The organism is Embleya scabrispora, assembly GCF_002024165.1.
Classification (GTDB): Bacteria; Actinomycetota; Actinomycetes; order Streptomycetales; family Streptomycetaceae; genus Embleya; species Embleya scabrispora_A.
In genome coordinates this window covers 114,451-172,121 of record NZ_MWQN01000006.1, presented here as the reverse complement: position 1 = coordinate 172,121, position 57,671 = coordinate 114,451, and the positions used below count along the sequence as shown (strand labels likewise).

The window sequence follows — 57,671 nt, the reverse complement described above, 5'->3', positions numbered from 1 at the left end:
TCTGGCCCGCGCTGGGGTGGATGGCGGCGACGCTGTTCGCCCTGGCCGCGTTCCGCAACACCGCGCCCGGCAACCCGCCGATCGGGTCGTTGCTGGACTACCTGGCCTTCCTGTGGGCGGAGGCCATCGTGGCGATCTGCCTGACCGCGGCGGTGTTCGCGGGCGCGGTGGTGGAATCCCGCACGGACGCGGGCCCGGCCTGACGGCGGGGCCCTTCGGCGGTCAGGCGCCGGGTGCGGGCCGCGGCGTCCGATGGAGCCTCCGCGCGGGTCTGGCCGATTTCCGTTGCCGATGCCGACACCGGTGAGTGCGACGGTGTCGGCGGCGCGGGCGATGCCGAAGTCGATGACGCGCGGCCCGTCGGCGGTGACCAGGACGTCGGCGGGCTTGAGATCGCCGTGCACGACGTGGACGCGGTGGATCTCCTGGAGGGCTTCGGCGATGCCACCGATCAGCAGCAGTACCGTACGGGTGGGCAGCGGGCCGCGGGCGTCGACGACCTGCCGCAGCGAGGGGCCGGCACGTACGTGCCGGCGAGCCAGGGCAGCTCCGCGTCGGCGCGGCGTCCACCACGGGCGCGGTGAGGAAGCCGTGGATGCGCCGCGCGTTGGCCACCTCGTGGGCGAACCGCACGCGGAACTCGGGGTCGGCGGCATACTCCGGCCGGACGACCTTGAGTGCCACCGGCCGTCCGCCGGGCGTGTACGCCAGGTACACCCACCCCATGCCGCCGATCCCGAGCAGGGCCGCGACCCGGTATCCGTGTCCGCCGACGCGCTGCGGATATGTCCGGCGCGAGGGGGCTGGAAGGCGGGCCGGGACAGGGGCGGGACACCGGAGGGGTGCACGGGGACTCCCGAATGGGCACGCGGAGGAGGGGATGCCGCCGGGGACGGCGCCGCGTCACCGGCGACGGTCCGGCCGGTCGTCCGGTCGTCCGGTCGGACCGGCTGGGACGCGGGCTGCTGCATCGTCGAGCAGTGGATGCCTCCGCCGCCGCCCATCAGGCGGTCGACGTCGAGTTGGACCACGACGCGTCCGGGGAAGGCGCTCGCGAGCTTGGCCTCGGCCGCCGCGTCCGCGCGCGGGTCGCCGAACCGGGCGGTGATGACGGCGCCGTTGACGAGGTGGAAGTTCAGGTACGAGTCGACCAGATCGCGGTTCCTCGACCGGGTGTGCTGCGGTCCCTGCAGGGTGATGACCTGGAGCGGGCGGCCCTTGGCGTCGGTCTCCTCGGACGGCGGAGACACGGCCGGTGCCATCCGTGCGGAACACCGCGCAGCTGTCGCGCATCCACAGGTCGTCGGTGGGGACCTCGTCAGTGGTCACCGTGATGCCGGGGCCGCACATCGTGCGGGCCTGATCCGCGGCATCCTCGTCTACCGCGCACATGATCACCGGTTCGAAGCCGGTCACCGCCTTGGCGATCCCGGCGATGTCGTGCTGCACACCGGACAACTGCCGGCCCCTGATGGAGCGGCTCGCAGGCCAGGACATCCAGGTGCGCGCGTGCCGGACGTCGTCGGCGGGGACCCGCAGGCGGCGGCTCCCGCCATACGCCCGCCCGGACGATCCGGCGGGGGCCGCCGCCGCGGCGGCGGCGGGATCGGCGAGGGCGGATCCGGCGACGGCCGCGCCTGCGGTCCCGATACCGAAGGCACGCAGGACGCCGCGGTGCGCGGGTCGGAATCCGGACACGGGGATACCTCTATGTGGTCGTGCGCCCGCGCTGTTCGCGGCTTGCGCTGAGGGTGCGCGGGAGACCGCGCGCGGCGGTGGCCGGTCGCACTCCCAGGGTGGGGCATGGGCACGGACAGGCGTTGCCGAGTGCGTGCCCGCGCCAACGCAGCCCCACCGTGACCTGAACTGAAATTTCAGTCAGACACTGTGGCGGGCTGACGTTCCCGGCGTCCGAGCTCCAGGTCCAGGGCGCCGCGCAGCAGGTCGCGCGCCCGCTCCACGGGCAGTGCGCCGGTCAGCCAGCGCTCGCTGAGGCCCTCGATGAGGGCGGTCAGCCGCTCGGCTGCGTCGAGTGCCGAGGTGTCGGCGGATGCGTCGCCGAGGGACTGGGCGCCGCGGATCAGCTCGGCCGCGTCGGCCACCCAGCGGTCCAGGGCCTCGCGCACGGACGGCCCGAGCTCCGCCGCGAACATCGCGCCGGCGCGGAACTCTCCCCAGGCGGTGCTGTTCTCCACGACCTCGGGGACGTCCTGCAGTTCTGCCAGCAGCATGTCCTCCAGGTGGCCGCGCGGATCCACGGCGGGGTCGACGTCCGAGGCGGTGTAGCGTTCGGCGCGCTCGTTGATGAACTCCCAGGTGTGCCGGATCAGTCCGGACCGGTCGCCGAAGTGGTAGTAGACGAGGCCGACCGAGACGCCGGCCTCGGCCGCGAGTTCCTCGACCCGTAGACCGCGTATGCCGTTGCGGGCTATGAGCCGAGCGGTCGTTTCCAGGATCGACAATCGGCGGCGAGAAGACACCGTGGCACCCCATCGGGGTCGACGCCGACCCCTTGCACTAGACGAGATTGAACTGAATGTTCAGTCAGTCTAGCGTTGGGCAGGCATCGCGAGGACAACGGCGGGCAGGGCGGACGTCTGCGGCCCCTCGGGGCTGCGAGCCCGTTGGGGCTAGAGTGTCGGGTCGTGGCCGACCGTCGAACTGTGATCATGAAAGCCGCCGCCCGTGAGATCGCCCGCAAGGGCGTGCGCGGACTGCGCGTGGAGGAGCTGGCAGCGGAGGCCGGTGTTTCGACCGGGCTCATCTACTACCACTTCAAGGATCGCGACGGGATCCTGCGTGCGACGCTGGGCTTCATCAGCGACCGGGCCGGCGCGTACACGAGCGAGCGAGTGGCCGAGTCCGGTGCCGACACGCCCCGGAAGGTCCTCGAGCAGACCTTGCTGCTGGAGTTTCAGGACATCCCCGAGGTGCGCGAGAACAGCACCGCGTGGGGCGAGCTGCGCGCCAGCGCGATGTTCGACGACACTCTGCGCGGCAGCCTGGCCGACGCCGTCGAGTTGTGGAGCGAGGAGATCGCCGCGCTCATCGGGCAGGCTGTGCCCGACGCCACGGTCGCCGCCGCGCATGCCGCCGCCCAGCGGATGACCTCCCTGGTCGAGGGCCTCAGCGGGCGCTGGCTGAGCGGCTGCTTGGCCCTGGAGTCCGCCCGCGAGCTCCTGTTGGCCGGTATCGACGTGGAGCTGACCTACGTCGGGGGCTGAGGGCTCTCGGCTCTCGATGTGTAGCGTCGGGCGACGAAATTCCCGGAGCTCGTGCAGTTCGCTCGGAGACGCGAGCGCGGCTTCGGGTTCGTGCCAGCCGTATACAGGGCGTGTAACTCGATCACCAACTCCCGCCGCGCACCCGCTGGCAACCGTCGTTGGTCCGGCATCCCGATCGCCATCCACGCCCCCACGCACCCGTCCGCCAATTTTCGCCAAGTCTCGTACGTCGCACGTGCCCTGGGCAGGCGAAACGGCGATCCGCCCACGACAGGCCTCGTGTGGAATATGTGCCATTCCCGTCCGACTCCCGTGTGCCCGCACGGCTCGCACACCCCCGACACGGCCACGCTGGAACAAGGCGGCACCTCAACCGCCCATCCATCCACCGCGCATCCTCGGGACACAGATATGACCACCACCGCCCCCGGCACGCACGAACGCCCCACCGCCTCGCCCACCGCGACATCGCGGGCCCGTCCGGCCCGTGCCGGCCGAGTCCTGACCGCGACCGCCGCGCGCGGCGTGGCCACCGGTATCGGTACCGCTGCCGGAACCTGGCTCATGTGGTGGATCACCCACCGCTGACCTCTTGCGTGGCCATCACAACCGAAGGACGCCGTCGATCGCCCGGGTGCGCCCGTGCCCCCGCGCGTCCCCGGAGTCGGGACGCGCGCGCACGGCGTTCAGAGGCGCCGGACGAAGTCGCGCACGGCGGAGCCGATCTCGTGGGGGGAGTCTTCTTGGACGTAGTGGATGCCACATACGGCGACCTCGGTCTGGTTGGGCCAGGTCCGGGCGAATTCGAGGGCGCGGCCGACGAGGATCGCGCCGGGCTGTGCCGAGATCAGGAGCTTGGGGATCGGGCTGTGGGCGAGCCAGCGTCCGTAGTCGTCGACGACGCGTGCGACGTCGGCGGGCGTTCCGTCGATGGGGAGTTCGCGCGGGAACACCAGGGTGGGCCTGCGGGAGGCGGGAGTTCGGAACGGCGCCCGATAGGCGTCCATCTCGCGTTCGTCGAGCGGGCGCAGGACGCTCTTGGGCAGGACGGTCTCGATGAAGAAGTTGTCGTCCATGATCATCTTTTCACCGTCCTCGGAGCGCATCGCGCGAAACAGCGCGTCGCGGCCGGCGGGGAAGTCGGACCACAGGCGGGGTTGGACGATCGCCTCCATGTAGGCGATCCCTTCGATCCGGTCGGCGTGTCGGCGCGCCCAGTCGAACCCCAGTGCCGAGCCCCAGTCGTGCAGGACGAGAGTCACCGGGCCGGTGGGCAGTACGGCGTCGAACCAGGCGTCGAGTCGGCGGGAGTGGTCGGTGAAGCGGTAGGCGCCGTCGGGGGCGGGGTCCGAGTCGCCCATGCCGACCAGGTCCGGGGCCAGGCAGCGTCGATCGCCGGCGACGTGGGGGATCACGTTGCGCCACAGGTACGACGAGGTCGGGTTCCCGTGCAGGAAGACCACCGGGGCGGTGGTCTCGTCGTCGGATCCGGTGTCGACGTAAACCATCCGGGCATCGAGCACGCTCACCGCGGATCGCGGGTGGGTGTCGTCGACGGGGATGCCGAGGGGCGTGCGGGTGCGGGTGTCCGTCATGGCAGATGTCCTTTCGAGCGCGAACAGGTGCGGGAGGCGGTGCGTTCGCCCTGCGGGTCGGGACGTGGTCGAGGCGTGCGGGGATCGAGGGGCGGGCTCAGCGGTCGGGTCGCGGTGCGAGCACGGTGGTAAAGACGACCGCCTTGAATCGCTCCAGGGGTTCCGGGTCGCGTTCGACCTTCATCCGCAGGATGGCGCCGTGCCACGACGCCAGCAGGAAGTCGGCGAGGTCGAGGACCGGCACGGTGGGTCGGACGTCGCCGGCCGCGACGGCGTCCTCGAGGCAGCGGGCGAAGGGTTCGCGCCAGCGCGCGAAGTATTCCGCGATGCGGTTGCGCAGGAGTTCGCTGTGTTCGGTGGAATCCAGGCTGGTGTTGCCGATCAGGCACCCGTCGCGCCAGCCGCGGTTTTCCAGGCGGGCGGTGACCGCGTCGAAGTAGGCCCGCAGGCGTTCCAGGGGCGGCCGGGTCTCGTCCTCCAGCGTCGTCGCGACGATGGTCAGCACGTCGCCGAAGTAGCCGTCGAGCACCTCCAGGCCGAATGCCTCCTTGGAGGCGAAGTGATTGGAGAACGAACCCAACGGAACCCCGGCGCCGGTGGTGATGTCGCGCACGCTCGCCCCTGTCAGGCCCAGTCGTCGCACCGTCTCGGTACCGCCGGCCAGAAGTTGCGTCTTCTTGGATGGTCTTGCCATGATATCAATATGGACGACCGTATTGGAATTGTCAACGGCACCCGCCCGCGGTCCCGCGCGATCGGCTCGCGCGTCGCGCGATTCTCGTGCGACTCGAGCATGATGCCGCCGACATGCTCCGGCGGGCGGTCGGTGATACGCCGGTCCGGTCCGAAACCGTCGTCCCCCGCGGTGCGGGACCCGCGCGAGCGGAGTCGGGATCCTTGGCGCCCCGGGGAGCCGGACGGGCGGGCGTGTTCCCGGGTACCGGGGTGACGCGTCCGGGCCCGGGTGGTGTCTTCGCGCGTTCGCCCCACGCGCGAGCGGGTGACACGCCCCGGTCCGGACCACATGTGTCGATCGTCGCCCGGCGTTGCCGATGGGCCCGACACCGAGCCGATGATCTCCGCGTCCGATCCCCGTGGACGGTCGTCCGCGAGCAGCCCGAGGCTGGGCCCGCCAGGTCTTCCCGCCCCGGGGCGCCGAGGAGGGATGGGGCACCGAGACGAGTCCGCGCCCCACGGGATCCGGGCGTCCGTGCGCCCGCCGCGCGGCCGAAGGGCCCCGACAGTACGTAAGCCCGGCGGACCCGGTGGCCTGTTCGTCGCACCAGGACGACACGGAACGGGCCCGGGCTCCGGAGGCACGCGAGCGCCGCCACGCCGCGTTCGCGAACTCCATCGCGGGCACAGGGCGACGCACCCCGAGGAGGACCGGCGTCCGCGTCGCGTCCCGCGCCTGTTCGGGCCGCAGGAGCGGGACGTCGATACGCGCGCCGGTCTCGGCGTCCGTCCGCCGGCGTGTGGAGGCGGCGCGTCACCCGACCGGATCGAGCGGGTCCTTTCGATGCGGCGACGCGGCCGCGGCGAAGTCGTGGATGTGGTCGGCGTACTGCTTCGCGAGGTCTTCGGCGGTGTGCAGGGTGCCGAACGGGCGGGCGGTGGACACGGTGCCGGCGGGCATGACGCGCGCGGCCCGGACGGCGAGGGTGGACGGATGGCGGGCGTCGCCGCCCGGGATGATCAGCACGGGGGTTCGGATGGCGCCGAGTTCGTCGACGTGGCGGAAGGCACGATCGCGTCCGATGGCGGCGGCCGCGGCGATGCTGCGGGCGTCGGCGCGGGGCATGCCGTCCCGTACCAGGGCACGGATGAGTGGGGGGAACACGGGGAGCAGGGGTGCCCATGCCGCCTCGACGCCGGATGTTCGCGCACGGTGCGCGAACGCGTCGAGCATCGCCCTCTCTTCGGCCTTGGCGGTGTCGTCCTCGATGTCCTCGAGCGAGATCGCCACCACGGCGATCACGCGCTCGGGGCGTGCCAGGGCCGCACGCAGGCTCACGGTCGCGCCGAGGCCGGTGCCGACCAGAACCGCCGCTTGGACGTCCCGGTCGTCGAGCAGGCGGAACACGTCGTCGGTGTACCGGTCCCAGGTGTGCGCGTCCGGGTCCCGGCAGATGGAACGGCCGTAGCCGCGGATGTCCGGCAGCAGCACCCGGTGGCGGTCGGCGAGTCGCTCGGCCAGCGGCAGGAGGCTGTGGTGATCGGGTCCGCCGCCGTGCAGGCCCACGAGGGCGGGGCCGGCGCCGAGGGCCACGGAGTACAGACGGCCGCCGTCGTGTCCGTGGTAGGTGAACTCCTCCATGGGTGACGCCCTTCCTATTAGTGACACCGTGTCATTATTATCGCCGAGTGGCGTTTCCGGGAAGTGGAGACCCTGCCGGGAAGAGGAGTCCGTATCGTGTCCGAATCCGGTCGTGAACGGCCCGCGAACGGTGTGCGGCGCAGCGCGGGCCGTCCTGCGAGGGTCGACCGTGAGGCGATCGTGCGCGCCGCGGTGGCCGTCGGGTTCGACCGACTCGCCATGACGACGGTGGCGGACCGACTCGGGGTCCGACACTCCACGCTCTACCGCTACTTCCCGACCCGCGACGCCCTGGCGGCGGCCGCGATGGACCACGTCGTCGAGCACGCCGCGTGGCCGAAACGGCGCGACGGCGACTGGCGGAGCCACCTCGAGGCGTACGCACACTGCCACTTCGCACTCTTGACCGACCACCGCGGACTGGCAGGGGAGATCGCGTCGCTCAGTGTGGACTCGCCCGCGTATCGGGCCAGGGTCCACCGCACCGTCGAGGCGCTCACCGCACGAGGGTTCGCCGCCGAGGACGCGATCCTCGCGGCCGATCTGGTCGCCGAACAGGCGCTGTTCTTCTTCCTGGCCGGACAAGGCTCCGGGACGGATGCCGCGCCCGGCCCCGAGCAGGCGGCCGAACGCCGGCGCGCGCTGCTCGCCGTCGCTCCCCCCGGCGCCGACCCGGTCGTCCACGCCGCGATGACCCGCATCGTCACCGGACCCCCGGAGAACTGGTTCGCCCGTAAACTGACAACGCTGCTGGACGGCATCGCCCGCCTTGCTCCGGACTGACCACGTTCCCCCGCCTTGCGGTCGACCACGGCCACCGGCCGGCACGTGCCCGGCCGTGACCACCTCGCTCGACGCGCTCGACGATCCTGGCCCCGGCGTCCCGCGTCCGGAGTCGCTCGTTACATCCCGTGTGCCTTGCGTGGCCGCGGCGGGCGCGGTGGACCGGGCACGGAAAAGGGTGTTCGGGCGGTGATCGCCGCCGCGGGGTCTTCGCCGGGTGCCGGACCTTCTCGTCATCGAGTCCGGTGGTCGCGCGCGGGACGTCGGACAGTGACGTCCAGGAGCACTCCGACAGACGGCGCGTCGAACTCGGGTTCCGCGCACCTCCTACGGACGCCGTGCGCGCACGACGGCGGCGACACCGAAACCGTGATCCGATACATTCCGGCACGCGGACCGCGGGCGACGGGAGCGATGTGGAACGTGCGGCGACGGCCCTCCGACGACTCGCGGTGCGCCGCGTGCCGAATCCGCGCGTCGGGGGCGTGTCGCCTCGCCGGGCCGACGCGGCGATCACCGGCGCGGTCCTGCTCGGCGCGGTCCTGCCGATCGTCGTCACACCGCCGATCGTGTGGTGGACCCTGTTCGCCGCCGTCGCGACCGCGCTGCCGCTGCTGTGGCGCCGCCGCGCGCCGATCGGCACCTGCGTCGTCGTGGGCGCGGCCACCACCGTCCTCGCGCTCGACCGGCAGCTCCCGCCACTCCCGTACGGGGCGCTGGTGTGCGCCTACACCATCGCGGCCTCCGCACCGTCCCCCCGCCGCACCGCGACCCTCGTGGCCGGCACCGCGGCCGTCGCGCTGTCCCTCGTCGCGGCCCACGAGGAAACGCCCTACTACGCGTACACAGGTATGGAATTCGCCACCGCCCTCGCGCTGGGAAACGGCACTCGCGCACGCCGCGCCCGGATCGAGGCGCTGGACGAACGGGCCCGACGCCTCGACGAGGAACGCTTCGCCGCCGCCGCGCGCGAGCGCACCCGGATCGCGCGGGACATGCACGACGTGCTCACCCACTCCGTGGGCCTGATGCTCGTCCAGGCCGACGCCGGACCCGGCGTGGTCCGCAGCGACCCCGAACGCGCGGAGGCCATCTTCGCCGCCATCTCCCGAACCGGACGCGAGGCCGTCGGGCAACTCCGGCAGATCCTCGGCGTGCTGCGCGTCGACGAGCAGATCACGACCCGGGGCGCCCAGCCCGGGATCGACGCCGTCGCCGACCTGGTCGAGCGCGTCCGCAGAGCGGGACTCGACGCCACGTTCGAACAACACGGCGACCCCGTCCCGGTGCCGAGCGACGTCGGCCTCGCCGCCTACCGAATCGTCCAGGAGTCGATCACCAACACCCTCAAGCACGCGCGCGCGCATCGCCTGCGAGTCGACCTGCGCTGGTCGCAGTCGGCCGTGCGGGTCACCGTGAGCGACGACGGACGCGGCGCCGACGGCGGCGATACCGGATCCCCCGGCTACGGCATCATCGGCATGCGCGAGCGCGTCGCGGCCTGCGGCGGTCGACTGCGCGTGGGAAGGAACCCGGACGGAAACGGGTTCACGGTGGACGCGACGCTCCCCACCGGAGCGGAGCGCCCGCAACGGGGAGAACGAGCATGAACGAGACCAGGGCAACGGCCCGGGCGGGATCGACGGGCGGCGCCGTCGTGCGGGTGGTGGTCGCCGACGACCAGGAACTGTTTCGCGGCGGCTTCTCGCTGATCCTCGGCGCCGAACCGGACATCGAGGTCGTGGGGGAGGCCGCCGACGGCGCGGAGGCGGTGCGCGTGACCGAGGCCCTGCGCCCCGACGTGGTGCTGATGGACATCCGGATGCCCGCCCTCGACGGGGTCGAGGCGACATCGAGGATCCGCGCCACGACCTCGGCGAAGGTCCTCGTGCTGACCATGTTCGACGACGACGAGTACGTGCACGACGCGCTCAAGGCCGGCGCGAGCGGCTTCCTGCTCAAGGACATGGACCGCCACGACCTGATCCGCGCCGTGCGGGTGGTCGCCGCGGGGCAATCGCTGCTCGCGCCGACCGTGACCCGCAGGCTGATCGACACGCTGGCCGGCTCCGGCCGCCCCGTGCCCCGCCTCGCCGCCCGCCTCGGCGAACTCACGGCACGCGAGATCGACACCCTGCGCCTGCTCGCCGCGGGCCTGACCAACGCGGAGATCGCCGAGGTCCTGGTCGTGAGCGAACACACCGTCAAGACCCACGTGAGCAGCGTGCTGACCAAGCTCGGGTTGCGCGACCGCGCGCAGGCCGTCGTCTTCGGCTACGAATCGGGACTCGTGGTACCCGGCGACGGCTGAGACCCGGGCGGCCCCGCCTCCCTCCGGCCGGCGAGTCCGGGTTCACCCGCGGCGGCGATCCGCCGGACCCCCGCGGGCGACAGCATCGGAGAGTCGTCCGCTCCCGCCGCGACAGTCGGCGGAGGCGGAGGACCCCGCCGCTCGTGAGGAGTCCCGAACCCATGTCTGCCCTCGACAGCACCACAACCCCGCCCACCGTCGGCCCCGACACGCCGTCCCCGCTGCTCTCGCGAGGGCGCCGGATCCTGCTCGCCGCGACGACTGCGCTGCTCTCGGCGGCGCTGTTCCGCTTCGGTACCGGCTTGGAACCGCTGCCGTGGCTCACCTGGCTCGCGCCGCTGCCCGTCCTCCTGCTCGCCCCGCGTATCGGCGCCCGATGGTGCGCCACCGTCGCGTTCGCCGCGTGGCTGGGCGGCGAGACCGGCGTGTGGACGTACTACCGCGACGAGGACAAGCTGATGATGCCGCTGCCCGCGGCACTGGGGATCCTCGTGGGCACCGCCGCCATCTTCGCACTCGTGGTGCTGCTCGTCCGCCGCCTGCTGCTGCGCCGCCGCTTCGCGCTCGCCGCATCGGCCCTGCCCGCGGCCTGGGCGGCACTGGAGTGGGTCGTCTCGGCCGCCACACCCAACGGCGCCTTCTGGAGCCTTGCGTACACCCAGGCCGATGTGCTCCCCGTGTTGCAGACCGCGTCGGCCACCGGCCCCTGGGGCATCACCTTTCTGGTCCTGGGCGTGCCGGCGGTCGTCGCCACGTGCCTGGCGCCCGCGATCACGGTGCGATCCCGCTGGATCGTGGGTGCCGTCGCCGGTGTCGTGCTGGCCGGCGCGCTGGGGTACGGCGTCGTCCGGTTGAACACGACCGGTGGGTCGAGCGATCGCGTGAAGGTGGGCCTGGTGTCCACGTCCCGAGACGCCGAGGCGATATCCGTCGCCACCACCCGGGGGCGTGCGCTGTTGACCGACTACCTGGCGCAGATCGGCCGCCTGGCCGACCGGGGCGCGCGTGTGGTCCTGCTCTCCGAGAACGCCTTCGAGGCGGACGAGCGCACGCTGCCCGAACTCTCCGGCCCGCTTGCCGCGCTGGCCGTGGAGCGGCGCGTCGACATCGTCGTGGGCGTGCGGCTGACGACCGGTGGCGCACTGTACAACACCGCGCTCGACTTCCCTGCCGGTGGGGGTGCGCCGGTGAGCTACCGCAAACACCACATGGTCCCCGGACAGGAGGACGAGTTCACCGCCGGCGAGGGCGTCGCCTTCATGGCCGGGACGGACACGCGTGTGGGTCTGACCATCTGCAAGGACATGGACTTCCCCGGCCTCATGCGCGAGTACGGCGACCACGGGACCCGACTGCTGCTCGCCCCGGCATGGGACTTCGGCACCGACGGATGGCTTCACAGCCGCATGGCCCTCACCCGGGGCGTGGAGAACGGCTTCGCCGTCGCCCGCACGGCGCGTCGGGGCGCGCTCGTGGTCAGCGACCTCGCCGGCCGCGTGATCGCCGACAGCACCACCGGCGGCCGGGCCCCTTTCACCACCGCGCTGGCAGACGTCGAACTGTCCGGCTCCAGGACCCTCTACACCCGACTCGGCGACTGGTTCGCGTGGGTGGCGATAGCGGTGTTCGCCGCCACTGTGATCGGCGCGTTCACCGGCAACGGTCGGTCGACGCGCCGCCACTGACCCGAACGCCGGGCCCGCGCTGCCCCCTGGCCGGACCCGGTGTTCGAATCTCCGCACTCCCGCTCGGCCGAAGCCGTCCCGCCGTCCGTGTTCGCTCAGCCGCGCGGAGCCTGGGCGGTCGACGCGGGATCCACCCTGATCTCCGCGTCGGTGAAGCGGTCGGTGCCCCACGCCTTCGCGGCAAGGGCCGGGTTCGGTCGTGGTGACAGGGCGAGGCCGGGTTCGCCGACCGCGCGTGGTTCAGCAAGGTGCGGCCGCGCGGCCCGGCGGGGGTCGGCTCGACCGCCGTGACGACACTCGACCCGTGCCGCACCTCGGCGGGTGTCCCGGCGGCCTCCTTCGGATCGCGGTCGGTGAGCGTCAGGTCGAACCAGCCCATGTCCTCGTCGCAGCCGTGGATCGGGATCGAACCGAAGCTTTGCGTCGCGCCGAACGGGGCGTCCGGCGGAACGCCACCGGTTCCGGCGCGGCGCACGTCGGGTGGGGGGAGTTGATCCCGCGCGGCGTCGGGAGCGGTGCGGCCGGATCGAACAGCGTGATCCACAGGTCAAAGGGGGTGTCCTGCGTGCTGTGGGCGGAACGGGCGAGGAAGGCGCGCCACAACACGGCTCGGGCGCTCGTGGGTTCGGCCCGCAGGTGCCGCAGGCGAGCACGTCGACCGGCCGGCCCTTCGAGTCCGGCAGGGTCGGCCGCGCCCGACACGGCGCCACCACGTCGTCCCGGCTCAGTTCGCCGGTGAGCACCCGATTTCCGAACCCGATGGCCCGAAAGCTCTCCGGGGTGACGTCGGGCGGTCCCAGGCCGTCGGTGCCGGCGACCGATCATGTCGACGCCCAGACGTGTGCGCGGCGAGCGTGTCGTCCCGACGTCGTCGACGACCGCCGGGCGGTCGGTGAGCGAGGCAACCGGATTGGTCCGCCCTGCGTGAACAAGACGTCGGTGATGTGCGAGACGACCTGGAGATTCGCGGAGGAGGCCGCCCCGGTGGAATCGTTCGCGGGGGCGTTCCGCCACGGCATGGCCTGATGGCGCACCGCAGCGGTGCGCAGCCCACTGATCGAAGCTGTGGACGACCGGAACGAGGCCGCGACCGTCGTCGGCGACGGCCAAGCACTCGACCGGTTCCACCGGTTGTCCGGCCCCGACCCATGGTGGCGGCGACACCCCCGCGTCGTCACCGAAGCTCGGCGTTCGTTTCGCCGATCCGGCGCTATCGGCACCGGCCCCGACGCAGTAGGACCCTCAGCCTCGCGGGCCTTTCAGCCGTCGGCGTCGGTGCGGGCGCCGCTCAGGATCGCGTCGAGCAGGCCCGGGTAGCGGGCGTCGAGGTCGGCGCGGCGCAGCGAGAGCAGGTTCTCCCGACCGGAGGGCTCCTGAGTGATCACGCCGCTGTCCCGCAACACACGCCAGTGGTGCGTCATGGTCGACTTCGCGGTCACGCCCAGCACAGCGAGCACGCTGCCGCAGTTGTGTTCCCCGCCCGCGTCGAGCACCCGAACCGCGCCGAGCCGCAGCGGGTTGCCGAGCGCCGACAGGACGCTCTCGATCCGGATCTGATCGCGGTTGGGGTGACGGTAACTCATACTCCCACTGTACCGCGACATTCGGACAATCTATTCGAACAGGCGGGATGACCTGCGCTGTTGTGGTCACGGGTGAGCCCGTGGCGGCGGTTCCCGGGGGGACGGGCTTGCCCTATGGTCCGACTGTACGCAATCATTCGTACGCTTGGTTGCGGTTGGGTGACTCGCCCGCCGAGTGCCGGAACCATCCCGTGACCCGACCCACGCGATTCACGAAGGGGCGTATTGGCATGTCCACTTTCTCCACGCCGACACCGCCGAGGGCGGCCGCCGGCCGGCGACGCCTCGGCTGGACGCTGGCGTTGTTGGCCCTCGCACAGTTGATCTACGCCCTCGACCTCAACATCGTGTTCGTCGCGTTGCCCGAGATCGGCGATGATCTCGGCTTCCCCGGCCAGACCCAGCAGTTGGTGGTCAGCGCGTACGTCGTCTTCGCCGGTGGCTTCCTGCTGGTCGGCGGGCGCGCCGCGGACCTGCTCGGCCGACGCCGAACCTTCGTGGCGGCCCTGCTCGTCTACGCGCTGTCCTCGCTGGCGGGCGGCCTCGCGCCCGACTCCGGCACGATCATCGTGGCGCGCGCGATTCAGGGCATCGGCGGCGCGCTGCTGCTGCCGGCCACCCTGTCCCTGATCAACACCCTGTTCGAGGAGGGCCCGAAGCGCAATCGAGCCCTGGCGGTCTGGGGCGGCGCGGGCGCGAGCGGGCTGACCATCGGCGCCCTTCTCGGCGGCGTGCTGACCGAGCACTTCGGCTGGCCCGCGGTGTTCTTCGTCAACGTCCCCCTCGCCGCACTGGCCGCGCTCGCGGCGCTGTTCGTCATTCCCCGCGATCCGGCCCGGGGCGTCCGCCGTCGGTTCGACCTGCCCGGCGCGCTCGGCGTCACCGGCGGCTCCACCCTCCTGGTCGCCGCCCTGGTCGAGGGGCCCGAACTGGGCTGGGGCGACCCGTTGGTGATCGGCGCGTTCGTCCTGGCCGTGCTGCTGCTCGCGGTGTTCGCCGCCGTCGAGGCGCGCACGCGGGACCCGCTGATGCCGTTCCGGTTGTTCCGCAATCGCAGCCTCACCGTCGGGATGGGCATCACGTTCATCTACATGGCCACTTTCGGTGTACTGCCGTACTTCCTCACCGTGTTGTTGCAAAGCGTGCACGGCTACAGCGCGCTGGAGACCGGGCTCGCCTTCCTGATCCCCTCGGTCGCCATCGCCGCCGGCACCCAACTCGGCGAGCGCCTGGCCACCCGGTTCGGCAATCGCCGCACGCTGATCATCGGCTTCGTGATCGGCGTGATCGGTACCGCCGCACTGGCCGTCGGCTTCGACGAGGGCGCCGGCTACGGCCTGCTCGTACCCGGACTCGTGGTCTCCGGCATCGGGCAGGGCATCGTCTGGACCGCCATGTGGATCGCGGCGGCCACCGGGACCGCACCCGCCGAGCAGGGCGTCGCCAACGGGATCGCCTCCACCACCCTCAACCTCGGCAACGCGATCGGCCTCGCAGCGTTCACCGCGATCGCCGACATCGGCACCGACGGAAAGAACGGCGCCGCACTGCGAATCGCCACCGCCGACGGCGAGTTCGTGGTCGTCCTGCTCACCGCCGCGGGCATGGCCATCGGCCTCCTGGCCACCCTGGCGCTACGCCGCCACTCCATCACCACGACCCCCATCGCAGCCCGTCCGGCGCTTGAGGACGAAACCGGAAAGTTCCCGAGTGTCCGCTGACCGATATTCGACACGGCGCCTGCTCTCCGCCCCGCCAGGACGGGGGTGGGGTGTCCGCCTCGGCGAGGACGCGCTTGACGCGCGCCGGTTCGCGATCGATGGACGCCGGAATCGGGCGGCTTCGCCACCGCGCACGGCGTCCGCCGCAGCCTGCACTTCGCCCTCACACAGTGGTGGCCCATGCTCCACGACCTCGACGAAAACGCCCGCGCCGCCTACGCCCGCGTCGCCGTCGAATTCCGCGCGGCCGCCCGAACGAACGAACTGCGCGCCCAGGACCGGCATCTGCTCGTGGTCCGAATCTCCCGCATGCTCCGCGTGGGCCCCGACGGTCCCGAACCGCCCCGCCCCTCGGACGTCTGGCACGCAACGGACGAGTACCCGCCCGCCGGGATGGTCGCATCGCGGTACGAGGACCGAAAGCGTCGGTGACGTCGAACCGGTTTCGCACAATGGCCCGCATGTTTCCCGATGACACCTGTCTGTCGAAACTCGGACGACTGACGTACTCCCTGGCCCTGATGGAGAGCACGGCCCTCGCACACCTGGCACAACTTCCGGGCCTGCCCCCGGCGTTGACCCCCTGAGCTTGCTCCGCTTTGACGGACCCGGCGAGTCTGGCGAAGGTCACCGACCCCGCCACCCGCGCGTACCTGGACACGGCCGGCGAGGAACTCGCCGCCGCCGCGCGAGCCGGACACGCCATCACCCACGCCCGCGCCGCCCATCACGACGAACCACCCCGCCTGCACCGCGACCCCGACCACCCCCCGCGCAGACACCGACATCACCACCACCTGGCTCGACCACACCCAGGCCGGACTCGACGACGCATTGCGCCGCCTCGGCGCCGCGCGACGAACCGCGGCCTGAACGCGGGCGCTCCGCCGCGACGGCCAAGGGCTCGTGGAGAACCCTCTCGGAGCACGCGGCGCGCATCCGGGGGCCGTGGACGGTCGCGGACGAGGTGTTCGGTGGATGTTTTCTCCGGCGGACGGTCGGTTCTGATGGCGATCTTTGAAAGTGGCTGTGGCGGAAATTTCGTGACGGCAACGAAGGCGGCTGCCCAGTGGTGCGCTGCAGCCGGTGCTTGCTGATCGGCCGGGGGAGGAACACGTCGTCAGGGTCCGCGCTTGAACAGGCTTGGCGGCGGGTGCGATCAAGCCCAGTCGATCAGTGGTCAGCGCGCTGCCGGGCTGGGAAACCCAAGCCATGACGAATGCGTTCTGTGCGAGCGCCCGAGGTTACGGGGGTGCCGGTGCTGGGTTTCGAAGCGGAGGTGCGCCTGCTCGATCTCGGGGCGGTCGGCCCGAAGGAGGATCCCGCCTGGGGCGTCTGGAGGCGCTGCTGGGCGTCGCCTTCCCTGCCGACCGAGGTGGCCGCCGGATTCCCAGGTGTGCCGTCGATCGAGAAGCTTCCGTAGCCGAGGACCGGCGCTGTTGGTGACCGGCGAACCTCACGGCGCCTGGGCGAGGACGAGGGTCCGCAGCAGTTCGAACGAGCCCGACGCCTCCGGGACCCGCCGCGGCCGGTGCACGCCTTCGCTGCCGGGGCGGTCGGGTCGTCGAACACGTCCCGCGACCGTGGGGCCTCGTTGCCGCGGGATCCGCGGGCGAAGCCCGGCCCGACCGCCCGCAGCCATGTCCGTCGCGGTTGCTACCGGGCATGGGTGACGGTGGTGGCGGTGTCGTCGCGGCGGGCGAGGATGCGGTCGAGGGCGGCGCGTTCGGCGGTGTCCACGTCCAGGCCCCACCTGGTTTTCACGACGACCCGGTCGGTGAGGTAGCGGCGGGTGGCGGATGCGGCGGGTGGCATCCATTCGGCGGGGTCGCGGTCGGCCTTGCTCTGGTTGACGCTGTCGTGGACGGCCGCCAGGGACCGCTCGTCGTCGAGGTCGTTGGCGTACCGCTCGCGGGTCTTCGCGTCCCAGCCGGCCGCGTCGACTGGCGGGGGGAGTCATTCCGAGCACCCGATTTCGGAGGGCTTCAGCGTCGGCGAGCCGTAGGGTTGGCGCGCCAAGACAGCCTGGTAGCAGGGGAGAAGCGTGCGGTCCGAGGAACATGCCGGGTGGGAGCCGGACTTCCCGGTCCGGTATCTCCTGGTGCGGGAGGACATCCACGGTGAGGAGGGGGACGTGCTGTGGGGGCGGTGTGCAGAGGTCGAGGGCCTGTTCATGGATCCGCCTCCGCTGCCGCGAGAGGTCCTGACGCTGCGCGGCTGCCCGCGCGAGAGCCTGCTGGTCCAGGCCGTGGCGGTCCGCACCGAACCGGTGCGGCTGCTGGGGGACGGAATGCTCTCGATCGAGCCTGTGGATCCCTCCAACGACGGGCCGGCCCGCTTCTGGGACCTGGAGGACACGGCTGTCCTGGCCCAGTGGCCCACCCCGGGCGATCCCCGACGCGTGGACATCGTCGTGGGCACCGGCGTCAGGCGGGACGACTACTGGGGCAGCCAACGGCTGCCTTCGAGTCCGCGGTTCGACCTGTGGTTCCCCTCGATCCAGGGGGACAGCCCATCGGACAGTTGCCGTTCCATTGACGGCCTGATCACCCCGCGCCCGCAGCGACCCACCCAGCCCGTGCACCTGATCGGCTGCGAACCCGCCGCACCGCTTCTCGCCCTGCTGCGCCGTCCCCTTCCGCAGAAGGGCGACCCGATCACGCTCCGGCCTCTCGACCGCCATGGCCGGACGATGACCGGGTACCGCCTCGACCTGCACATCGTCGAGGTACGCCCATCCGTCCTCGGAGGAACCCTGATCGACGTCACCATCACCGACCCCGGTGACGACCGCCCCACCCTGGCCGCCCGCCCAGTGTGGGAGACCTGGTCCGACGGCGTTCCCACCCTGCCCAACCAGTGGGCACAGTTCGACGCCAAGGGCCGGTCCGAGTGGCTGCGCCTCACCCGCATTGGCCCGTACTGGCCAGAGGGCCTCTCCGGCGGGACATACCAGCTGGACGGACAGCACGTCACGGACCGGACCGGCCTGCTCCTGGCACTCGGCGAAGCCCTGCTCGGCCCCGGCGCCAACTACGGGACATGCCTGGACTCGGTGGCCGACTACCTGGGCGGCGGGCCCTCCGTCGTCTCCCCGTTCACCCTCGTCTGGCACCACGCCGACATCGCCCGCCACGCCCTCGCCGGACACATCCTGCACCACCTCGGTGGCGTGTCGTACTTCGAGGAGACCGTGAACCTCCTGCGCGAGCGCGGCGTCACCGTCGTGCTCCAGTGAGGGAGGCGTTGGACGAGGGCGGCAGCCCGAGCGGGGCGGTTTGGGACGCCGTGGGCGGCGAGGCGGCGGCCGAGTCCTCCTCCGCTGAGGTGACATCCGGGCTCGGTGACAATCCGCCCGATGGACGCATCACAGTCTCGGGCGCTGCGGGCGGCGCTGCCGACGACACCCCGCAAGACGCGGTCCGGAGTCACGAGCCCACCCGTCGGCCGGCGGCTCGATCATCCCGCAACGCCCGCCTGTTCGTCGGCGTCCAACTGCTCCCCCTGGTGTCGCGGGCCTGCAGCTCGGCGATCTCGTCCATCGTCCTCGCGGAGGTCGTCGAGGTTCGACACCGAAGCGTCGAACGTGGTTCCCGTCCCCCCGCGAGGAGGTGCCTCGTGCCGTTCCAGGGAGGCCGGCGCCGCACGCTCGCGCGCGGTCGACCAGGCCTGCCAGGCGGCTTGAACCGTGGTCGAACACCCGGATCGAATCCTCGATTTCGACGTCACCCGCGCCGCGGATTCCCTGCTGCATGCGTTGGATCAGCTCCTCCTGCTGCGCGGCGCTCGCCCGAATCGCCGCAGTGGGGCCGCGCCGTCGTGCAGGTAGTCGAGGGATCGCCACCAGGTTGTCGCCCGACGGGATGCGTCCGGGCCGAACCATGGACTTGCGCGGTGACGTCGGCCGCCGTGAGTGGTGGGGGGTTTCAATCCGGAGCGTGCTCTCGTCATTCATCCGCGGGAACCGCCATGTCGGTGTTCGAACGGATGTCGCCCCCCGTGGGTGATGGCCCGGACGCCCCGGATTCGAACCGTCTGCCGCCGTCGTACGCCCACCCACGGCCGCGGGCCACGAGCCCTGGCCGTCGAGCCGCGCGAGCCGTCGCCCGACGCTCTCGTCCTCATCGGCCGAGAGATCCTCACGCTCGGCGTCTTCGGCGAACTGCCATATTACGATTGCCCGTTGCGCGTTCAGCCCCGTCGCCACTCGTGCTTCGCCATCGGCCCCAACGAGGCGTCTCCGGCCATTGGTGCCCATTCGCGCGCCACGAACACCGGCCGGGTCAGCAGGATGTCGCCAGTTCGTTGGACCCTCATCACGATGCCGAACTGCTCCAGAGCGAGGCCGTCCGGCGAGTAGCGGAAGTCCACGATGCCGTGCGACGTCGCGCGGGTCCTGAGTTGCTCCTCCACCGCGGAGGGCACGCCTCCGACCAGATCGATGCCGTCCCAGGTGACCTCCGGGCCGCGACGCGCGCTGACCGCGACGCCGCACAGCCTCCCGGTGCCTCCGTGATAGGCGGTCACCTGGGTCTCCGGCCACAGGTCCCCCTGCCGGTTGGCCGCGCCGACGCTCCACGGGTACCGCTCCCCGCCGATCGATCGGTTCACCTGCGTTGTCTCGCCTTGGGTTCCAACCTTCTTCGGGCTTGATCCGTCGTGCGCGGGACGTCACTGCTGGTGGACGCTGTCGGCTGTCGTGCCCAGAGGGTTCTGCGGCGGTTCCGGAACGCCCGTGGTACGCCGATGACTTCCACCGGTGTCGCGGGACTCGACGGCGGTCAGGGGATCGGTTCGGTGCTCTGGGGGCGTAGTCGCCGGCCGGCGGGGGTGAAGGTGAAGGATTCTCGAAAGGGGGCGTCGTCGCAGCGCACCGCGAGCAGGAGGGGTTCCGTGAGGTCGGGTGGCCACGATGACGCAGCCCCCGGAGCGCTGCCGTTCCACAGATGGAAGACCACCGGTGGCTCCCCGGGGTCTGCGCTCACGTAGCCGAGTGCCTTGCCATACAGCGGGTTGGTTCCGCCGAACAGTACCGACGGGATGCCGAACTCGGTGACGACGTCCGCCCACACGCGATCTCGGGACGCCCAGCGGCGCACGGTGCCGCGCAGCACGTCGTACTCGTCCGTCGTGAGGACGCGGTCGGGGACGAGCCAGCCACGACGGTGCGCGAACTCCGCGTAGATCGCGGCCACGGAGTACGAACGGCAGTTCCCCGGAAGGAGGTCGCCGAAGGCCCCCGCGATTCCCCGCGAGGTCCAGGCCCCGCGTTCCTCCCAATGGCGCTGCTGCCCGGTCCACGCGTCGGGCCGGCCCTCCGCGAACAACAAGTGGTCCACCAGAAGCCGCAACGCCACTTCGTCCCCGTACATACCAGGACGGCGAAGGGCCAGGTTCACCTGGCCCTTCAAATAGGCGCGTATCTCATCGCCGCTCGCGAGCGCGCTGGTGGCCTGCACCCCACGATTCTCACCTATGTCATCAGCCCGCGCGCCCCTCGAGAGCGCACGGTTAAAGCTCAAGCCCATCGGCTGAACAGCCGAGGCCGGCTCGCCACCGGCGGGGCGAGTCGGCCTCCGACGAGCCGGGTCAGCGGCGAGCACCGCCCCGTAGGGCGCGCACCAGGTCGGCGAGCGCGCGGATGATCGCCGGCCGCTCCACCGCCCGGGTGCCGCGCAGGCACAGGGCCATGGAGGCGACCAGGGCCACCACCAGGATGAACAACAGGAACAGCACGAGCCACGGGGACGCGGAAGCAATCTCCCCGAGAACGGACGACATCACGTGTTTTCTCGACGGTGTACGGAGTCACCTGTGCGAGGAGGCCGGCACGGAAGCAGGACCCCAACGACGACAGGTGACCTGTCAAGGCGCAGGGCCCGAGGCTGCGCCACACCATCGCGGTGTGTTCGTTGTGATCTGCGAGAGATCAGGTAACGCTTGCCGAGTAGGGGAGCGTTGCGCTCTCCGACTGTGCAAGGGGCCGTCCGCCCCATTGCGGGGAGGACCCAGATGAAGCCGTTGCGGCTTCCCGAACTCGACCCGGCCGTTGCGGACGGGCGTCCTGGGCTGACTGCTCCAGGTAGCACCCTCGGATGCCTGACCGCCGGGATGGGCAGGCGGTCGCACTGGTGGCGGCGGTCGTGACGGTCCTGGTCGAAGGCCGGGTACATCCACACCTCGGCGGCCAGGGGCACAGTGGCGACGGGGGCGGGCGACTGCCATGCCTCGCCCGTCTGCGGGTGGCCCGAGCGGCCGAAGGTCTCGGTGAGCAGACCGTCGGGCACGGTCACGGGATCGCTCTCGGATGCCGCCACCGCGTGGGCCAGGGCCACTGCGACCGCCGCCTCCCATCGGGGGTTCCACCACCCCTGCGGCTCGATCGGTTCGGTGGCCGAGCGCTCGTTCGCCAACGTGGCCCAGTCGAGCGGCGGGGGTTCGCGGTCGTCGCCGGCAAGGAGGCGTACGGCCTGCGGGGCGAACCGCACCCGGCGGCGACGTCACCGACGCCCGCCAAGCCCCCGGCCGCCACATCCTCTACGACGCGAACGCCAAGGTATCGCGCCTGCCGGGGGCACAACCGCGCTGGGCCCGCGTCGAACGCACGCTGGTGGAGGTCGCCGTCCTCGCCGTTCCACCCGACGGCACCCCCGCGGACGTCCTGTTCTCCCAGGGCACCCTGCGCGCGGCCACCGGGATCCCGGACGTATAGCCACCGCTGCGCACCCGGACACCACCGGCGCACCCCGCGGGCCGAACAACGCACGCCACACCCCGAAATGATGTTGCGCGGCCTCGCTACGTTGACCGGGTGCCGATGCCACCGATGCCCGTCAAGAAGTCGACGATCACCGCCGCCGACACACCCGCCGACTGCAAGGCCAGGGCCTGCGCCACGCCGACGAACAGTGGGCGCTGGTGTCCGTCGGGGCCGATCGCCGGAGCGGTCGCCGGTCGCGAACTCGAGGAGATCGCGACATCGGGTCGCGAGGACCAACTGGCCCCGGTACACACTCTCGTGCACGAGCACACGAGGGTCACCTGGCTCAACGCACGCGACCACCTCGTGGCGTTGCGCCACGTACTCAACGGGAGTCGCTCGAGTTCCTGCGCCCACTGATCGCCCTGCGGCGCATCCTCCCAAGCCCCGGCTACGAGCGCGGACGCCCCTGCCATCTCCGGTTGAGGATGCCCCCCGATGTCGACGCTGTTGGCCGGCTCGCTGATGGTCGATGCCGGTCGGTGGTGTCGCCGGACGACGGTCGCCCGGTCGATGTCTGTGTCGAATCGCCGGAGCGCGGTCCCGGTACCTGTTCGTCGCCCGTGTCGCCTCTTCCCGAGACTTGGTCATGCCTGTGGTCCGACGATGGGTGCGTGACGGGTTGGCGGAAGGCGTGTCTGGTGGTTGTGGCGGTCGTCGTGTGGCGGCTGCGGTGGGGTTGGTCGTGTTGCCGTTGGTCGCCGATCTCGACATGGCGGCCGCCGTGGGCAGTGTGATGGGGGCGGTCGCGGGTGTCGTGTCGACGTGGGCGTCGGTGACGGCGTGGCTGCGCTCCGGGTCACCGACGGTGTTCGCGGACAGTGGGTCGAACGCGGCGGGCGGGGACATGCGCAATCCCTCGGCGCGTGACACCGGCTCGGGGTCGGGTTCGCCCAGGGTTCCGGGGCGGGGTGTGTCCACGTTGGGCGGGTCGAACGCCGCGGGCGGGGACATGACCGATCCGAGCGCGCACCGCAGCTCGTGACACGGTGGCGCCGCCGCAGGCGGGCCGCCGACGCCGACGCCCCCACCGCGGCGCCGGGCGTCTCGGCGACGGCGGGGTCCAAAGCGGCGGAGCGCGACATGGTCAACCCGGTGGCGATCCGCGCCGAGTTCGCGCTGCCCCCGGAAGCGTACGCGCCGATCCCCGACGACGCCGCCCGTGCGGGGGTGTCGAACATTCGCCGCATCGTGCCGTTCGTGGGCCGCGCCGGCGAACTGGGCGCCCTGAAGGCGGCGTTCGCCGGAGCCGGTGAGGTCGTCGTGCACGCGGTGCACGGGCTGGGCGGGGTCGGCAAGTCCGCGCTCGCCGCCCACTGGGCCGCGACCCGGGACGAGCAGGTGCGGTGGTGGATCACCGCCGAGGATCCGACGAAGGTCGACGCGGGATTGAGCGCGCTCGCGCGGGCCCTGCACCCCGGGCTGGTCGGACTGCCCGCCGAGTTGCAGACCCAGCGTGCCCTCGCGTGGCTCGCCGGACACGACGACTGGCTGCTCGTGCTGGACAACGTCGAGGACCCCGCCCACATCGACCTGCTGCTCGACGGGGTCGGAGGACGGGGCCGGGTCCTGGTCACCACCCGTCGCGCGACCGGCTGGCACCGCCACGCCACCACCATCCGACTGGGCGTTCTGGAATCGGCCGATGCCCTCGACCTGTTCACCCGGATCCTCACCCACCAAGGGCCGCGCGAGGTCGAGGGGGCCGCCGCGGTGTGCGCGGAACCCGGGCACCTGGCGCTGGCGGTGGAACAGGCCGCCGCGTACTGCGCGCAGACCGGCACCGCACCGCGCGCCTACCTCGACATGCTCGACCGATGGCCCGCCGCGATGTTCGCCGCCGCCGCCACGAACGGTGACTCCCGACGCACCGTCGCCCGGATCTGGAACCTGACCCTGGACCGCCTCGCCGACACCCCCTTCGCCGGGGAACTGCTGCGGATCCTGGCCTGGTACGCCCCCCGACCACATCCCCCGCACTCTCCTCGCCCCCTTGGAGCACCCCCGACCTGGCCGCCGCGATCGGCCGACTCGTCGCCTACAGCATGATCACCGACAACCGAGACGGCACCCTGACCGTCCACCGCCTCGTCCAGACCCACGCCCGCACCCCCGACCCCACGCCGTCGACCCGACGACATCGCCCACGCCCGCGACAGCGCCGCCGCACTCCTCGCCATCGCCTTCCCCACCGATGCCAAACACCCCGCGAACCTGCCCACCTGCCGAACCCTCCTCCCGCACGTCGATGCCCTCACCCGCCGGCACGCCCCCGACCACGACACGGCCCACACCGCCCGCGCCCTCGACCGCGCGGCCAGCTACCGACAGTGGCAAGGAGGACTCGCCCCCGCCGTCCTCGGCTTCCAACGCGCCGTGACCGCCCGCGAGCGGGCGTCGGGGCCTGACCACCCCGACACGCTGGACTCCCGCAACAACCTCGCCGGCACGTACGAGTCGGCAGGAGATCTCGGGCGGGCAATCCCCTTGTACGAACGCACCCTCGCCGACGCCGAGCGGGTCCTCAGCCCCGGTCATCCGTTGATTGCCGCGGTGCGAGTCGGCCTGGAACGGGCGCGGTCCACGTAGCACGCCGATGACGGCCACCCGCCGGGTGGTTACAGCGGTCCAAGCTCGAACAGGCCACCCAGGGCGACGTCCCGAGCAATGGGAGGCCGTGGTGACGGTGCGTCTTACGGCTCCACGTCCGCCGGGTCCAGATCGGCTCGAACAGCTGGTAACGGGCACGTATTCGTACTTTGCGGTATTCGGCGACGGGCCGGTGTCAACCTGTCCGGAGTCCGGCGGTCCCACGGGTGCCCGGCGCGAGTTCGACGGCTCCCCCCGAACCGGAAGGCCGTTCGTTCGACGGGTGGGACGGGCCGCGGCGCCGGTGCAGCCGTCGAGGCGGCCGTCCTCTCGAAGCTGCCACGCAGTGGTAAGTGGCTCTCTGTGGCGGATAGGTCAAGTTCTCGGGTCCGCCCGTGCTGCGGGCGCCAGAGTGACCTCGGCAGGAGTCCACCGGCGGCCGAAGTTCGGAACGCTAGCCCGGAGTTGCCGACCTCGATCAGGGCAGGGAAGACAAGCCTTGAGGCGGCGCTGGAGAGGGCCGAGAGCCCCACCGGGAGGACCGGCGGGGCTCGGGAGAGCGGTCCGGGCCGTCTACTCGGGCAGGTCGGGCGTCATGGTGAAGCTGAGGACCATGACCTGTTCGTACCTCGGGGGGAACTTCTGGGTCAGCTTGAGGAGGGTCTTGGCGTCGACGTCGATGTCGTTCTGCTCGATGGTGATCGGGCTGCCCTTGCCGTCCTTGTGGCTGTCGCCGACCTTGACGATCGTCTCCTTGTCGGGGCTGGAGACGGTCAGGGAGGACGTGATGTTGTCGAAGTCGTCGCCGACGTCACCCGCCTCGGTGAGAGTCCTGCTGCGGCCGGCGAACTTGGCGTCCTCGTACAGCGTCACCGTCCATCCCTTCGGGATGGTGACCGAGCTGATGAAGTCGTCGTCGTCCAGGGCGCTCGTGTCGTAGGCGCCGGGCTCCAGGATCTGCTTCTTGCCCTTGCAGCCGCGCTCGCCGTGAACGATCACGTGATCGGTGGCCATGTTTGCCTCGGTTTCCTTGGGTTGAACAAGACGAAGGCGACGTTAGGGACCACGGGCCCGGGCGGGTGGCGGACTCGCCCGAACATTCACTCCTTCGTGCGCCGGGCATGTGCCCCACCACCGGTCGAGATCGCCTGCCGGACGCCGGCAGGTCGGCACGGTCGGATCATCGGTCAGTCGCACCACCGGGGCACTGCACATGACAACGACGGCATACCCGGGCCACAGGGCAAGGGGCGGCACCCGGTTCTTCGGTTGAGCGACCACCTGCGGATCCACTCGCATTCGGAGATGGCGCAAGTCGCGTCGGATGCAATTCGGATCGAATAGCTGGTATCAGACATGTATTCGGAGCCTGTGGTATTCGCCGGTGTGCGTGGCAGAAGGACAACCCGTCCACCGGCACTCGACGGATGCCGAGCACCGTCCGAGCGGATGACCTCAAGGCCCGGCGGCGCCCATCCCGTCGAGAATCTCGAAGGCGGCGCCGCGCGGGTACGGGGGCGTTCCCACCCCTGCCCGGCGGACTGACCGGCACCTCATGCGCGTCTGCCGAAGTGGGCCGGCTTCGCCGGGGCAGTGTCGGTGATTTCGGCACTGGGCATGGGCCTTCGGCCGTGTCGGTGCCGGTCGCGGTGTCAGACCCGATGCTGCGCGGTGGTCAGCTGCTGCCGGGTGTTGATGTCGGCGATGGACAGGTGGAGGAGGTTGTGCAGGCCACGGTGGATCAGCGGGGTGGAGTGGGCGGGTTGTTGGGGGTCGCCGAGTCGGGAGAAGCCCTCGAAGGTGTGCCCGGCCTGACTGCTTTGCACGTTGAGGTGGAGCGCGTTGTCCGTGCCCAGGACGGTGACGTTGATGCGGTTGTCCCGGTCGAGGGCCGCGCCCACGCCGCCCTTGGCGGTGCCGCCGATGGACCGCTGCGGGTGGAACCCGGTGCGGGCGGCGTCCTGGGCGACGAAGCACACCTTGCCGCCGTCGCCGGACCGGTAGAAGAGGAAGACGCGGCCGGCGGCGTCGGCGACGGCGCTGATCTCGGAGCCGACGTTGCTCGCGTGCGCCTCCTTGATCGTCCAGTCCCCGTAGTCGGGGATCTTCTGGCGCAGCACGTGGAGGGTGCCTCCCACGCCTTCGCCGCCCAGCACGAGGCAGCCGGAGCCGTCCAGCGCCACGACCACGCTCAGGAACTTCGGCCACGTGCTGTCGCCGGAGCTCACGGTGTAGCCGCCCGAGGCGCCGGGCAGGGGATGCAGGTGCCCGACCTTGCCGTCCGCCGTGAGGTAGAAGACGCCGGCCGAACCGTTGCCCGTCAGGGTGGCTGCAGGAGGGCCTGCACAGTCGTCGGTCAGTTTCCTCGGTGCGTCGAACTCGGGGGTGTCCAAGTCCTGTTGGATCACCTCGTACAGGCAGCCGTCGCCGGTGCGGTGGAAGATGCGCACCCGACCGTCCGAGCCCTTCAGGGTGGCGGGCCGTCCCTTGGCCCCCGTGGTGCCCTCGATCTTCTTCCACGCGCTGAAGGTGTCGTCGAACCGGTGCTCCGTGAACCACAACGAGCCGTCGCCGGTGATGTGCACCCACCCGACGCGGCCGTCGGCGTTGCGGTACGGCACCGGCGGGCTGTGGAGCCGGCCCCCCACATTCCTGAAGGTCGACTTCCATGCGGTTCCGGGAGTCGTCGAAACAGACACGGGGCCTTTTCCTTGTCGGTGAACTTCGGCCATCCCGAGCCGTACCGGCGGACGTGATTGCTTCGCTGTTCCCGAGCGGGCGTCACCCGACGCGGTACCGATACCCGAAACGATGCCCGCCGTGATCGGTGCGACGGTTTCCCGAGCGGCGACGCGGGGGGGAGGCGGCTACACCTTCTTGCACGCGTAGGCGAACAGGATTCCGTTCGAGATTCTCCCGTAGGCGCCGTTCGCGTTGGGGGAGTTGCACCAGTACGTGATCCCCTGGTGCTTGCTGTAGACCTCGAATGGTTGTTTGATGTCTCCCCAGCCGGTCTGGGCCCCGTTCTTCGCTTCGCACTGGCTCATGTGGTCCTCGACGTTCCCCGACTTCGGGTGATAGTCGGGATAGATGCACTCGTATCGCCAGACGGCATCGGGCGGCTCGCCCCTTTCCGTGGCGGTGGACGGGGCGGCACCGGCGAGCAAAACCGTTGCTGCGATGCCCGAAGTTGCGAGAAGACGCCTCATGACACGCTCCTGCCGTGTTCGTTTCATCGTCCTTGGCGATTGCGCCGGGAGTCGGACACCCTCCCCGCTCCCCGCCGCGTTCTCCGATAACCTGCGGACACCGACAGGTCACCGCTTCGGCGTACCCGGCGAGGTGTCCGCGAGAGCGGTGTGCCCGCAGCCGAGGCCATCAGGCAGGAAGTCGCCGGGCAGACGAGGCGCGGAAGCCGGGCCCGGGCACTTGCGAACGCGCGCAGACGCTCCGCCGGTTTCAGGGCTCTGTGCGGATCGTGGGGATCGCCGTGGTCGACGCCGACCAAGGGTCGCCCGGACGCCGGTGGCCTCCCGGCACCGGCGCGGACACCCGGCCGCCTAGGCGCCTGGCCCGCGGCACGGCGCCCAGGGTGGGCCGGCGGCGGGCGGGCGCGGCGTGGGCGAGGCCCGGAACGACGGATGGCGGCGAAAGGAGGTGGTTCGTCCACGGACGAGGCCCCGGTGTCCTGGGTGTGGGGTTTGCGTCAGCCGGAGTGGCCCCGGTGCACGCAGACGACCTGCTGCCGGTCGATCACCAGCCTCGCCGGCATCACCAGCGGTGGACTGGACTCGGACCCGGCCATGAAGAGCTGGTGCGGTGGCCGCACCGGCTTCCGGCGTTTCGGCCGCCGACAACCAGTCGGCGGCCGAAACGCGGAGTGGAACGAACCGTACGGCCCCCGGTGAGCGCTCAGGGGCTGTGACTGCGAAGCCACGTTGTCCGCGGGGTCAGCCGGTGGCCTGGTCCACGGCGGGCTTGTCCATTGACAAGGCTGCCCAGGGTGTCGGTCACCCCGCCCAAGGTGTTGGTAGCGGGGCTGCTGAAGGGGCCGAGATTTTCGGTCACGAGTGCCCTTTCGTCATTTCGGCACGTGCCCCTCCTCTACGAGGCGCACGATCGAACCCCGGTGCTCTACCCCGCTGGTGGCCCGTCCGGCCCCTGGAACGCCAAGGCCACCCGCACGAGCATCGGTGACACGGGGCCGGCGCTGCGCTGACCACGGGACAACCCTTGCTCTCGAGGGATCACGACCACGCGCCAGGTGCGGGCATCGGGCCCCTCGTAGCCTGCGGTATTTGACGATGACGCGCTCCCCGCCGACGATGCCATGTCGGACGGTCGGGTGGCCTCTCGTTGTGTCGCGCGCGGGTTGTAGCCACGGGTCGTTGCGGACGGCGTGAAGCTGGACACGTTTACAATCCCGGCCAGGGGCGAGTTCGCTTTCGCGCCGGCGAGTACCACCTGGCGTTCGAGAAGCCCACCCACCTGATCACGCCTGGCGGCAACGCCCGGCTCGAGTTGCATCGGATGCAATTCCGCCCGGATATGGACCACGCGCGGACGGTGCCGGTAGCGGCCGAACTCGGTGTGCGCGTGGTCACGACGACCTCGGGCACCACCGGCACGCCGCACCGGTGGTGGTGCGGGCAGCCCACCGACCGTGCCGGGCAACTCCCGCTCGCCCGCCACAAGCGGGTCGGCGTGCAACAGCGGCGCGATCTCGCGCCGCAGCACCAGGCCCAGCGGCAGGCTCGCCCCCACCTGCCGCCACCGGCCGCGGCCGCGCAGGCGAGAGCGCTTGCCCCGGCGGCGGCTTCGAGACTCACCGCGGCCGAATCGAGGCACCTGATCGACGACTCGGTCATCGAGGGCACCCGGCTCCGGATCGAGAACCGGACTACCGAACCGTCGAGGTTCTCGTGCGCGGCACCGTCTCCGACTGCCGAGATCCACAGCACCGCCCTGCGGAACGACACCCGGCGCGCGCGTCGGCCCACTCGCCGACCGGTTCCTCGCCGCGCGAGGGCCGGCCGCCGGGAGGTTGAGGAGTCCGGCGTTCGGCTGCGGCTTCGGGCGGAGGCGTGCTTCGATGTCCTGATCGGTGGCGTGTGAAGGCGTGCCCGCGAGGTTCGGGGGTCAAGATGTTGAGCGAGTCGTTGACCGCGTTGGCCGCCATGGGCGGTTCCGCCGTCGTGCAGGCGGTGGGGACCGACGCGTGGGCGTCGTTCCGGGTCGGAGTGGGCCGGCTGTTCGGACGGGGCGGGGCCGACGAACAGGCCGCCCGGGTGACGTTGGAGCGTTTGGACCGGGTGGCGGTCGCACTCGAGAACGCGCCGGACGCGACGGACGCGGAGCGGGTGGGAGCCGAGACGGCGTCGGCGTGGCGAACCCGGTTCGAGGATCTGCTCGACGGCCTCCCCGAGCACGAACGCCGTGCCGTGGAGACGGAGTTGCGGGAGCTCGTCGAGGCCGCTCGCCGTGCCGGCGCCGCCGCGGGCGGCCACAGTGCCGGGCATCACGGTGCGGTCGTGCGCGGCGACCTGAACATCACCGCGGAGGGTGGGTCGGCGGCGGCGTTCGGCATGGGCGATGTGCACCTGGGAGCCGCGCCGGGCCCTTCGGTGCCGGGTCCGTTGGAGGGGTGACCGGACCCGGTGACGACCCCCCGGCCCCGGCGTCCGCCGGTCGTTGGTCGGTCCACGCCGACCGCGGCGGTGTCGCCGCGCAAACCGTGGGAAATCTGAGTCTCACCGTCGACGCCGTACCGGTTCCGGCGCCGGTCACGGTGGTCGAGACGCTGCCCCGGGACGTGGCCGCGTTCACGGGCCGCGCCGGCGAGCTCGACCGCATCGTCGACGGCGCCGCCGGCCCGGGGGCGGTGCTGGTCATCCACACCGTCGACGGGATGCCGGGGATCGGGAAGACCGCTCTGGCCACCCACGCCGCGCATCGACTCAAGGAACGCTTTCCCGACGGCCGGCTGTTCGTGAGCCTGCACGCCCACACCGGCGACCGTGCCCCGGCCGATCCGGCGGAGGTGTTGGCCGCTCTGCTGACCGCGCGAGGTTTTCGCCCCCTGGACGTCCCGCGCACCCTTGACGGCCGTGTCGGAGCATGGCGCGATCACACCGCCGGGCTGCGCTTGTTGCTCGTGTTGGACGACGCCGCCGACGAACGTCAGGTCGAACCCCTGCTGCCCGGGGCGGACGGCAGTGTGGTCCTGATCACCAGCCGGACCCGGCTGGCGCTGGACGGCGCCGAACCCCTCACCCTGCCCCGTCTGCCCCGTCGGCAGGGCGTCGTACTGTTCAGCCGACTCGCCCGCCGCGCCCCGGTCGGCCTCGCGGACACGTTCGCGATCGAGCGTGCCGTCGCCCTGTGCGGCGGGCTACCGCTGGCGATCTCCCTGCTGGCAACCCGCCTGGCCGCGCATCCGACATGGCACCTGACGGATTTCGTAGAGGAGTTCGCGGCGGCGCAGGACCGTCTGGAGGAACTTCGCGCCGGTACGCGCGCGGTATCGACCGCGTTCAGGCTGTCCTACGACGAACTCCCCTTCGAGCGAAGGCGGTTGTTTCGTCGGCTCGGACTGCACCCGGGCCCGGACCTCGATGCCGCCGCGGTCGCCGCCCTCGACGACACCACCCCCGAACGGGCCCGCGCCGCACTGCGCGTACTCGACGACCGCCACCTGATCGAACAACCCACACCCGGCCGTTACCGGCTGCACGACCTGATGCGGGTGTACGCCCGCGCTCTCGCCGCCCACGACCCCGAGAACGACCGCGCGAGGGCGATCGACCGGCTTCTGGGCCACTACCTGGACATCGCCACGCGACGAGAGCCGGCCGATCGCCGGTCGGCGGTCCCGTCGAGCGGGGCGCGGATGCGCGCGGAGCGCGGCAACCTCCTGGCCTGCCTCGACCACACCGCGGCGCACGGCCCGGTCCGCTACCTCATCGACCTCACCGCCGCCACGGCCGGCTTCATGCTTCGCGAGGGCCCCTGGACCCGGGCGGCCGAACTCCATAGCGTCGCCGCCGCCGCGGCGCGCGCCCACCGTCTCACCGCCGACGAGGCCACCGCCCTCGATCACCTCGGCGTCGCCCGGCGCATGCTCGGCGATCACGAGGAGGCGATCGAGCTGCACGCACGAGCCCGGGCGTTGTACCGCGAGGTCGGTGACCGCCGCGGCGAGGCCGACGCGCTCGACAACCTCGGTCTCGCGCGACGCCTGCGGGGCGAATACGCGACAGCCGCGGAACTGCACCAGCGGGCCCGCGAGCTCTACCGGGAGATCGGCCACGTCGCAGGGCAGGCCGAGGCGGTGGACAACCTGGGCGCGGCCCACCGCATGCTCGGCGAATACGCCACCGCGGCCGAACTCCACGAACAGGCGAGCGCCTTGTTCCGCGCGACCGGCAATCGCCACGGCGAGGCCCACGCCCTCGACGCCCTCGGTCTCGCCCAGCGCATGCTCGGCCGATACGCGGCCTCGGCCGAACTCCACGAACGGGCGCGCGAGATGCACCACGACCTGGGCGATCGCCTCGGCGAGGCCAACGCGACGGACCATCTCGGCACCACCCGGCGCCTGCTCGACGACTACGCGGAGGCGGCCCGGCTGCACGCCCGCTCCCGGGACCTGTACCGCGCGATCGGCGACCGGCTCGGCGAGGCCAACGCGGTCGGCCACCTCGGTCGCGACCGGCGCATGCTCGACGACTACGCCGGGGCCGAGCCGCTCCTGGAACAGGCCCGCGCGCTCTACCACGCGATCGGGCACCGGCTCGGCGAGGCCAACGCGCTCGACGACCTCGGCGACACGCGGCGCATGCTCGGCGACCCGGCAGCCGCGGCCGAACTCCACGAACGCGCGCACGCCCTCTTCCACGACATCGGCAGCCGCCACGGCGAGGCCAAGACCCTGGACAACCTCGGCCTCGCCCGGCGCGTGCTCGGCGACCCGGCGGCCGCGGCCGAACTCCACGAACGCGCGCACGCCCTCTTCCACGACATCGGCAACCGCATCGGCGAGGCCACCGCCCTCGATCGTCTGGGGGTCGCCCGGCGTGAACTGGGCGACCCGGCGGCCGCGGCCGAACTCCACGAACGGGCCCGCGCGATCTACGGCGCGATCGGCAGCCGCCACGGCGAGGCCGACGCGCTCGACAATCTCGGCACCGCCCGCCGAGCGCTCGGCGACCTCGCCGCAGCGGCCGAACTCCACCGACAGGCGGCGGAAACGCACCGCGCGATCGGCAATCGCCGCGGCGAGGCCGACGCGCTCGACCATCTCGGCACCGTCCGCCTCGCCCTCGGCGATCCCGCGGGAGCCGCCGAACACCACGAACGCGCGCGCGACCTGTACCGCGACCTCGGCGACCGGAAGGGCGAGTTACCGGCGGCGGCGCGTCTGCGCCTGTCCCAGGGCGTGCCGGACGAACGGACGTGACCGGGACGGCGACAGCCGACAGCGCGCCGGCGAGAACGGTGTCTCGGTGCGGCCCGAACACACCCATCCGCTGATCCGACAGGCCAGGGAGCGGGCCGAGGGCGGTCCGCAGCTCCGATCCCCAACGCGCCGTTCCCCGCAGACGCGCAACGCTCCGCCCAGCAGGTGCGGCAACTCTTCGACCGCAACCACACCCTCGTGGCGGGCATCGTCCCCGGGCCACCCGGTCGAGGGCGCCGCGCCGCGGCGTTCGACCCGACCACCGGCAGCTTCGTCGGCATCCCGCCCGCCTGGGACGAGTTCGTGTCCCCGAGCGCGCCGATGGAGTCGGCACCCCTGTTCGGTCCCGACACCGGAGCCCTGTGGTACCGGAACGACGACAAGCGCGTCCTCTCCCGCGATCCGCGATCCGCCGCAACACCCCGGGAACGCGGGCGTTCGGGAGGGAACTCGTTCCTGTTGTCCGGCGAGAGCGTGTGGTCCCCGGCCGCCGCCGTCGAAACGGTCTCACCGGCGGGCGACGTGGCCGCGGCCTACGAGTACCGACGCGGGATGCACTGGTCCGCAACGGCCGAAACATCACCGAGGGCGAGGAGCGGATGCCCGGCGGCGACAAGATCCCCCGGCACTGCTCGCCCCGCTTCCGGATCGACAACGCCTCGTTCGTGTGCGCCGACACCAGCGCCCTCCTCCGGGTCACCCTCGCCCCCGACCGCGCCTCGGTGACCTCGGTCGTCCCCCCGCTGCCGGCCAACGACCGCACCAACACCGACGCCACCCTCGCCGCCGCCGACGGCAACACCGTCCTGTTCGTCTCCCGCGTCGGATCCGGCGCCGCGATCCTGTACAAGATCCGCCTCGACACCCCCGCTGCCGCCCGGTCAAACTCGCGGACCTGCCCATGCCCCCATCACCGGTGGCGAACTGAACGTCCACCTGGTCGCCGCGCAATGACACCCCCCACCACATTCGACGCGCCGGTGACTCCGCCGCCCGCCACGTGTTGTCGCGCTTCGGCGCGACAAGCTGGTTTGTCTGGTAATCCTGGAAGCGCCCGGCGGGCAGGGTTCGTTGGGCTTGTGATGACGACGGGACCGGGGGTGGGGGATGTCCCAGGCGTGGAGGGTCGCGGTTGTGGCGGTCGCGGTGGTGGTGGTCGTCTCGACGCCGTTGGTGTGGTTGGTGGACGGCCCGGACACGGGGCAGCTGGTGGGCGCCTCGGTCCAAGGCGCCACGGGTGTGGGCGCGCTGGTGTGGGCCCTGTTCCAGAAACCGCCCGTCCCGGCCCCGCAGCCCGTGAACGAGGAGGCCGTCGACACGGGCCGCGCCGAGGCGACACGCGGTGGTGACGCCCATTCCGGCATCCGCGGTCCCGCGGGACCGGGAGGCGGGTCGGCGCGCGCGGAACACACCGGCGACGCGGTCGCCGACGGACCGGGCAGCAGCGCCGGCACCGGCATCGACCACCGCCCCTGACAGGGCAACGCCAAAGCCGCGCACCGGGACACACCGAGAAGGCGAGGAGGCCGCCATGCCATGGCGCCGACGCGATCGTGAACGCGACCCCGCCACGCCCGCCGACGTCCCCGCGGCCGGGGACGAGGTGGTGGTCGTCGACAGTGGCGATGCGCACGCCTTCGACGGCGGGTCCGCGGTGTCCGGCCACCGCGGGCCGCCAGCCTCGGGAACCGGCGGGGCGAGGACGGTACACGTCGCACGAAGCGGGGCCGCCACCGCATCCGCGCCTCACGCCGTGGCCATCAGCGGCAACGCCAACGTCCGCATCACCCATCAGAACATCCGAGCCGCGCCCGACCCGGTGCCGGTGCGGTGGCCGCTCGTGCCGCGTCCCGTACCGGCGTTGGCCTCCGCGTTCCAGGACCGCACACCGCTGCGCGAGCGGATCGACCGGGCCCGGGCCGAGCACGCGGGCGTGGTGCTGTCCGGCGGCGGCGGTATGGGCAAGTCGCAACTCGCAGCCGCCTACGCCCACCAGGCCCTCGCCGACGGGGTCGACCTGGTTTTGTGGGTCGACGCCGCCGACACGGAACAGGTGATCACCACCTACGCGAACACCGCCCGCCTGGTCGCCGCCCCCGGCGCCGCCGGCTCGGACGCCGAGGACGACGCCCGCGCGTTCGTGAACTGGCTCGCGACGACGCCTCGTTCGTGGCTGGTGGTCCTCGACGACATCACCGATCCCCGCGCGCTCGAACCCTGGTGGCCACCGGCACCCTCACCCTCCGGCAAGGGCCGGGTTCTGGACACCACCCGCCGCCGCGAGGCGCTGCTCTCCGGCGGTGGCCGCGTCGTCGTCGACGTCGACACCTACACCCAGGCCGAAGCCGAGACGTACCTGCGCGAACGCCTCACCCACGCCGCATGTGCGCACCTCCTCGACCAAGATGCCCCGCTCCTGGCCCGCGAACTGGGCCTGCTGCCCCTGGCCCTCGCCCACGCCGCCGCCTACATGATCAACGAAGAGGCGACCTGCGCCCGCTACCTGCGCCTGTTCACCGCCGGCACCGCCCGCCTGGACAAGCTGTTGCCCCGCGACGCGGACACCGAACGCTACGGCCGCCCCGTTGCCGCCGCCCTCCTGCTCTCCCTCGATGCCGCCCAACGCGCCGAACCCACCGGACTCGCCGGCCCCGCCCTCGCGTTGGCCGCCCTCCTCGACCCCGCCGGACACCCCCGCGAACTGTGGACCCACCCCAGCGTCCTGAACCACCTCGGCACCCACCGCACCCCCGACACCGTGGCCGACGCCGAGACCGCCCACGCCGTCGTGCGGCTCCTGCACCGATACGGCCTGATCACCGACGACTCCCGCCACGGCCCCCGCGCCGTCCGCATTCACGCCCTCACCGCCCGCGCCGCCCGCGAAACCACCCCCGACACCGAACTCCCCACCGCCGTACACGCGATCGCCGACGCACTCCACGGACTGTGGCCCGCCCAGGACCACACCGACCAGGACCTGGCCGCCGTCCTGCGTGCCAACACCGACACCTTGACCACACACGCCGGCGACCACCTGTGGCACCCCGACGGCCATGCGGTTCTGTACCGAACCGGACACAGCCTCAACGACGCGGGACTCCACAACGCCTCGACGTCTCACTGGCGGCGTACGACAGCCGACGCCGAGCGGTTGCTGGGGGCGGAGCACCCCGACACGCTGACGGCTCGGGCGAACCTGGCGGTCTCCTACTGGCAGGTGGGGCGGATCGGCGAGGCGATCGACCTCCAGGAGCGGGTGCTGGCCGACAGCGAACGGCTGCTGGGGCCGGAACACCACGACACGCTGAAGTCCCGGGCGAACCTGGCCGCCTCCTACTGGCAGGCGGGGCGGATCGGCGAGGCGATCGACCTGGAGGAGCGGGTGGTGGCCGTCCGCGAGCGGTTACTGGGGCCGGAACACCCCGACACGCTGAAGTCCCGGGCGAACCTGGCGGTCTCCTACTGGCAGGTGGGGCGAATTGGCGAGGCGATCGACATCGACGAGCGGGTGCTGGCCGACCGCGAGCGGTTGCTGGGGGCGGAGCACCCCGACACGCTGACGGCTCGGGCGAACCTGGCGGCCTCGTACCGGCAGGCGGGGCGGATCGGTGAGGCGATCGACCTGGAGGAGCGGGTGCTGGCCGACAGCGAACGGCTGCTGGGGGCGGAACACCCCCATACGCTGTCGGCTCGCGCGAACCTCGCCGTCTCCTACTGGCAGGCGGGGCGGATCGGTGAGGCGATCGACTTGGAGGAGCGGGTGCTGGCCGACAGCGAACGGCTGCTGGGGGCGGAACACCCCCGCACGCTGACGGCTCGGGCGAACCTGGCCGCCTCGTACCGGCAGGCGGGGCGAATCGACGAGGCGATCGACCTCGAGGAACGGGTGCTGGCCGACAGCGAACGGCTGCTGGGGGCGGAACACCCCCATACGCTGTCGGCTCGCGCGAACCTCGCGGTCTCCTACTGGCAGGCGGGGCGGACCGGCGAGGCGATCGACCGGCTGGAGCGGGTGCTTTTCGACCGCGAACGGCTGCTGGGCGCCGAACACCCCCACACGCTGACGTCCCGGGCGAACCTGGCCGCCTCGTACCGGCAGGCGGGGCGGATTGACGAGGCAATCGACCTGGGGGAGCAGGTGCTGGTCGACCGCGAGCGGTTGCTGGGGGCGGAACACCCCGACACGCTGAAGTCCCGGGCGAACCTGGCGACCTCGTACCGGCAGGCGGGACGGACCGGTGAGGCGATCGACCTGCTGGAACGGGTGGTGGCCGACAGCGAGCGGCTGCTGGGCGCCGAACACCCCGACACGCTCGCGAGGCTGGCTGCCTTACGTGAATTGAGGCGTCCCTGACGTCCGACCCGGAGGCTTCCCTGACCCGTGTGCTCGTCTCTACCCGGACGGGGCCTCGCCGTCCACGTCGTCGGAGCCCGTCCCGGCCGCCGGAGGGTTCGGTCGTGTTGACGCCGGCGGCGACCAACTTGACGATCATGTCGACGAATTCGGCGATGACCACCGGGGCCTTGCAGTCGCCGATGCCGCGACGTCCTGGCCGCCGAACGCAAAGAGCGCGCCCGCATCCGAAGCGGGAAAGGCATCCGCTGGGGCGGACGGCCTCTCAAGAGCGCAGCTTGATCCACCTGGCGGACGACCTGTCCGGCCGCATCAATAGAGTCTCGGCCGTGAGTGACGACGTTCATGTGACCGCTTCGGCATCGGATCCGTCGGGGGCGGAAGGATGGTGGACGGACCTGCGATGGCTGGTGAACGCTGATCCGGAACGGGTCCTGGGGTTGCCGGCTCCCGATGCGGATTCCGATGTGCGACTGATGGCTGCGGTATACCGAGCGTCGGCGGACGTACACCGGGACGTGCCACCGTGGGTCCGGCGGCAACTGCTGGCCCTGGACGCGGCTCGGTACGGGGACCGGGGATTGTCGGCGCGGATCGCCGCCGTGCCGGTGGAGGGCGTCGACGCCGAGCCATGGCGGGTGCTGTGGTCCACCGGCGCGCGGAGTGACCCACACTTCCGGATGAACCCGTCCGGTCACACCGGCGGTGTCGACGCGGTGGTGACCACCTTCTCGGACGGCCGCCACGTCGTGGTCACCGGCAGCAAGGACCGGACGGTCCGGGTGCGTGACCTCGAGACCGGCCGGCCGGTCGGCGGACCCATGAGCGACCTCAACGGCAGAGTGTGGGCGGTGGCGACGGCAACAGTGGACGGTCGACCGTACATCATCACAGCCAGTGACTGGGCGGTACGCGCGTGGGACCTGGCCACCCGACAGCAGACGGGCGAGCTGCCGGGGATCAGCGGTGAGGTGTGGTGTCTGGGCACGGCTGTCGTCCAAGGGCGACCGTGTGCGCTCGCCGGCGACGACGACGTGTCGGTGCGGGTCTGGGATCTGGCCAGTGGGGAACAGGTCGGCGAACTCACCGGACACGACGGATTCCTGATGGCCGTCGACACGCTGGTGATCGATGACAGGCCCCATGCGGTGGGCTGTATGAGCGGCGGCACGGTCTGGCAGTGGGACCTGACCACCGGACAACCGGTCGGGGAGCCCCTGACGGGCCACGACGGCGAGGCGTGGGCGGTTGCGACAGCGGTCGTCGGCGGCCGAGCCCACGCGATCACGGCAGGTCATGACGCCACCGTGCGCGTGTGGGACCTGGTCGTGGGACGGGAAGTCGGCAGGCTGGTCGGCCACGAAGGCACCGTGTCCGCGGTGGTGACCGCGGTGATCGGTGGAGAACTCAGGGTCGTCACCGGTGGTTCGGATGGAACGGTGTGCCTGTGGGAGCCGGCGGCCGGGCGGCGGATCGGCCGGGAATTGGTGTTCCCCGCGCCGGTCCATGCGCTGACCGTGACCCCGGAAGGCTCGCTCGTCGTGGGCTTCGGCGGCGACGTCGCGGCTTTGTCACTACATGCCGACCCTGGCTCCATGTGACCGTGAGTCGCTGGTGGTGTGACCGGATGGTTGCTGGTTCCGTCCGGCGATGAGGACCAAGCGCAGCCGGCGTCCGCGCAACCCGGCGAACCTATGCGGTCAGAGCACGTGTCCCGGGCGCCTCCCCTTCCGGTGCGTTCCACAGATGGGCCTGCCGAACCAGCGCGGCCAGGTCGGCGCCCGCGTCCCGGGGCGAATCGCTGTACCTCATGCCCTGGACGATGCCCACGCGAATACAGCGACACAGCCGACGAACGATCACCGACATGTCGCATGTTGGCAATCGCGGTGGCAACTAGATCACGGGTCGTCACTGTTCGGGATTCGGACGCCCCGCCCGGACGGACGGCCGATCGGCTCGGACCCGCGCGATCCGGTCCGGATCCACGATCACCCCCACCTCTCGCGTGCCGCCCAGGACACCGGCGACGGTGGACGTCATCTCCAGGCGGCCGAACGCGCGTGACGAATCCGACCGCACCCTTGGGCACGCTCGCCTGCGCCCATCCGTCGAGGTCCCCGCCTTGTCGCCGACGTTCATCCGCGTGTCCTCCTGTTCACCGAACTCCTCGGGCGCGTCGCGGGGTTCGCGGCCGGACGGGGGCCGGCAAGTATGCCGGGGTCGGCGACACGTAGGGGAGGCCGCTTCCCGGCGCCGTGGCCCTCGTTGAACGGGCGATGCACACTCGCGTACGCACGATCCGAGAAGGGCAGGCCCGCCGCGGCCCACGAACCCGTCGCCGACGACCCCCGCACCGAACACGACTTCATGGACGCGTACGACCGCGCGGTCGAGTACGCATTCGGCGGCCATCCCGACGACCGGGACCGGGCCGTGCGCCGTCCGGCCCCGTGCGGATGCGGGCGCCTGGAGTTCGACGGCCGCGAAGTCGACCGCACGGCTGTCACCGCGCTCGCCTCGAGGGCGGGGTGGCCGACTGCCGCGGCGGACCTGCTCGCCGCGCCTCGACCACGCCCACCGCGCCTTCGGCTGCGCCGGCCAAGAGAATGTCATTCGGGAGATCCACGTGAGCCGGCCCGGACGCTGCGAACCGGTAGAACTCACCCGACTCCTGGGCCGGCTCATGCGCATTCACGCGGTAGGAACGCCGTGCAACGCGATCGAACCCGCCTTCGCCCGCGCGGTCGGCCACTCCTTCGGGTGAATCCCGCACACGACCCCCACAACCCCCACGTCGGTGCCATGCCGGGTGGGCATCCTTCGTCGGGTCCACACAATCACTTGCGTGTCCTGTGCGGGCTGTACCCGACGGTGTCACGGGGCCCGGCTTCGGCCGGGCCCCTTACGCGTTCCCGACGAGGAACGCGACGTGACGGCGGTGCCCGCTGGTTCTCCGGCGGGCACGGCCGTGTGGATCCGGGTGCGGCAAGCGCGATGGCCTTGTCCCGCTCACAGCTCTCGGCTGCCGCCGCTTGCCCGGCCTCCCTTTACCGACCCCTTCGGGGCGATCGACGACGAGCAGGCTTCGATCGCCGCCCGGGGTGGGTCTGGGGGAGCGGAACGCCTGGGGTGTGGCAGTGCCCAGCGCAGGGATCGTCGTTCGTACGAAACGGTACCGAGCACGGCCGCGCCGCGGCCGAAAGACAGGCGATCAGTTGGGGGAAGAGAATCGGAAACGTGGAGGGGGAGAAGAGATCGAAAGGCTGCCGAGGTTCGGCGTGGATTCGACCGGCCGGTTCGTCGAACCTGTGGGTCCGGTCCCGTGGGCGATCGACAGCGCGCATCCGGATGGTGCCGGCGAGATACGCCGACCCCTGAACGGTGAACCGTTCACCGAGGGCTCTCCACGGGTCACAAACCCCCGACGACGGCACCGGGTGACACCCGCCCGCGACCGCCTGTACAAGTCGGGTGAGCGGCGGACCGGTCGGTACGTAGGCGGGGCTTGCCGTTTCCGTGTCTCGCGCCGCTTCTCAGATCCGGTGAAGTCGGGTGTCCCAGTCGAGGCGCAGGACCGCGAGGTCGTCGGTGTGGCGTCCGGCGTTGAGGGCGTGGGTTTGTTCGATGAGCAGGTCGACGTGGATGTCCGGCGGGGTGGAGGGAAGGTTTTTGATGAGTGCGAGCAGTCCGTCGACGCCGAGGCGTGTGGTGTCGGCGCCGTTGTGTCCTTCGGTGAGGCCGTCCGTGTACAGCGTCAAGGCTCCCCTGGGTGGGAGTGGGACGACGGTGGCGGGCCATCTGTGTTCGCCGGGGATGATGCCCAGCGCGATGCCGTGGGCGGCGGTCACCTCGTGGGTGCCCTCGTCGGTGGTCAGCAGGGGTTCGTGGTGGCCGGCGAGGTGGAGGGTGGCGGTTGCGGCGGTTTCGTCGAGGGTCAGCAGGGTGCAGGTGGCGAACAGCGGTTGGTCGCCGCGTTCGGCGATCAGGATGCGCTCCATCAGGTTCAGGAGGTCGCCGCCGCGGTGTCCGCCGAGTACCAGGGAGCGCCAGGCGATCCTGAGGCACACGCCCAGTGCGGCGGCGTCGGCGCCGTGTCCGCTCACGTCGCCGACGATGGCGTGCAGGAGTTTGTCGTCGCTTTCGACGACGTCGAGGAAGTCCCCGCCGAGGAGGGCTCTGTCGGCGCCGGGCAGGTAGCGGGAGGTGACGGTCACCGTGGAGGTGTCGAGCAGGGGTCGGGGCAGCAGGCCGCGTTCGAGGCGGGCGTTCTCCTGCGCGCGCAGGCGGGCGGCCTGGGTTTCGACGACGGCGCGTTCGGTCCTGCTGCGGTAGACCGCGTAGCGCACCGTGCGGTACAGGAGTTCGGACTCGACCCGTCCCTTGACGAGGTAGTCCTGGGCGCCCGCGGCCATGGCCTCGGCGGCGGCTTGGGCCTCGGCCGTCCCGGTCAGGACGATCACGGCGGTGTGCGGGGTCAGGTCCCGGACCATGCCGACCGCGGTCGTACCGGAGACGTCGGGCAGATGCAGGTCCAGGAGGATGCAGTCGATCGTGTCCTTCGCCAGTTCCACCCGCGCCTCGGCCAGCGTGGTGCGAATCGTCAGATCGAAACGCAGAGCCGTGTCGCGCAGGAGTTCCTCCACGAGCAGCGCGTCGCCCGGGTCGTCCTCGATCAGGAGGATGCGATACCCGGCCTCGTCGACGCCCGCGCTCATGACGTCGTTTCCGCGCCGGCGCGGGTCGCCTGGGGGATGACCAACGCGTCCGGCTCCGGGGGCGGTTGGGTCGCCAGGGTGAAGGTGATGCGCGCGCCGTCGCGGTGGTCGGGGTCGACGGCGATCGTGCCGCCGTGGAACTCGACGATCTTCTTGCACATCGCGAGGCCGATGCCGCTGCCGGGATAGGCGTCCTTGGTGTGCAGCCGTTGGAAGATCACGAAGACCTTGTCGACGTACTCGGGGCCGATGCCGATGCCGTTGTCGGTGACGGTGAACCGCCACAGTTCGCCCTCGGGCGACGCCGTGACGTGGATCCGTGGGGGTTCGTCCGGGCGGCGGAACTTGACGGCGTTGGAGATCAGGTTCTGCCAGAGCATGCCGATCTGGGTGGGGTCGGCGGTCAGCGTCGGCAGCCGGTCGTGGGTGATCGTCGCCCCGGTCTCCTCGACGGAGATGCTCAGCGCGGACAGCGCCTGTTCCAGTACGTCGTCCAGGTCAACGCTGTGGTGCGCGTTGTGGACCCGCCCCACGCGGGAGAATTCGAGCAGGTCGTTGATCAGGATCTGCATGCGGTTCGCTCCGTCGACCGCGAAGTCGATGTACCGCGAGGCCCGCTCGTCGAGTTGCCCGCCGTAGCGTCGCTGGAGCAGTTGGGTGAAACTGGAGACCTTGCGCAACGGCTCCTGGAGGTCGTGCGAGGCCACGTACGCGAACTGCTCCAACTCCGTGTTGGACCGCTCGAGATTCGCCGCCTGGGCGTCCAGACGCAACCGCGTCTGTTCGGCGAACGCCAACTCGCGCACCAGTCGCCGGCGCATGAAGTCGATCTCCGCGCTCAGGCGCCGCAGATCGGCCGGCCCGGTCGCGGCGATCGGGTGCTCGAAGTCGCCCCCGGCGATGACGCGAGCGTCCGCTCCCAACCGCTCCAAGGGGATGCGGATACCGCGGCGCAGTCCCTCGAAGACCAGCGCCGCCAAGGCGACGATCAAGACCGCGATCGCGCCGAACACCCAGTTCCGCAGCGTCATGGTGGACATCAACTCGTTCCGGGCCCGGTCGCGGTCCGCGCGCAGGCGCTCCTGCTGGCGGGCCAATGCGACACGAACCGCGTCGAAGGCCGTCCTGCCCTCCGTGGCTCGTTCGGAAGCCGCCGGCGACGGGGATCCGGGAGGGGAGGCGGCTATGGGGCCGGCGATCCTGTCCTGCCACCGTTCGACGGCGCCGCGCACCGCCCCGAGATCCTCCAGGGCGGCGGCGTCGTCCTGGAGCAGTTTCGTCAACTGTCGGATGTCGGCGTCCTGTTCGAGGCGTCCCTGCTCGTAGGGGCCCTTGAACTCCGGGGAGCCGGTGAGCCCGTATCCGCGGATCCCGGTTTCCTGGTTGAGCACGGCCGATTCCAGATGCAACGCGGCGGACAGGGCCGGGGACCGCACGTCGGCGAGGTCGTTGCTGATGGTCCCCGTCCGTCCCAGAATCCATGCGCCCGTCGCCCCGAGGACGGTCAGGATCGCCAGGGACACCGCCACCCCCACCCGGAGCCACCGTCGGGTCGTCCACGCGGAGAGCCCCCCGGCGGGCGGTCGCGTGTCATCACTGCTCATCCGTGGACTCCTCGCCGGGGCGCTCTCGCCGTCGCGTACGGTCGGCATACTCTAGACGGACACGACAACCGCTGTTGTCGCGGGTCGGCCCGGGGCCTACAGTGCCCCCTATGTCAGGCAACAACGTGCGGTGGGCCGTCCCGCCGACGACGGCCGCCGCCGAGGCGGAGGTCGACGCCCTCGTTCGGGATCTCACCGACCGCCTGACGCAGACGCCGACCTCCCCGTCTCCGGACGGTGCGGCGCGGGCACTGGCGCTGCTGCATACGCTGGATCGCGTCCGGTACGCCACGGAGCGGCTCCAGCGGGAGGCGGCCGTCGACGCGGCGCGCGCGGGAGCCGGCTATCCGCAGATCGGGGCCGCCTGCGGCCTGACCCGCCAGGGCGCACGCCGTCGCTGGCCGGGGCTCTTCCACCACTCGAACGACACACCCACGGAGCATTCGACGATGACCGTCCCCACCCGACCCTTCGACGTCCTGCTCGTCGAGGACGACATCGCCGACGCCATGCTCATCGAGGAGGCCCTCTCCGAGCGCGGCGCCCGAAACCTGATCCGGGTCACCGACGGCGTCGCCGCCCTGGAATACCTGCGCGACCCGGACAACGCGCGTCCCGAACTCATCGTCCTGGACCTGAACATGCCCCGCATGAACGGCCGCGATCTGCTCAAGATCCTCAAGAGCGATGCCGACCTGCAGGTCATCCCCGTGGTCGTCCTCACCACCTCCACCGCGCCGGACGACGTCAGCGGCGCCTACAGCAGCCACGCAAACGCGTATGTGGCCAAGCCGGTCAATCTGGACGAATTCGAGCGGGCCGTGCAGAGCATCGACACCTTCTACCTGGGCACCGCCACTCGGGCCTCCGCCGGAACCACCGCGGAGGATCCCACCCGACGCCCGTGACGCCCACCTCCGCGACCGCACGCAGGGGGGCAAGGGAGTCGCGTGCCCATGGCCCGCCGTCGTCCCCGCCCGACGACGGGTGAACCTCGGCGAAAGGTGTTTCGAGCCGGGGCCGATTCCCGGCGGCGTCGGGCGTACGGGCCCCGAGCACCGTTTCACCCCGGACGCCGTGGGTGTCTCCCGATAGATGGGGCGACGCGATGACGGAGCCGGTCGAGCCGTCGGGCGTCTCGATCGCGCGGTGTCGGACGCACGCGGGCGGTTCTCGCCTCGATGCCGCCGGCCGATGGGCGCCGGACGGACGTACCGGGAGAGGTGTATGAGGCGAGACGGCGACAGGGGCGCTGTGGCTTTGTTCACGACTTCCGACAGCGATTATTCAGCGCGTTGGGAGGCGGTCTTTCGTGAGGGAAGTCGTTGTTCACGGGAATGGGCGGCACCGTGTTGAGGCGGCCGCGGCCGGTCCTCGGGATCGAACATCGCCGGACCGCCGGGACGCGACGCAACCGCCATCGCGACTCTTCCTCGCGATGGCGGTTGCGTCGTGTCTCAGTTCAGCCGGGTGGTGGTGTAGACCTCGATGGCATCGCGCTGGTACGCGGCCAGGCCGGAAGCAACGGCCTCGTATGCGGCGCGCCACGTCTCGTTGTCGACGACGGAGCGTCCGATGGCCCGGTAGTCCTCGGCGGTGACCGCGTGCAGTGCGGTCAGTGCCCGGTACTGGGTGTCGATCTCGGCCTGGACCGGGTCGGCGTCGGCCGGGTGGCCTGCGGCCATGAGTTCGGCCAGCCGGATCATCTGCGCGGTGCGCTCACGGTGCGCGGCGTCGGCGTCGGCCTGGCTCATTGCGTCGGCGCGTTGTGCGATCTCTTCGGCGAGTTCGGGGAAGTCGCGCATGTTCTCCTCGTAATGGGAGGGTGTGACGCCTTCGAAGAGGTTTTCCGGTCGGTTGATGGTCATGGGGTTGCCGTCCTTCCTGGACTGCTCCAGTTCGGCGATTGTGCGGGATACGGTGTCGGCCAGTGTGTCGAGGCGGTCCCGTTCCGCGAGGAGGCGCCGGTGGTGGCCCCGCAGGGCGTCCACCTCGTCGACCCTGTCCGACAGGATCCGGTCGATCTCCGGCAGCCCGACGCCCAGCGCCCGCAACAAGAGGATCTGTTGCAGCCGCAGCAGCTGACCCTGCTCGTAATAGCGGTGCCCGTTGGCTCCGATCCGGGCCGGCGGCAGCAGGCCCGTCTCGTCGTAGTGACGCAGTGTCCGGGCGGTCACGCCCGACATCCGGGCCACCTCTGAGATCGGCCAGTCCATCACGACTCCCGCACATGTGTGTCGCCGGGCCGGTTTCTCCGGCCCTGGTCACGACGGTAGGAGCTGCCGCAACGGCAACCTCAACCCCGAGACCCAAGATCCTCGCAATCGAACGCGCCCGGTCCACAACCCAGCCGAACAGCCTCTCGCTGCCGAAACCCGTGAACATCCGGCCCGGGCCCAGAGCCCCGGTGCCTCCCGAACCGCCGTAGAAACGCTGTCGTCTCTCGAGAACAGAGCCAGGCGCTGCTCTCCTCGCCGGGGGCCGGCGGATCGGCAAGGGGAACAGAGTCCCAGCCCGCGATCGGCCGGCGGCGGGGAGCCGCTGCTTCCGGCCGCCGTGCGCGAGTTGCCACGGGCATCGGGGGGAGCCCCGGTTCGTCCGGTCGATCGTGGTCGGGCGCGGGCCGCGATCGAGGCGTTGCTCGTGCCGACTCCGTCGTCCGGATTGGAGCCGTCACCGGAATGGACAGCGCGCCGGGACGAACTCGGCGAACCGGGCGTGTGCTGCCCTGATTGTCCGGTGGGACGCGTACCGGCCGCGCTACGAGCCCTTCCGCCACCCCGACTTGGGCGGACTCCACTCCGGCTGGACGACTTTGCGACGCCGGGTCCGATCGAATTCGTGCCGGTCGACGGCGGCTGCCGACCGATCCGGGGGCAGCGCGCGTCCCTCACGGACCAGGGTGTGAGTGGTGCCGGGTGATAGGCGGGGCTGCGCTGTCCGCCACCACGGTCCCGGGTGAGCGGCCCCCGTCCCGAAAGTCGCACGATCTGGTCGCGGCGGGCGGGGGTCGGTATCGGGGGTCAGTACGTCGGTGGCGGCGTCGTTTCGCGACGGGCGGAGTGGAAGAAGGTGTCGATGCCGCGGACGGCCGCGAGGAAGTCGTCGAGTCTGACCGGTTTGGTGACGTAGGCGTTGGCGTGGAGGTCGAATGCGGTGTGCACGTCGCGGGGGTCGTCGGAGTTGGTGAGGACGACGACCGGGATCGCCCGCAGCGCGGGGTCGTCGCTCAGGACGGTGAGCAGTTCCTGTCCGCTCATCCGGGGTATGTTCAGGTCGATCACGATCAGGGCGGGGCGGGCGTTGCCCTGTTCGCGCAGGAACCGCAGCGCGGCGCGCCCGTCGTCCACGCGCGTGACCGTGCGCACGGTGCCCTGTTCGCGCAGGCCCTCGGCGATGATGATGCCGTCGGCCGGGTCGTCCTCCACGAGCAACACGTCGTAGTGGTCGGCGCCGTCCGGCGTTCCGGCCCCGCGGGGAAGGGGCCGGGAGGCGGGTGTGGCGGTGAAGACCAGGCCGGGCCAACGTTGGCGGGCGGCTTGGCGGGTGACGTACCAGGCGTCGCCCAGTTGCGGGTAGCGTGCGCCCGCGGCGGCGGCTGCCGCGGCCTCCTCCGCGGCGTTGCGATCGACGGCCCGGGACAGGTGCGCGAGCATGCGCAGGCGCCCGAGTGCGTCGTTGTCGCGCGCCCGGTCACCGGAGTCGAAGACACGTGTGGCCAGTCGCCGTGCGAGGTCGGCGACGGCGGTGTCGGCGAGGCGGGCGATCTCGTCCTCGGTCAATGCGGAGGGGAAGTCGTTCCTGGCCATGCCGGACACCCTACGCGGCCGAGGGCGTTTCGCCTCGCCCTTCCGGGGGCGACCACCGGGGCCCGGGCGGCGCGGCCGCGGGGTGACCGTACCTCGTGCGAGCGTGGCGTCCCCACCCGACGTTCGCGCCGGATCGGGGAACGACGAGCACTGTAGGCCCGGGGCGGTTCCTGTGTGGGGCGGGTGTGGTCACGCGTCGGCCGGGAGGGTGAAGACGATGCGGGTGCCTTCGGTGTGGTCGGGGTCGAGGTGGATGCGGCCGCCGTGGAATTCGACGATCTTCTTGCACATGGCCAGGCCGATGCCGTTGCCGGGGTATGCCTCGCGGGTGTGCAGGCGTTGGAAGACGACGAAGATGCGGTCGGCGTATTCGGGGGCGATGCCGATGCCGTTGTCGGTGAGAGCGAAGCGCCACATCCGGCCGTCGCGTTCGACGCTCATGCGCAGGAGCGGCGCGTGTTCGAGGTCGCGGAACTTGATCGCGTTGACGAGCAGGTTCTGTAGCAGGAGAGCGAGTTGCGTGGGGTCGCCCTGGACGCGCGGCAGCGGGTCGTGTTCGATCCGGGCATCGCTCTCCTGGATCGCGACGGCGATGTCGTCGACGACGGTGGTGAACACGGATTCGAGGTCGACGTCCACCACCTTGGTGTCGACGCGGCCCACCCGGGAGAATTTCAGGAGGTCGCTGATGAGGGTCTGCATGCGGGTGGCGCCGTCGACGGCGAAGTGGATGTACTGGTCGGCGCGTTCGTCGAGTTGTCCGCTGTAGCGCTTTTGGAGGAGTCCGCAGAAGGACGCGACCTTGCGCAGTGGTTCCTGGAGGTCGTGCGAGGCGACGTAGGCGAATTGTTCGAGTTCGGCGTTGGAGCGGCGCAGGTCGAGGGCTTGTTCGTCGAGGCGTCGGCGGGCGCGGTCGGCGAAGGCGAGTTCGTCGGCCAGGCGGCGGCGCATGGCCTCCATCGCGTGGGCCAGGGCGCGGATGTCGGCGGGGCCGAGTTCGGTGATCGGGTGTGCGAAGTCGCCGTGGGCGACGCGTTCGGCGTCGTGGACCAGACCGGCGACGGGCCGGGTGACGCCGCGCCGCAGGCCCTCGAAGACCAGCAGGGCCAGCAGCACGATGACGGCGGCGATCCCGGCGAAGACCCAGGTGCGCAGCAGCCGCACATCGTCGAGGTCCCCGCGTGCGTGGTCGCGATCGGCCTGCAGGTGGGCCTGCTGGGTCGCGGTCGCGGCGCGCAACTCGTCGAAGGCCGCCTTGGCTGCGCCCTGTCGGTCGGCGGCTTCGGGGACGGGAATGCCCGGCGGGGCGGCGACGATCGGGTCGGCGACCAGCGTCCGCCAGCCCTCGACGTGGGCGAGTACGACCGCCAGATCCTCGCGGGCGCGGGAGTCGGCCGCGGTGACCCGGCGCAGCACGCGCAGTTGGGCCTCCTGCCGGATGCGGCCCTGCTCGTAGGGAAGCAGGTATTCGGGCTTGCCGGTCAGGGCGTAACCGCGGATCCCTGTCTCCTGGTCGACGAACGCGGCTTCCAGGCGCGCGGACGCGATCAGCGCGGGCGTGCTGCGGTCCACGAGCCGGCCGTTGACGCCGGTGGAGTGGACGAACACCCACGCCCCCAGCACGCCGAGCGCGGCCAGGACGACCAATGCCGACGCCACGCCGACGCGCAGCCATCGCATGGTCGACCACGGCCGGCCAGGCGCGGGAGCCGGGGGCGGTTCGGGGTCCTCCCCGGGGGCGCCGCCGGCTCGGCGTGAGTGTTCGCGTGATCGCATCGGCCGCGCCCTCTCGTCTCCTGCGCGCCGGGCCCGACGCACGGCAACCCTACGCCGGCGACAAGCTACGTTGTCACGGGGGAGGCGGGCCGCCTACGCTGAAAGCCCATGCGTCGTCGCCGGCCGACGCGTCGAGCGAAGAGGTACCCATGAACGCGGTTCCGGTGGGCCGCACGTACGACGTTGTGCCGGTCGAGGACGACGCGGCGGACGCGTTCCTGATCGAGGATTCCCTCCGACACCTGGGCACCGCCCGCCGGATCGCCCGTGTGATCGACGGGGTGGAGGCCCTCGAGCGGTTGCACACACCGGACGTCGGGCGCCCCGACCTCATCGTGTTGGACCTGAACATGCCGAGGATGAGCGGCCGTGAGCTCTCGGCCGTGCTCAAGCAGGAGCGGGAGCTGCGGACCATCCCGGTGGTGATGCTCACCACCTCGGACGCGCCGAAGCACGTGGCGGGCGCGTGCGGCGAACACGCCAATGCCTACGTGACGAAGCCGGTCTCCCTCGACGAGTTCGCGCGAGCCGGCCGCGGTCGGGGGACGAGACGGGATGCGCAGTTTAGCTATGTGGCTGCGGAAGCCGGGGCATCGTGGAAGAACGCGTCGATCCCGCGGATCGCGGACAGGAAGTCCTCCGCACGCGCCGGTTTGGTGACATAGGCGTTGGCCTGGAGGTCGAAGGCCATCGCGACGTCTGCGGGCGCGGTGGAATTCGTGAGCACCACCACCGGGATCGCGCGCACGTTCGGGTCGTCGTTCAGGGCCGTGAGCAGTTCGCGACCGCTCATCCGGGGCACGTTCAGGTCCACGACGATCAGGTCGGGACGCGTGCTCGACGCGGCGCGCAGGTAATCCATGGCGGCGGCGCCGTCCTCGACGCGATGCACCGCCCGGGCCCTGCCCTGCGTCCGCAGCCCCTCCTCGATGAGGAACCCGTCGGCGAGGTCGTCCTCGACCAGGAGCACGTCGTAGACCCCCGCGGTCGAGGGAGGGTCGTCCTCCGGCAGGGGGCGCGAATCGGGCGTGGCGGCGAAGACCAGCCCCGGCCAGCGTTGCCGCGCGGCCTGCCGGCTCATCCACCAGGCCTCCCCCAACTGCGGGTAGTTCGCCCCGGTGGCGGCGGCCACCGCGGCCTCGCCGGCGGCGCGCCGCTCGACGGCCCTGCCCAGGTAGGCCAGGATCCGCAGACGGGTCAACGCACCCGCGTCGCCCGCGTCGAAGACGCGATCAGCGAGTCGGCGGGCAAGATCGTCGACGGCTGCGTCGGCCAGCCGCGCGATCTCGTCCTCGGTCAACGCGGAGGCGAAATCTCTCGGCATGGACTTCACCCTACGCAGCACCGGCCCGGCGGACCACCACCGGTGCCCACCCCACCCCCAGCCGACCCGTCGATCGCGCGTCGGCGAAGGACCGTTGTGCCGGCCGCACCGGGGGCCGCTGCCCCGGCCCGATGACCGCAGGGTTCACATTGCGCCGATGCGGCGCGGGGCCCGGGCAAGCGGCCGCGTTCCGCATAAAGACGTGGAGAATATTCGATGGCCGTGCCGAACGACGCGGTGGCTCTGACTGCGCGAAGTGCCGACCACGGACACCCGGCCACCGAATGGGCCGACAGCGAGCAACTCTCCCGCCGGGAAGCGGTGCGCCGAACTCCACGCCGTGAGGGAGTATGCGCCATCGTTGCCGGAACCCGGCAGCGTTCCACCGCCGTGACCGCGAAACGCTGATGCCGATCGGCCCGACGCGCCGGGCCGATCGGTAGCCGCGTGGCGACCGAGGACACGGATCCGGAGCCCGTGGCGCCTCGCGCGTGAAGGGGTCGCGCGGTCGGGTGCTCAGTCGCCCATCCGAGCAAGGACGCCCGCGAGTTCGCCGACGATCGGGTGGCTCGGGCCGTGCGTGCTGCGGTAGCCCTCGATCGCGTCCCGCAGCAGCGGCGCCGCCTCCGCATTATGGCTCTGGTTGGCTCTCATCGCCGCCAGGTCGACCTGCGCCTCGAGGGTCGCCACGTGCCGAGGGCCGTGGATGCGCCGGTATGCGTGGAGAACTTCGGTGAGGAGCGTCTCGGCCTCGGTGATGCGGCCGAGGGTGTGGAGCACGACGGCGCTATTGGCCCAGGCACCCCACGTGTCCGGGTGGTCGTCCCCCAAAAGCCGAACGGGCGCCGACCAGCTCGCTGTACGCAGGGCCTCGTCGTGGTTGCCCTGGCGGGTGAGCACGGCACCGAGGTTGTGTTGCGCGATCAGGGCCGGGGCGGTTGTGCCGTCGACGTCGGCCGGGATCGCCCGGTACATGTGCTCGGCCTCGGCGAGCCGGGTGGGCGAGCCGCGCAACGAGCCCGCCAGGATGTCCCTGCTTCTCAGCGTGTCGGGATGGGTGGCGCCGAGGGTACGGGTGTAGCGGGCCACGGTGTCCCGCATCAGACTCTCGGCTTCTTCCCGACGGTCGAGGTCGAGCAGCGCCATACCCAGGTTCGATGCGATCTGCAACGGCCGGGGATCGCTCGGGCCGGGCAGCCGCGTCCAGCCCGACAGTGCTTCGCGCAGCCACCGTTCGGCGGGGACGGGACGGCCGCCGTCCTGGAGCAGCCTGGTGAGGTCGTCCAAGACCGCAAGTCTGTTCTCCTCGTCGTCCGTTCGGGCCCCGACCAGCCAGGTCAGCAGCTCGACGGCGTCGTCGGTCCGGCCGGGTACGGCACCCACTGCGACTGCGTACCGATGCAACGCGTGCAGCGTCTCGGGGTCGTACAGGCCGAGTCGTTCGCGTTTGTTTTCGAAGTCGAGGCCGGAGGCGTACTCCGGGGTCGGATTCAAGCGGACCGGGGTCGGTGGTGGCGGCGAGAACGTGGGCGGTGAGGCGGGCGGCGAGAACGGCCATGCCGGGGTCGAGGTCGGCGTGCCGGCCTTCGGGCAGGTTGACCTCGACGGCTTCCAGGACTTCGACGGGCAGGTCGTCCAGGGTGACGAGGGCGGTGAGAGTGGCGCCGCCGGCGTGGAGGGCGAGGGTGGGGCGGGCGGTGAGCAGGGGCACGAGCTGGGTGGTGACGAGGTGCGGCCAGCGGGCCGCGGCGGCGACCAGGACGGCGAGGGCGGCACGGACCCGACCAACAGCCCGCTCCACGGCATCCGTGGTGGTGCCGGTGTGCGCGTCGGGTGTGTCGTGGAGCAGGCGTGTGGGTGCGGTGGTGGCCCAGGGATCGGGGATGGCGTGGGCCAGGTGGTGGCCGGGGGTGGTCAGCGCGAGGAAGTCCTCGGCGAGGCGGTCGGGATACAGCGGTTCCAGGACGGTCCCGGCGTGCGGGTCGGCGGGCGGATACGGGACGGCGTGGTCGGTCAGGGCGCGGTCGACGGTCTCGCCCGTGCAGGCGCCGATCGCGACGAGCGCGGCGTGGCCGGCGTCGTGTTGGACCACGCCGGTCAGCGCGGCGGTGTAGACGGTGCGGGCGAGGGTCTCGGCGGGGACGGACACGCGCCGGTTCTCGTGGAGGGTTTGCCAGTGGTCGCGTTCGCGGTCCAGGAGGTAGCCGGAGATCCGCCCTGGCGCGTCGAGGTCGGTGGGAGTGCGGGTGCGGTGGGCGTCGACGGCGGCCAAGGCGGCCATGTGCACGGCCGGCACCTGCCCGAACCGCTGTGGATCCCCCAGCGCGGCGGGCGCGGCGATCCGGTGCGGATCGGGCACGTCCAGGGCGGAGGCGAACCGATCCCGGGCCGCCGCGAACAGCGCATCGGCGTCAGTGCCCTCGTCCTCGGTAAAGCGGAGGCAGCGCCAAGACGTCGGTGTCCACGTCGAGCCGGTCCAGGCGATGCGCCAGGGTCTGCCACCACAACCCGGCCGGACGCGCCACCAGCAGCACCCGCGCCCGACGCCCCTGCCCGGCGGCGTGGGCAAGCAGCGTGAGCAGGTCGGTCACCGGCCACCGTTCCGCGTAGTCGAGCACCAGCAACACCCCCGCCGCCAACTTTCCTTCGCGGGCCGGCCCCTGCCCGAGGCCACCGGCCCCCGAGGAAGCGTTCGCGTCCGCGGGGGAGGGGTCGGAGGCGTGCCAGGCCTGCAACACCTCCTACCCGCCGCTGCGCTCGCGGGTGTGGGCGGCGAAGCGGGCGGCCAACCGCGTCTTGCCCTGCCCACCCGCCCCATGTACCAGCAGCACCGACACCGCCCCCGGACCATCGCGCCACGCGGTCAGCCGCGCCAACTCCGCGCCGCGCCCGGTGAAGTCGATGAGTGCATACCGTGCCTGCAGCAAACGCGCGGGTTGCGCCCGTGCCTGCGCGACGGTCGGCGCCGCATGCTCTTTCGGGAAGGCGTCGACGCGGTACAGCGCCCGCTCCGCGCCGGTGTTCGCGGTGACGTGGACGTCCCCGACGACGCCGGACACCTGGGTCACCGGCCCGTACACCACCGACCCCGCCACCCACTGCCCCGGCCGCGCCCCCGCGGTCCGCGCCGGAATGCCCGCCCCGGCCCCGCCCTCCCCGGATCCGCGTCGCGGGCCGGTCACGGGGCCTCCTCGATGTCGACGTCCCCACCGGTGTCCCGTACCTGCTCGACCGGCCCGGAGACCGTACTGCCGTGCACCCGCTGCCCGTCCGACGGCGCGGCGCCGCCCGCGGGCGGCGGTGTGCCCGGCCCGGCCGGGGGCGGGGGCGGGACCCGGTGCCGAGGCGGACGATCCGCACGTTCCCCCCGGTGCCGGACACCTGCGCAATGCCGCCGCCGATCACGCTGTCGGTCACCGACTGCCCACCCGACGCGGGGCGTTCGCGCCACACCCCGACCACCGAGACCACCAACCCGACCAACGCCACGAACAACCCGAGCACGCTCGCCCACTTGTCCGCCTCGTCCAACCCCACCACCACGAGGTACACCGCCAATCCCACCAGCGCCGCACCCGCCACCACACCGCCCACCCACGCCTGCGTCTTCGCCGTCATCCCCCCATCGTCCGACCGTGACCCCCGTCGCGGAGCCCACTCGGGCCGACGGTGACCGGCCCGTGACTCCGACCGCCCCGCGACACCCGCCGTGCCCATTGGGATCAGGCTGCCGTGGAGCGGGTGGTCGCCGACCACACACCGGGCCTGTACGGGCCGGTCCTGTCGAGGTGACGTGGCCCGAGCGGGGTCGGGAGGGCGGACGGGTTCCCCGGGGCAGGTCCGCTTGCCATTCTTGACGCACGTGCGCGGGGTGGGTGACGAGGGGGACGTGTGGCGAACGTGCGTTCTTTCGTGAGCGGTTACTGGCCGCTCGCAATCGTTCCTGTCGTGGCGGTGGCGCTCGACGCGGTCCTCGCCTGGCGCGGTCAGGCATGGAGTCTCGCGGACTGGGCGTCGAGCGTGGTGCTCGGCGCCCTGGTCACCGTCACCGTCGGCATTCTGCTCGCCCGCCGCCAGAGCCTGATCCAGGAAGCACTGGCCGACCTCGAACTCGTCGAGAAGGTCGCCGTGTTGTCCGCGCAGGTCCCGCACCTGCGCAACCGCTCGTCCTCGGGCGAGATCGTGCGCGTCTGCTACGACGCCCGGGCGGGCATGGCCCTGCTGCCGCTGGCCCGAGGCACCATGCAGACGGAGTACCTGGAAACCGTCGGCGCCGTCCTCGACGAGATCGAGCGCCGCCTCGCCACGTCGCTGGACCTCCACGCCACCTGGACCGGGGACGAATGGGACCGCTTCCACGACGTCGTATCGCGCCTGGCCGAAGCCGCGCGGGTGGCCGCGCGGCGATCCGCGATCGTGCGCGCGCACCGGACCGCCACGATCGACCCCGTGACCCGCCGCCTGGGCGCCTTCACGGGTACCCGGGTGCCCTTCGAGGTGTTTCACCACCACTACACGCGCGGTCGGGATCGGATCCGTGTCCGGCTCGACTGGGATCGATTCGCCCGCCTCGTCGACGCACCCGGCGGAGGGGTACGGATCGAGCGCGTGCAGACGGTGATCGAGCCTCGCGACCTGGCCGCCCTGGCTCCCTACCGCTCGCCCTGGTACCACGACCCGGCGTTCCCGTCGCGGGGAGAGGTCGACCACGACGATCCCGGCGCCCACCCAATCCGGCACGAGCAGGCGGTCCACGACCGCACACTGGTGGCGCCCGGACGCGATGCCCGCATCACCGCGGTCGAGGACTGGTATTCCGCCCGGGCCATCAGCGGCCCCATCCACCTCACGCTCGCGACCTGGGCCGTCGCCCCCGATCGCATCCTCGTCCTGGACGGCAACCACCGTCTCGCCGCGGTGGCACGGCTCGTCGGCGACGGATGTCCCGCCACGATCACCGAGTTCCGCATCACCGGCGCCGGCGCCGTACTCCCTCCCTTGGTCCCGGACCTGGCCCACCACCTCACCGGACCGATCCCCTGAGTCTGCGGAGTCTCGGGACGAGCAGGTCGCAGCCGCTTGTGCGGCCGGGGGTCCGGTGTTCGGGGCCCCAGCCCTCTCGATGACGTCTCGGCCGTCTCTGGAGGAGCGTTCCGTCGCCCGTTTCGGTTGCTCCGTTCCGGCTGTTTTGAAAGGTCCTGTCGATCGATCATGTGTTGACCATTGGGTTTGCAGAATCCGAGAATTTGAATCCTGACCGTGTGGCCCGGGGTTTTCCCCAGCAGCAGGCCCGAAAACGGGCCATCCTCATCCGCGCCCGACCCGCGCGCCGAGCCCGCGTCCGGCCCCGATCCGACGGACCGTTTGCCCGTCGCCGTGTGTCGTGAACGTGAGAAGGAGCCCGGATCGCGGCGGCGCCTGGCGTGTTCTGGCGCTCCAACGAAAGACGTGTACCCGCGCGCGGATCGGCGCGCCGATCCCGCCGGTTGGTCTGCGGTGCAAACGACGGGCAGCGGGCGCGCGACAGCACGGTCGCCGGGCCGGTCGACCAGGTCCGTGGCACCGGTGGGGACGTCGAGATCGAGGAGGGCCCGTGACCGGCCCCGGCCGCAGGTTCGGTCGGTGGTTCCGCCGCGACACCCCGCCCACCCCCGGACCCGGGTCCGGCGAGGTCGCGGCCGGGCGGGGCGCTCCGGCGGCGGCGGGGGTGCGGCCGGGCCAGTGGGTGGCGGGTTCGGTGGTGTACGGGCCGGTGAACCAGGTCTCCGGCATTACCGGTGACGTGCACATCACCACGCACACGAGCGTGGAATGGCCGGTGTACCGGGTGGAGACCTTCCCCGCCGAGCGCCCGGCGCCGCCGACCGCGGCGCGTGCACGGGCCCAGCCCGCCCGGTTGTTGCAGGCGCGGTACGCGTTGGTGGGGTTCACCGGCCGCCGGAACGAGTTGGAACGGTTGGCCGTGTGGCGTGACGGTCCGGCCGGGGTGTCGGTGCTGCTGTCGCACGGTCCGGGTGGTCAGGGCAAGACCAGGTTGGCGACCCGTTTCGCCGCCGATACCCGTGCCCGCGGCGGTGATTGGGGGGGGTGTTGCAGGCGCGCCACGCGGGCGATCCCGCCCCCGCGGGCGCCGCGTCGGGTGATGCCGGTCTCGACCGCGACACGGGGTCGACGGGAGTGTTGCTGGTGGTCGACTACGCGGAGCGATGGCCGGCCGTCGACCTGACGGCCCTGCTCACGCACTCCATCGCGCAGGGCCGCCGGGCGCGGGTGTTGCTGGTGGCACGTCCGGCGGGACTGTGGTGGCAGACCCTGGCCCAATACCTGGACCGCCACCTCGACCTGGACAGCGAAACCCTGCCCCTCCCACCCCTGGCGGAGGAGCCTAGTCCGGTGCATTCCGGATGAAGGGCAAGTCCCGGACCACGAGCGCTGATGCGATCGGGACGGCCCACCAGTGGACCGCGAACGACCTCACCGTCGTGGCCGAGCGCGTCGCTCGCGACCTGAAGCTCCTGACCCGCAGACCTGGCGGATCCTGCGGCAGATGGGTTGGACGCCGCAGGCTCCGGTGCACCGCGCCGTCGAGCGCGACGAGGCGGCGGTGGCCACCTGGGTGAAGGAGACGTGGCCCCGCGTGGAAAGACGGTGTGGGACCGGGGCGCCTGGCTGTGCTTCGCGGACGAGGCCGGTCAGACGCTGCGTCCGCCGAAGGCGCGTACCTGGTCCCGGCGGGGCCACCCGCCCGTCGTCCCCGTCGGCGGGAACGGCTCGGGACGCATCTCGCTCGCCGGTCTGGTGTGTTGCCGGTTCGGCCGACGCACGCGGTTGATCCACCAGCATCTGTACGACGCCGTTCATGTCCACGACCGGGTGGGTCCGGTCGATCGCACAGGTGAATTGCGGCCTCAGGACAGTTTCGCTTCGGGGGCGTAGGCGGGCAGCTTCTCGAGACTGCTGCGCACGGCCTCGGCGCCGTACTCGAACATCTGCCGCTCGTAGTCGTCGACCGCGCCGAGCAGATCCCGGCGGCCTTCGCCTGCCTCGATCAGGCAGC

General features: G+C 71.6%; 49 protein-coding genes and 5 pseudogenes (2 of these 54 only partly in view). 27 read left to right on the top strand and 27 right to left on the bottom strand.

Annotated features, from left to right (window positions below; all coding sequences use genetic code 11):
- Positions 1-203: the 3' end of a DUF4436 family protein gene (locus B4N89_RS47055; protein WP_078982840.1), read on the top strand. The gene continues 607 nt to the left of window position 1, outside the view; only the last 203 of its 810 coding nucleotides appear in the window; the start codon falls outside the window, past its left edge; it ends in the stop codon at positions 201-203.
- Positions 204-281: 78 nt separating this feature from the next.
- Here B4N89_RS47055 and B4N89_RS47050 read toward each other — a convergent pair.
- The 4 genes and pseudogenes from B4N89_RS47050 to B4N89_RS47040 form a co-directional block, all read right to left on the bottom strand.
- Positions 282-744: pseudogene (locus tag B4N89_RS47050) on the bottom strand (serine/threonine-protein kinase); the annotation flags it as partial.
- A 275-nt stretch (positions 745-1,019) separates the two neighbouring features.
- Positions 1,020-1,262: pseudogene (locus B4N89_RS52470) on the bottom strand (agmatine deiminase family protein); the annotation flags it as partial.
- Positions 1,263-1,320: 58 nt separating this feature from the next.
- Positions 1,321-1,497 (bottom strand): annotated as a pseudogene (locus B4N89_RS52465) (agmatine deiminase family protein); the annotation flags it as partial.
- Positions 1,498-1,874: 377 nt separating this feature from the next.
- Positions 1,875-2,480 carry a TetR/AcrR family transcriptional regulator gene (locus tag B4N89_RS47040; protein WP_078982839.1) on the bottom strand — a complete coding sequence of 202 codons (606 nt, stop codon included), beginning with the start codon at positions 2,478-2,480 and terminating at the stop codon, positions 1,875-1,877.
- A gap of 189 nt (positions 2,481-2,669) precedes the next feature.
- Here B4N89_RS47040 and B4N89_RS47035 point away from each other — a divergent pair, with 189 nt between their 5' ends.
- Positions 2,670-3,224 carry a TetR/AcrR family transcriptional regulator gene (locus B4N89_RS47035; protein WP_078982872.1) on the top strand — a complete coding sequence of 185 codons (555 nt, stop codon included), beginning with the start codon at positions 2,670-2,672 and terminating at the stop codon, positions 3,222-3,224.
- 411 nt (positions 3,225-3,635) lie between these two features.
- On the top strand, positions 3,636-3,812 hold the full coding sequence (locus tag B4N89_RS50550) for a hypothetical protein (RefSeq protein ID WP_161501087.1): 177 nt from the start codon (positions 3,636-3,638) through the stop codon (positions 3,810-3,812).
- Between the two features lie 98 nt (positions 3,813-3,910).
- Here B4N89_RS50550 and B4N89_RS47030 read toward each other — a convergent pair whose 3' ends face one another.
- The 3 genes from B4N89_RS47030 to B4N89_RS47020 all read right to left on the bottom strand — a co-directional run bounded on the left by B4N89_RS47030 (position 3,911) and on the right by B4N89_RS47020 (position 7,136).
- On the bottom strand, positions 3,911-4,819 hold the full coding sequence (locus B4N89_RS47030; protein ID WP_078982838.1) for a haloalkane dehalogenase: 909 nt from the start codon (positions 4,817-4,819) through the stop codon (positions 3,911-3,913).
- Positions 4,820-4,916: 97 nt separating this feature from the next.
- Positions 4,917-5,513 (bottom strand): TetR family transcriptional regulator C-terminal domain-containing protein, encoded by a 597-nt coding sequence (locus B4N89_RS47025; RefSeq protein WP_078982837.1) that lies wholly within the window; start codon positions 5,511-5,513, stop codon positions 4,917-4,919.
- Between the two features lie 795 nt (positions 5,514-6,308).
- A complete protein-coding gene (locus B4N89_RS47020; protein ID WP_078982836.1) occupies positions 6,309-7,136 on the bottom strand; it encodes an alpha/beta fold hydrolase in 828 nt (275 codons plus the stop codon).
- Between the two features lie 96 nt (positions 7,137-7,232).
- Here B4N89_RS47020 and B4N89_RS47015 point away from each other — a divergent pair, with 96 nt between their 5' ends.
- From B4N89_RS47015 to B4N89_RS47000, 4 genes are all read left to right on the top strand, one after another.
- Positions 7,233-7,919, top strand: a complete 687-nt coding sequence (locus tag B4N89_RS47015; protein WP_143658499.1) for a TetR/AcrR family transcriptional regulator — start codon at positions 7,233-7,235, stop codon at positions 7,917-7,919.
- Between the two features lie 461 nt (positions 7,920-8,380).
- Positions 8,381-9,529, top strand: coding sequence for a sensor histidine kinase (locus B4N89_RS47010; RefSeq protein ID WP_201261217.1), 1,149 nt, complete (start codon positions 8,381-8,383; stop codon positions 9,527-9,529).
- A complete protein-coding gene (locus B4N89_RS47005; protein WP_078982834.1) occupies positions 9,526-10,230 on the top strand; it encodes a response regulator in 705 nt (234 codons plus the stop codon). The genes B4N89_RS47010 and B4N89_RS47005 overlap by 4 nt, the downstream gene beginning before the upstream one ends.
- Positions 10,231-10,391: 161 nt before the next feature.
- Entirely contained in the window at positions 10,392-11,915 is a 1,524-nt protein-coding gene (locus tag B4N89_RS47000) for a nitrilase-related carbon-nitrogen hydrolase (RefSeq protein ID WP_078982833.1), read from the top strand.
- Positions 11,916-13,174: 1,259 nt separating this feature from the next.
- On the opposite strand, the gene B4N89_RS46990 is transcribed toward B4N89_RS47000, so the two are convergent.
- Positions 13,175-13,498, bottom strand: a complete 324-nt coding sequence (locus B4N89_RS46990) for an ArsR/SmtB family transcription factor (protein ID WP_078982831.1) — start codon at positions 13,496-13,498, stop codon at positions 13,175-13,177.
- 230 nt (positions 13,499-13,728) lie between these two features.
- On the opposite strand from B4N89_RS46990, the gene B4N89_RS46985 reads away from it, so the two are divergent.
- The 4 genes and pseudogenes from B4N89_RS46985 (at position 13,729) to B4N89_RS50545 (ending at position 16,642) form a co-directional block, all read left to right on the top strand.
- Entirely contained in the window at positions 13,729-15,219 is a 1,491-nt protein-coding gene (locus B4N89_RS46985; protein ID WP_078982830.1) for an MFS transporter, read from the top strand.
- Positions 15,220-15,324: 105 nt separating this feature from the next.
- A pseudogene (locus B4N89_RS46980) lies at positions 15,325-15,651 on the top strand (DUF5954 family protein); the annotation flags it as partial.
- Between the two features lie 29 nt (positions 15,652-15,680).
- Complete coding sequence (locus tag B4N89_RS52925; RefSeq protein ID WP_268812624.1) at positions 15,681-15,806, top strand: hypothetical protein; 126 nt, start codon at positions 15,681-15,683, stop codon at positions 15,804-15,806.
- A 665-nt stretch (positions 15,807-16,471) separates the two neighbouring features.
- Entirely contained in the window at positions 16,472-16,642 is a 171-nt protein-coding gene (locus B4N89_RS50545) for a hypothetical protein (protein WP_161501086.1), read from the top strand.
- Between the two features lie 233 nt (positions 16,643-16,875).
- On the opposite strand, the gene B4N89_RS50540 is transcribed toward B4N89_RS50545, so the two are convergent.
- Entirely contained in the window at positions 16,876-17,034 is a 159-nt protein-coding gene (locus tag B4N89_RS50540; RefSeq protein ID WP_161501085.1) for a hypothetical protein, read from the bottom strand.
- Positions 17,035-17,263: 229 nt separating this feature from the next.
- Between B4N89_RS50540 and B4N89_RS46970 the strand changes: the two genes are divergently transcribed.
- The gene (locus tag B4N89_RS46970) at positions 17,264-18,457 is read left to right on the top strand and encodes a barstar family protein (protein WP_078982827.1); all 1,194 of its coding nucleotides are present in this window, start codon (positions 17,264-17,266) and stop codon (positions 18,455-18,457) included.
- A gap of 953 nt (positions 18,458-19,410) precedes the next feature.
- Here B4N89_RS46970 and B4N89_RS46965 read toward each other — a convergent pair.
- The 3 genes from B4N89_RS46965 to B4N89_RS46955 form a co-directional block, all read right to left on the bottom strand.
- Positions 19,411-19,830: a hypothetical protein gene (locus B4N89_RS46965; RefSeq protein WP_078982826.1), complete on the bottom strand. Its 420-nt coding sequence runs from the start codon at positions 19,828-19,830 to the stop codon at positions 19,411-19,413.
- Positions 19,831-20,000: 170 nt separating this feature from the next.
- Positions 20,001-20,678 carry a hypothetical protein gene (locus B4N89_RS46960; RefSeq protein ID WP_235619403.1) on the bottom strand — a complete coding sequence of 226 codons (678 nt, stop codon included), beginning with the start codon at positions 20,676-20,678 and terminating at the stop codon, positions 20,001-20,003.
- A gap of 130 nt (positions 20,679-20,808) precedes the next feature.
- Complete coding sequence (locus B4N89_RS46955; protein WP_078982824.1) at positions 20,809-21,000, bottom strand: hypothetical protein; 192 nt, start codon at positions 20,998-21,000, stop codon at positions 20,809-20,811.
- A gap of 1,030 nt (positions 21,001-22,030) precedes the next feature.
- Between B4N89_RS46955 and B4N89_RS46950 the strand changes: the two genes are divergently transcribed.
- The 4 genes from B4N89_RS46950 (at position 22,031) to B4N89_RS46935 (ending at position 24,568) form a co-directional block, all read left to right on the top strand.
- Positions 22,031-22,339: a hypothetical protein gene (locus B4N89_RS46950; RefSeq protein WP_143658497.1), complete on the top strand. Its 309-nt coding sequence runs from the start codon at positions 22,031-22,033 to the stop codon at positions 22,337-22,339.
- Positions 22,340-22,664: 325 nt separating this feature from the next.
- A complete protein-coding gene (locus B4N89_RS46945) occupies positions 22,665-22,964 on the top strand; it encodes a hypothetical protein (protein ID WP_143658495.1) in 300 nt (99 codons plus the stop codon).
- Positions 22,965-23,062: 98 nt separating this feature from the next.
- Positions 23,063-24,028 (top strand): ATP-binding protein, encoded by a 966-nt coding sequence (locus B4N89_RS46940; protein ID WP_143658493.1) that lies wholly within the window; start codon positions 23,063-23,065, stop codon positions 24,026-24,028.
- A gap of 90 nt (positions 24,029-24,118) precedes the next feature.
- Complete coding sequence (locus B4N89_RS46935) at positions 24,119-24,568, top strand: tetratricopeptide repeat protein (RefSeq protein ID WP_078982820.1); 450 nt, start codon at positions 24,119-24,121, stop codon at positions 24,566-24,568.
- Between the two features lie 573 nt (positions 24,569-25,141).
- On the opposite strand, the gene B4N89_RS46930 is transcribed toward B4N89_RS46935, so the two are convergent.
- The 4 genes from B4N89_RS46930 to B4N89_RS49470 form a co-directional block, all read right to left on the bottom strand.
- On the bottom strand, positions 25,142-25,582 hold the full coding sequence (locus tag B4N89_RS46930) for a hypothetical protein (RefSeq protein WP_078982819.1): 441 nt from the start codon (positions 25,580-25,582) through the stop codon (positions 25,142-25,144).
- 638 nt (positions 25,583-26,220) lie between these two features.
- Entirely contained in the window at positions 26,221-27,216 is a 996-nt protein-coding gene (locus B4N89_RS46925) for a hypothetical protein (protein ID WP_078982818.1), read from the bottom strand.
- Positions 27,217-27,435: 219 nt separating this feature from the next.
- Positions 27,436-27,777 carry a hypothetical protein gene (locus B4N89_RS46920; protein WP_143658491.1) on the bottom strand — a complete coding sequence of 114 codons (342 nt, stop codon included), beginning with the start codon at positions 27,775-27,777 and terminating at the stop codon, positions 27,436-27,438.
- Positions 27,778-28,702: 925 nt separating this feature from the next.
- Complete coding sequence (locus tag B4N89_RS49470) at positions 28,703-29,332, bottom strand: hypothetical protein (RefSeq protein WP_143658489.1); 630 nt, start codon at positions 29,330-29,332, stop codon at positions 28,703-28,705.
- Between the two features lie 380 nt (positions 29,333-29,712).
- Between B4N89_RS49470 and B4N89_RS46910 the strand changes: the two genes are divergently transcribed.
- From B4N89_RS46910 to B4N89_RS46885, 5 genes are all read left to right on the top strand, one after another.
- On the top strand, positions 29,713-30,216 hold the full coding sequence (locus B4N89_RS46910; RefSeq protein WP_078982870.1) for a hypothetical protein: 504 nt from the start codon (positions 29,713-29,715) through the stop codon (positions 30,214-30,216).
- Between the two features lie 86 nt (positions 30,217-30,302).
- On the top strand, positions 30,303-33,026 hold the full coding sequence (locus B4N89_RS46905) for a tetratricopeptide repeat protein (protein ID WP_143658488.1): 2,724 nt from the start codon (positions 30,303-30,305) through the stop codon (positions 33,024-33,026).
- A gap of 1,107 nt (positions 33,027-34,133) precedes the next feature.
- Positions 34,134-34,502, top strand: a complete 369-nt coding sequence (locus B4N89_RS46900; RefSeq protein WP_201261216.1) for a hypothetical protein — start codon at positions 34,134-34,136, stop codon at positions 34,500-34,502.
- Positions 34,503-34,779: 277 nt separating this feature from the next.
- On the top strand, positions 34,780-37,383 hold the full coding sequence (locus B4N89_RS46895; protein ID WP_268812623.1) for a tetratricopeptide repeat protein: 2,604 nt from the start codon (positions 34,780-34,782) through the stop codon (positions 37,381-37,383).
- A 476-nt stretch (positions 37,384-37,859) separates the two neighbouring features.
- On the top strand, positions 37,860-38,984 hold the full coding sequence (locus tag B4N89_RS46885; protein ID WP_161501084.1) for a WD40 repeat domain-containing protein: 1,125 nt from the start codon (positions 37,860-37,862) through the stop codon (positions 38,982-38,984).
- A gap of 310 nt (positions 38,985-39,294) precedes the next feature.
- Here the strand turns inward: B4N89_RS46885 and B4N89_RS52920 are convergent, their stop codons facing one another.
- From B4N89_RS52920 to B4N89_RS46875, 3 genes are all read right to left on the bottom strand, one after another.
- Positions 39,295-39,426: a hypothetical protein gene (locus B4N89_RS52920; RefSeq protein WP_268812622.1), complete on the bottom strand. Its 132-nt coding sequence runs from the start codon at positions 39,424-39,426 to the stop codon at positions 39,295-39,297.
- 1,493 nt (positions 39,427-40,919) lie between these two features.
- A complete protein-coding gene (locus B4N89_RS46880) occupies positions 40,920-42,101 on the bottom strand; it encodes a PP2C family protein-serine/threonine phosphatase (RefSeq protein WP_078982812.1) in 1,182 nt (393 codons plus the stop codon).
- The gene (locus tag B4N89_RS46875) at positions 42,098-43,705 is read right to left on the bottom strand and encodes a sensor histidine kinase (RefSeq protein WP_078982811.1); all 1,608 of its coding nucleotides are present in this window, start codon (positions 43,703-43,705) and stop codon (positions 42,098-42,100) included. Before B4N89_RS46875 ends, B4N89_RS46880 begins: the two co-directional genes overlap by 4 nt.
- A gap of 110 nt (positions 43,706-43,815) precedes the next feature.
- On the opposite strand from B4N89_RS46875, the gene B4N89_RS46870 reads away from it, so the two are divergent.
- Positions 43,816-44,613 carry a response regulator gene (locus B4N89_RS46870; RefSeq protein WP_078982810.1) on the top strand — a complete coding sequence of 266 codons (798 nt, stop codon included), beginning with the start codon at positions 43,816-43,818 and terminating at the stop codon, positions 44,611-44,613.
- Between the two features lie 549 nt (positions 44,614-45,162).
- Here the strand turns inward: B4N89_RS46870 and B4N89_RS46865 are convergent.
- From B4N89_RS46865 to B4N89_RS46855, 3 genes are all read right to left on the bottom strand, one after another.
- A complete protein-coding gene (locus B4N89_RS46865; protein ID WP_078982809.1) occupies positions 45,163-45,921 on the bottom strand; it encodes a MerR family transcriptional regulator in 759 nt (252 codons plus the stop codon).
- 807 nt (positions 45,922-46,728) lie between these two features.
- The gene (locus B4N89_RS46860) at positions 46,729-47,514 is read right to left on the bottom strand and encodes a response regulator (RefSeq protein WP_101897622.1); all 786 of its coding nucleotides are present in this window, start codon (positions 47,512-47,514) and stop codon (positions 46,729-46,731) included.
- Positions 47,515-47,703: 189 nt separating this feature from the next.
- The gene (locus B4N89_RS46855) at positions 47,704-49,194 is read right to left on the bottom strand and encodes a sensor histidine kinase (protein WP_235619402.1); all 1,491 of its coding nucleotides are present in this window, start codon (positions 49,192-49,194) and stop codon (positions 47,704-47,706) included.
- A gap of 86 nt (positions 49,195-49,280) precedes the next feature.
- On the opposite strand from B4N89_RS46855, the gene B4N89_RS46850 reads away from it, so the two are divergent.
- On the top strand, positions 49,281-49,955 hold the full coding sequence (locus tag B4N89_RS46850) for a response regulator (protein ID WP_235619401.1): 675 nt from the start codon (positions 49,281-49,283) through the stop codon (positions 49,953-49,955).
- Here the strand turns inward: B4N89_RS46850 and B4N89_RS46845 are convergent.
- From B4N89_RS46845 to B4N89_RS46830, 4 genes are all read right to left on the bottom strand, one after another.
- Positions 49,859-50,614: a response regulator gene (locus B4N89_RS46845; protein ID WP_101897625.1), complete on the bottom strand. Its 756-nt coding sequence runs from the start codon at positions 50,612-50,614 to the stop codon at positions 49,859-49,861. The two genes, B4N89_RS46850 and B4N89_RS46845, sit on opposite strands and share 97 nt — an antisense overlap.
- A gap of 516 nt (positions 50,615-51,130) precedes the next feature.
- Entirely contained in the window at positions 51,131-52,108 is a 978-nt protein-coding gene (locus B4N89_RS46840) for a tetratricopeptide repeat protein (RefSeq protein WP_161501083.1), read from the bottom strand.
- A gap of 917 nt (positions 52,109-53,025) precedes the next feature.
- Entirely contained in the window at positions 53,026-53,352 is a 327-nt protein-coding gene (locus B4N89_RS50535) for a hypothetical protein (protein WP_161501082.1), read from the bottom strand.
- Positions 53,353-53,355: 3 nt separating this feature from the next.
- Positions 53,356-53,796: an ATP-binding protein gene (locus tag B4N89_RS46830; protein WP_078982804.1), complete on the bottom strand. Its 441-nt coding sequence runs from the start codon at positions 53,794-53,796 to the stop codon at positions 53,356-53,358.
- Positions 53,797-53,984: 188 nt separating this feature from the next.
- Here B4N89_RS46830 and B4N89_RS46825 point away from each other — a divergent pair, with 188 nt between their 5' ends.
- From B4N89_RS46825 to B4N89_RS53275, 4 genes and pseudogenes are all read left to right on the top strand, one after another.
- Positions 53,985-54,287: a hypothetical protein gene (locus B4N89_RS46825; RefSeq protein WP_143658482.1), complete on the top strand. Its 303-nt coding sequence runs from the start codon at positions 53,985-53,987 to the stop codon at positions 54,285-54,287.
- Between the two features lie 275 nt (positions 54,288-54,562).
- Positions 54,563-55,657 (top strand): hypothetical protein, encoded by a 1,095-nt coding sequence (locus tag B4N89_RS46820; RefSeq protein ID WP_078982802.1) that lies wholly within the window; start codon positions 54,563-54,565, stop codon positions 55,655-55,657.
- 1,044 nt (positions 55,658-56,701) lie between these two features.
- Positions 56,702-57,022, top strand: a complete 321-nt coding sequence (locus B4N89_RS46810) for a hypothetical protein (RefSeq protein ID WP_143658480.1) — start codon at positions 56,702-56,704, stop codon at positions 57,020-57,022.
- A 115-nt stretch (positions 57,023-57,137) separates the two neighbouring features.
- Positions 57,138-57,493 (top strand): annotated as a pseudogene (locus tag B4N89_RS53275) (winged helix-turn-helix domain-containing protein); the annotation flags it as partial.
- A gap of 29 nt (positions 57,494-57,522) precedes the next feature.
- Here B4N89_RS53275 and B4N89_RS46800 read toward each other — a convergent pair.
- Positions 57,523-57,671, bottom strand: the final stretch of a protein-coding gene (locus B4N89_RS46800; RefSeq protein ID WP_078982799.1) for an FAD-dependent oxidoreductase. 976 nt of this gene lie beyond the right edge of the window; the window shows 149 of its 1,125 coding nt (coding positions 977-1,125); the start codon falls outside the window, past its right edge; it ends in the stop codon at positions 57,523-57,525.

Coding starts and splice junctions, on each gene's coding strand:
- B4N89_RS46875 (WP_078982811.1), bottom strand. CDS start 43,705: ATGAGCAGTGATGACACGCGACCGCCCGCCGGGGGGCTCTCCGCGTGG.
- B4N89_RS46990 (WP_078982831.1), bottom strand. CDS start 13,498: ATGAGTTACCGTCACCCCAACCGCGATCAGATCCGGATCGAGAGCGTC.
- B4N89_RS52920 (WP_268812622.1), bottom strand. CDS start 39,426: ATGACGTCCACCGTCGCCGGTGTCCTGGGCGGCACGCGAGAGGTGGGG.
- B4N89_RS50540 (WP_161501085.1), bottom strand. CDS start 17,034: ATGCCACCCGCCGCATCCGCCACCCGCCGCTACCTCACCGACCGGGTC.
- B4N89_RS46985 (WP_078982830.1), top strand. CDS start 13,729: ATGTCCACTTTCTCCACGCCGACACCGCCGAGGGCGGCCGCCGGCCGG.
- B4N89_RS47030 (WP_078982838.1), bottom strand. CDS start 4,819: ATGACGGACACCCGCACCCGCACGCCCCTCGGCATCCCCGTCGACGAC.
- B4N89_RS46910 (WP_078982870.1), top strand. CDS start 29,713: ATGTTGAGCGAGTCGTTGACCGCGTTGGCCGCCATGGGCGGTTCCGCC.
- B4N89_RS46855 (WP_235619402.1), bottom strand. CDS start 49,194: ATGCGATGGCTGCGCGTCGGCGTGGCGTCGGCATTGGTCGTCCTGGCC.
- B4N89_RS46885 (WP_161501084.1), top strand. CDS start 37,860: ATGGCTGCGGTATACCGAGCGTCGGCGGACGTACACCGGGACGTGCCA.
- B4N89_RS47005 (WP_078982834.1), top strand. CDS start 9,526: ATGAACGAGACCAGGGCAACGGCCCGGGCGGGATCGACGGGCGGCGCC.
- B4N89_RS47025 (WP_078982837.1), bottom strand. CDS start 5,513: ATGGCAAGACCATCCAAGAAGACGCAACTTCTGGCCGGCGGTACCGAG.
- B4N89_RS46870 (WP_078982810.1), top strand. CDS start 43,816: ATGTCAGGCAACAACGTGCGGTGGGCCGTCCCGCCGACGACGGCCGCC.
- B4N89_RS46860 (WP_101897622.1), bottom strand. CDS start 47,514: ATGGCCAGGAACGACTTCCCCTCCGCATTGACCGAGGACGAGATCGCC.
- B4N89_RS47020 (WP_078982836.1), bottom strand. CDS start 7,136: ATGGAGGAGTTCACCTACCACGGACACGACGGCGGCCGTCTGTACTCC.
- B4N89_RS46880 (WP_078982812.1), bottom strand. CDS start 42,101: ATGAGCGCGGGCGTCGACGAGGCCGGGTATCGCATCCTCCTGATCGAG.
- B4N89_RS46930 (WP_078982819.1), bottom strand. CDS start 25,582: ATGGCCACCGATCACGTGATCGTTCACGGCGAGCGCGGCTGCAAGGGC.
- B4N89_RS47035 (WP_078982872.1), top strand. CDS start 2,670: ATGAAAGCCGCCGCCCGTGAGATCGCCCGCAAGGGCGTGCGCGGACTG.
- B4N89_RS47000 (WP_078982833.1), top strand. CDS start 10,392: ATGTCTGCCCTCGACAGCACCACAACCCCGCCCACCGTCGGCCCCGAC.
- B4N89_RS46955 (WP_078982824.1), bottom strand. CDS start 21,000: ATGTCGTCCGTTCTCGGGGAGATTGCTTCCGCGTCCCCGTGGCTCGTG.
- B4N89_RS46920 (WP_143658491.1), bottom strand. CDS start 27,777: ATGAGGCGTCTTCTCGCAACTTCGGGCATCGCAGCAACGGTTTTGCTC.
- B4N89_RS52925 (WP_268812624.1), top strand. CDS start 15,681: ATGTTTCCCGATGACACCTGTCTGTCGAAACTCGGACGACTGACGTAC.
- B4N89_RS46900 (WP_201261216.1), top strand. CDS start 34,134: ATGTCCCAGGCGTGGAGGGTCGCGGTTGTGGCGGTCGCGGTGGTGGTG.
- B4N89_RS46940 (WP_143658493.1), top strand. CDS start 23,063: ATGGTCAACCCGGTGGCGATCCGCGCCGAGTTCGCGCTGCCCCCGGAA.
- B4N89_RS46865 (WP_078982809.1), bottom strand. CDS start 45,921: ATGGACTGGCCGATCTCAGAGGTGGCCCGGATGTCGGGCGTGACCGCC.
- B4N89_RS50550 (WP_161501087.1), top strand. CDS start 3,636: ATGACCACCACCGCCCCCGGCACGCACGAACGCCCCACCGCCTCGCCC.
- B4N89_RS46845 (WP_101897625.1), bottom strand. CDS start 50,614: ATGCCGAGAGATTTCGCCTCCGCGTTGACCGAGGACGAGATCGCGCGG.